Genomic DNA, 57,671 nt, shown 5'->3' with positions numbered 1-57,671 from the left:
TACCCAGGTGGCTACTTCAGGGCATTGTGAGCATGTCCCCCAAGGGGGAAAGCCTAATATGTCACAGCGGCCACCGACCTTGAACTTCTGGGTTCAAGGGCTACATCCGATAACGGCAGCCCGGGAAGGTTTTCACCGTTACTGCGATTGCGACTTCCTGAATCTCAAGTGCAGCAGAGCGTCCTGAACCTCCTGGTTACCGAACCGCTCATCGAACAACAGTCCAGACCACACTGAGTCGTCCGACTTGGCCTGATCCTTTCGTTGCTGGTAGAGCGAATCCCAGCGTTCCAGGTACTGATAGGCCAGCTCATCGTCCGCGGCAACCCGGTCACCCCGGTAGTACATCAGCCCGAGGTACGCCAGAGCGGCCATGTTCTCCTCCTCCGCCGCCATCTCCAGAAGCTTTCGAATTTCTTCTGTATGAACCTCGGCCTGACCGGCGTAATACATTGCCTGTCGATAGCGCGCATTGGAGACAGCTTGACGCAGGTTTTCCGGCACATCGGCAACCGGCATAAGCACAAACCGCTCGCGAGCTTTCGCAGCGCTCTCATCCCGGCCGTCCTGCCACAACTCTCGCGCCAAAAGCAGTTGTGCGGGCAGGTGGCCCTTATCAGCGGCGCGCCTCAACCAACCTACAGCATCCACCAGACTGGGGGGAATACTGGCCAGCCCCTGACTGTAGATCGCACCAAGTTTGTAGGCCGCCTCCGCATCCCGGTAAGCCATGCCTTCCAACAGTTCCAAGGCTCGGCGATGCTGTTCTTCGGCCATACCAGGCAGGCTCGAGAGATAGATATCAGCCAGCAAGTGCTTGGCCCGATCGTCTTCCCGTTCTGTCTGTTCGAGACGCGCAACGGCCAGACCGACCCGCTTCGAGCGCCCCTCTGCGGGATTCAGATACAGGTGAGCCAGCCAGAGATTCGCCTCTTTCTCGCCCAGGTCGGCCGCACGCTCCAGTTGATCCAGCGCCTCAAGATAATCAGCCTCGGAACGCTGCTGTCCGCGAGCCAGTACCACACCTCGGGCCAGTAATGCTTTCGGGTAGTTCTGATCGGCCGACCGTTGCAGCCATTGCTCTGCTTCGGCAGGGTTAAACCAAGGTGAATCTGGCGCTCCGTATATTTGGGCCATCATGTACTGAGCGCGGGCGCTGCCTTTATCTCCGGCATACCGGTACCACGCTACCCGGCGTTGCGCACTGGGATCCACCAGGGCCGGATACAATGTAGCCAGGTAGCGCATGGTGCCTGCATCGGTGTCCGGACGACTTGCGCGCCATACCTCGTCTGCACTCTGGAGAATAAACTCGCCTTCCTCATCCAGACAGGCCCAGGCAGGTACCCTGTCCCGGGTGTCGGGGCCGCAGTATTCAGCCAGAGCCCGGTGATGAAACAGATTCGAAGCATTATCTAGCTCACCGATTTCGGGGATCAGTGCCACCGCCTGTTTGCGATCCTGCTCGACCAGCTCCCCGGACCAATAGATCATCGCGAGATCAATCAAGGCTCGCGGATAGTCCGCCGCACGGAGAAGCACTAACGACCTGGACACATCACGGTTCTCTGCCTGCCCTCGCCGATAGATCTCGGCCAACAAATGCCGCGCTTCGCGCTCGTAGACCGAAAACGGTTTCTGAAGCTCTCGCTCCAGCAAATCGGCAGCTGCCCGCTCATCCGCTGGCCCGCCCAGGCCAAGATACGTCAAGCGAGCCAGTTCATAGCGCGCCCGACTGCTTTCATAACTCTCGGTCTCACCGTCAAGGTAACTCTGGAGATGGTGGCGGGCACCGGAATATTCAGCAGAAGCCAACGCACGAACACCCACCTGGTAAACCTCGGGGGATCCGGTCGCGCAACCAGACAAAGCAACAATCAAAACCGCAGGAAGCAACAGGCGAGCGTATCGGGGGAAATCCATGGCAGAATACAGCCTCTGAAAAAACAACGGACTGCAGACTAGCAGAATTTTAACGGGGCGTTATTGATGTGATACAACATAGGCCGAATTCACGACGCAGCAGCAGGTAATCGCCATCTTGAATCCGCATCATCAAGCAAGGACGTTTGACGCCGGCAATGATCGGGCCTCACGCCGCCAGCTCCGCCAAACTCTTCGCCAGAAACGGAGAAGCCTGTCGTTTGAAGAACAGCGGCAAGCTTCCGAACGTCTCGCCCTTAACCTGCTGAGGCACCCCGACCTGCACCGGGCACGCCACATTGGCATCTACCTGGCCAACGACGGCGAAATTGACCCGTCCCTGTATATTGATCTGGCTCGCAAAAAAGGCATCCGGTTCTACCTGCCCATTCTGCACCCGATCTACCCGGGCAAGCTGGTTTTCAGCCCCTATTATGATGGAGTGCAACTGACGGCAAACCGCTTCGGCATTCCAGAACCCCCGTTCCCGCGTTCAAGACGCAAGCCGGCCTGGGCACTGGATGCGGTGCTGTTTCCATTGGTGGGGTTTGACGAAACCGGAGGGCGACTGGGTATGGGCGGCGGCTTCTACGACCGAACCTTCGCGTTCAGCCGGATCAGGCCCTGCATGGCACCAAAACTGGTTGGCCTGGCCCACGATTTTCAGCGCGTGGAGCAGTTGCCGGTTGAGCCCTGGGATGTGCCTTTACACGGTGTGGTAACGGATAAGCGTTGTTACCGTTTCAGGCCCTGATTGGCAGACAGAACATAACCTACTGCAGATGCTTCGCGGTCGGCACGCTTGTCCTCAGACGCCTGAATGGACGTAAAACCCGTAATCACAAGGCCGACAGCAAAGATGAGCACAATGGCACGAATGATGTCAGGCTTGCTCCCCATTTCTTGGATTCCCGTTATTCTTTCATTCAATTGGCAGGAAAATCAGACAACTATTACTGATTCGCAGAATTAGACGAAAGACTAACACGTAACTTGATTTTTACAATTTTTGACAGATTACCGTTATGTAAGAGTTGTAACGTTCCACCCTCAGGTGGAACGCCCGTTGCCTGCTCCCAAAAACAGCCGATAGGCCCCGTTGTCAGTCATGTTTTCATAACGAAAACCGACCTTGTCGAGCATGCCCTCAAAGTCCGCCACCTCATTGTCCTCAACCTGCGCGCCCAATAGCACCCTGCTGTAGGCCGCACCATGATTGCGGTAGTGGAACATGGAAATATTCCAGCGCGTTCCCAGCGACATCAGGAACTTCAGCAAAGCTCCCGGGCGCTCGGGAAATTCAAACTGGAACACCTTTTCATTGGTAATCGTCGGTGCATGGCCCCCGACCATATGGCGAATATGCTGCTTGGCCAGGTCGCTGTCGGTAAGGTCGACCACCGAGTACCCACTTTCCCGAAGATCCTGCACCAGTTCTTCCCGGCCATGTCCGCCAGCGGCAATCTGGATTCCCACGAAAATGGTGGCGTTCTGAGCATCCGCATAGCGGTAATTAAACTCGGTGATGCTACGCTTGTGCAGCGCATTAATGAACGTTTTGAACGCGCCCGGCTTCTCCGGGATCGTTACCGCCAGAATCGCCTCGCGCTTCTCTCCCACTTCGGTGCGCTCGGACACATAGCGCAGTCGGTCGAAGTTCATGTTGGCACCACTGAGGGTGGCAATCAGGTTTTCATCCTCGATCTTTTCCCTCGCGATGTACTTCTTGATACCCGCTACACCCAGAGCGCCTGCCGGTTCGGCAATGGAACGAGTATCTTCAAACACATCCTTGATGGCCGCACAGATCTCATCCGTGGACACTGTGATCACTTCATCTACGTGATCCTTGCAGATTTCCCAGGGATACTTACCGATCTGTTTGACCGCCACGCCATCGGCGAAGATGCCCACCTCATCCAGCACCACACGCTCACCGGCCTTCATCGCCGCCTGCAGGCAGTTGGAGTCTTCCGGCTCCACACCGATCACTTTGATTTCCGGGCGCAGGTACTTGATGTAAGCGGCCATGCCGGCAATCAGCCCGCCGCCGCCAACACAGATAAAGATGGCGTGAATCGGCTTGCTGAACTGCCACATGATCTCCATGGCCACGGTACCCTGACCGGCGATAACGTCCGGGTCGTCGTAGGGCGGGATGTAGGTGTACCCGTGTTTCTGGATCAGCTCCTGGGCGTGGGCCGCAGCCTCGTCAAAAGCATCCCCCTTGAGAACCACTCTGGCACCGTGGTCGCGAACTGAGCGTACCTTGATCTCCGGCGTCGTCTGCGGCATCACGATAACGGCTTTGATGCCCAGCTTCTTGGCGGCCAGAGCCACGCCCTGGGCATGATTGCCAGCGGAGGCGCAGATAACTCCCTTGGCCTTTTGTTCTTCCGACAGCTGAGCAATCCGGTTGTAGGCGCCGCGAATCTTGAAGGAAAACACCGGCTGAAGGTCTTCACGCTTGAGCATAATATTGTTGCCAAAGCGCTTGGAAAGACTACGGGCTTCAGTCAGGGGTGTTTCGATGGCCACGTCGTAGACGCGCGCATCGAGTATCTTCTTGATATAGCGTTGCGGCATGATGGTTCCGGTTGCTGGTGAGTGATCAGGAAAAACCCACAGTGTAGAAAGTTTGCACGCTTGCCGTCTATAAGCAGAGTTGCTGCAGGCGTATAATAGTGCCCAAATTCAACGCAAACCTCCGGGAGCCCCCCATGACCCAGGACGAACTGAAACAAGCCGTTGCCAAAGCTGCAGTGGATCACATCGCCCCTCACCTGGAACCGAGCAGCATTGTCGGGGTGGGCACCGGCAGCACCGCCAACTTTTTCATCGACTATCTGGCGGAATACCGCAACGACTTCGACGGCGCCGTCGCAAGCTCCGAGGCAACCGCCGAACGACTGAAAAAGCACGGCATCCCGGTATACGACCTCAACGCCGTCAACGAAATCGAGTTTTACGTCGACGGTGCCGACGAAACCAACGAGAGCCTGGAGCTGATCAAAGGCGGTGGCGGTGCCCTGACCCGGGAAAAGATTGTGGCCGCCGTCGCCAAGACCTTTATCTGCATCGCCGATGAGTCCAAGCAAGTAGGCATCCTGGGAGAATTCCCGCTGCCCGTGGAAGTTATCCCCATGGCCCGCAGCCATGTCGGCCGCGAGATCGTAAAACTCGGGGGCGATCCGGTTTACCGGGATGGTTTTGTCACCGACAACGGCAACATCATCATCGACATCCACAACATGGATATCTCCCGCCCGCTGGTGGTGGAAGAAAAGCTCAATAACATTGTCGGCGTGGTCACCAACGGACTGTTCGCCCGCCGCCCGGCCGACCTGCTGCTACTCGGCACCCGTGACGGGGTGAAAAGCATTGCCCGCGGTGCATAACCCCCTGTAAGGCACTCCGCCTGACAAGCTGGCCATTCGGGCCAGCTTTTTTATTGCCTGAACAAACCCAAACCAAGCGCTTGCTTGGTAGCCAGGATTGCGCGACACTCACCTCATCGCAAAACAAGAACACAGGGAGCCAATCCGTGTCTGACTACTTCAACGAAACCCATGAACAGGTGCGCCAAACCGCCCGGAAATTCATCGAGACCCACGTCCGGCCCCATATTGACGACTGGGAAGAGGCCGGTGAATTCCCCCGTGAAATCTATAAACTCGCCGGCGACGCCGGACTCCTTGGCATCGGCTTCCCTGAAACTCTGGGCGGCATCGGTGAAGGCGATATTTTTATGAAAGTCGCAGTTTCCGAGGAACTGATGCGATCCACCTCTGGCGGCTTCGTGGCCAGTATCGGTTCCCTGGATATCGGCCTGCCGCCGGTGGCCAAGTGGGCCAAACAAGACATTCGGGAACAGATCGTGCCGCCCGTCCTGCGCGGCGACAAAATCGCGGCCCTGGCCGTGACCGAACCCGGTGGCGGCTCCGACGTCGCCAACCTGAAAACCCGTGCCGTAAAAGACGGCGACCACTACATCGTCAACGGTAGCAAAACCTTCATCACCAGCGGTATCCGCGCCGACCATTACACCGTCGCCGTGCGCACCGGGGGCGAAGGCCACGGCGGCATCAGCCTGTTGCTGATCGACAAAGGCACACCAGGTTTCACCACCGGCAACAAACTCCGGAAAATGGGCTGGTGGGCCAGCGACACCGCAGAACTCTTCTTCGAGGACTGCCGGGTACCGGCCGACCGCCTGATCGGCGCCGAAAACGCCGGTTTTATCGCCATCATGAGCAACTTCCTGGCTGAACGCCTGAGCCTGTCCATCATGGCCTACATGACCGCCCAGATCGCCTACGAAGCCGCTCTGGATTACACCAGACAACGCCAGGCCTTCGGCCGCCCCGTTGCCGGCTTTCAGGTCACCCGCCACAAACTCGTTGACATGGCCACCCAGATCGACATCGCCCGGGAATACACCTACCGCTGTGCCGCACTGATGCAGGCCGGCAAAAACCCCATTAAACAGGTGGCTATGGCCAAGAACTTCGCCGTGGACGTGTGCGAAAAAGTCACCCGCGAGGCGGTGCAGCTGTTTGGTGGTATGGGGTATATGCGGGAGTCGGTGGTGGATCGGCTGTACCGGGATGCCAAGATTCTGTCCATTGGCGGCGGCACCACGGAAATCATGAAGGAGCTGATTGCCAAACAGATCAGGCTGTGACCAAGGTTTAGTTTCGAATGGCAAGAGACTTCCGTATAATTGCGCCCACTTTTTAAACGCAGTTAAACGAACCCTAACGTACCAGGAAGGATCGCACATGCAATTCGACAACATCCCCGCTGGCAAGAACCCGCCAGAAGACATCTACGTTGCCATCGAAATCCCGGCCAACAGCTCTCCGGTCAAGTACGAACTGGACAAGGACATGGGCGCCCTGCTGGTTGACCGTTTCATGGCCACTCCGATGTTCTACCCGGCCAACTACGGCTTCATCCCCCACACCCTGGCCGACGACGGCGACCCACTGGACGTCCTGGTGGTCACCCCTTACCCGGTGCAGGCTGGTTCGGTCATTCGTTGCCGCCCGGTAGGCGTACTGAACATGGAAGACGAAGCCGGTGGTGATGCCAAACTGGTGGCCGTGCCCCACGACAAGCTGACCCAGACCTACCACAACGTTCGTGAAATCGAAGACCTGCCGGAACTGCTGCGTGATCAGATCCGTCACTTCTTCGAGAACTACAAGACTCTGGAGCCCGGCAAGTGGGTGAAAGTGCAGGGCTGGGACAACGCTGCAGCCGCCAAGAAAGCTATCGAAGACGCCATCAACGCCTACAAGGGCTGATCACGCTTCGAACATAAAAAAGCCGGGCAAGTCTAACGACTGCCCGGCTTTTTTGTGCCTGAGCCAAAGCTCAGACAACGGCGCTTATCAGCCCCGCGACAACAGGTCCCGCATATCACTGATCGCAGCATTCGCCCGTGACAGATAAGCCGCCATGGTCAACGAATGGTTGGCCAGCACACCGAAACCACTGCCATTGAGAATCACCGGACTCCACATGGAAGCCTGGGTGCCCTCCAGTTCGATAATGATCTGCTTTACGCTCGCCATGGCGTTCTTGTCCTGCAACACCTTCCGGAAGTCCACTTCCACCGCCCGGAAAATATGCAGCAACGCCCAGGCACTGCCTCGCGCCTCGTAAAAGACATCATCAATTTTGGTCCACGAGGTTTTGACATCCTCGCCACCGGTCTCTTCCGCCAGAGGATCATCCGGATTCAGATTAGCCACGGCATCCGACACCGACGCCTTGCCCACGCTCTCGCTGAGCGTACGGGACAAGCTGCCCAGCCGGGTTTCCAGATCCGCCAGCCAGTTGTTCAGGTTATCCGCCCGGGCAAAAAACTGGGCGTCCGCCTGGGCCGGATCAGACAGGCGATTCAAATAGCGCTTGAGCGCATTGATGCCACGCCGGTACTCGTTCTCGGTCGATGGAATGGCCCAGCTTTCACTGTCGAAGTGGAACTGGGGTTCGGCAATGGTCAGGTCCGGGTCTTCCGCCGACTGGCTCTGGGAACGGCTGATATCCTTGCGCATCGCCCGGGAAAGATCCCGCAACTGCACGAGCACGCCATATTCCCAGTTCGGCATATTGTCCATCCAAAGACCGGGAGGCGCGATGTCGTTGGAAATATAACCGCCGGGCTTATCCAGCAATGTCTCGGCAATGCGGATCATGGTGGCGGTGGTGGCAAAACCGGTCACCGGCTCCCTATCCATGGTGCTTGCCAGCGTACGGGTGTGATCACGTACAGAAAAGGTATCTGGCTCACTGCTCCAGTAGATACCCAGAACCATCGCAATCAGCAGGTACACCACCAGCAAGGCAACCACCAACTTGCCAATAACACCGCTACCGCCGGTGTAATCCTGCACATCGTCTTTCTTGTCCCTGAAGTACTGTCTGATCTTGCCAGGCATAAGACTCCTGATCTCCTGTTGATTACGTGTCTGCGGCAAATGGTCTGCCAAGATGGTAGCCCATGGCGCCGTCAATACCCAGCCTACAGAGTACCGAGTATTCCGCCGCGGTTTCTACTCCCGTAGCGTACACCTTTACCCCCCGACTGTGGGCAATACCGACAACCGACTCCAGCCAGAACTGGTTTTCATCATGACGATCCAGGTTGTGGATGAAGCTGTGATCAATCCGGACGGCCCTGAACGGCAGCCGTTTAAGATAACTGAACGGCACCCCGCCCACTCCGAACCGGTCAACCAGCACCGGTACACCAAGCCGCGACAACTCTCTTATCAGAGAGCTGACGGCTTTGCGGTGATGCTGAATGGTTACTTCGGCAATGCCAACCCACAAGCGCCCGGCTGTGCGCCCGGCCTTGGCAACCATGGTCAGCAGATCGTCACGGAAGCTATCAGACGCGATCGAACTACTACCCAGTGATACCGCCAGCCGCCGCTCCGGGTGGCGTTCAAGACACTCCAGCGCCCGGGTAAGCAGCATACGGTCGATATCGCTCACCAGCCCCAATCGCTCGGCCATCGGTACAAACAAACCGGCTTTCAGCGGCCCTTCTGCAGACTCAATACGGGAGAACACCTGATAATGGACCAGTGTCTGCCTTTCACCATGCACCATGGGCTGGAGCCAGAGAGACAGCTTATCTTCCCGAATCGCCTGGGTAATGATCGTGCGCCAGGTCTCCATATTGTGATGGCTCTCAACACCGGGATCGGGTAGCAGCAGGCTGCAGGAGTCCCCCCTTTGCTGGGCTGCCCTGAGAGCTTCATCGGCGGCGGCCAACAAGACCCTGATGCCATCACCGGGTCTGGCCACCGCCAGGCCAGCATGAACATGAGCGTCCATCGGGGCGGAGAGGTCCGAGTAGATTCCATCCAGCTCCCGCACCAGCTGCTCGGCCCAGATTCGCACGTCCGCTGCGGAGGCACCGGGCACAAACACCGCAAATTCTGCACCGGTTCTGCGCCCGGCAAAGGATTCGGCATGTCGGGCGACAAACGCCCGGATGCCACCGGCCACCTGGCGCAACAACCGGTCCCCCTCGTCCCGGCCATAGGCCAGGTTATAATCTGCAAAATAGGCCAGCTGCAGCATGATCAGAACGCCAGGCGCCGACTTCTCTTCCGATTCCACTTCCACCTTCATGCGTTGGTCAAAGGCGCTGCGGCTCGCCAGCCCCGTCACCGGATCTTCATTGTTCACGCGCCGCAAGTGCTGGATAAGCTTGCCCTGCCCCTCAAACAACTGACCCAGGTCATCCGCCATCTGGTTCATAGCCTCTGTCACCCGGTTCAACTCCCGGGTGGAGCGAATACTCACTCGCTTCCGGAAATCCCGCTGGCCAAGGGCCCGGGCCTGGGCCTCGACCTCTTTCAGGGGCCTCAAAGTCCTCCGGAGTAACAGAAACAGCCCCAGCAAGCCACCAGTGGCGATCACCAGGGCGGATAGCAGTAGCCCCAGGGAAATATGCCAGAGGTCGTCGTAGGCCCGCCCGGGATGACTCACCACCCGCACCTTACCCAACCGGCTCCAGCCCCTGACCACCTCCGCTTCCGCCTCTGGCAAGGGCAACGCAGCCAGGGAGACAAACCACTCCGGTGCACGATTAGCCTGCAATGGCATGCGCCGACCGGCAATCACCTCGCCATCGTGCCCCAGGTACTCAACCGCCAGATAGCGGCCACTGTCGAACACCGCATCGATCAGGGACGCCGAGGCGATCGGGTCAGCGCCGTCAATGGCATTGGACAGCGAAAGCCCGGTTGCAGTGGCTCCATCGCGGGCATGAGCCGCCAGCTGATCGGCAACATAGTCCCGAAAATAGCCATAACTGGTCACGAACGCGACTACCAGGGTCAGTGTCAGCAGAGTGCCGGCGAACAGCAACAGCAGGGTCTGCAAGGTAATCTCCCCTCGCTGCCTGCGGGTAGGAAAGTTGTCGAGCATCCCTGCCATCACATCGGGGCTCCATCAGAGAAACGAGTATCAGGTTAGCTGTGACCCGGGCCGCAGAGTTGACAAACATTTACATAGCGCAACCTACGCCCACAACATTAAACACTATAGACTCTACACAAGGACCATAAAGCCTCTGTATAACTCATAAATGGCAAAAATTCGCGCAGACGGATATCGCGATCAACAATTGGACAGACAGGCCGGAGCACCATGAACGACGAAAGCCAGAAAGAGAAACTCAGGCAGCATTTCGCCCGCCGTGTCACCACCCAGGCCCGGGTGGTGCTTGATACCTGGCAGAAAATCCGCGAAGACCGCAGTCAGGCGCCGGCCCACCGGGACGATCTGACTGCCGCAGCCGACAAACTCGTTCGTTATGCCCGGCGTTTCGAAATGGACAGCCACGCGGCTGCCGGCGAATTGATCCTGTCCCTGTTGACCGACTGGCATCAGGACACCCCCCTGGACGATGCCAAAGCCAAGGCACTGGAAGATGCCACCGAGAATCTGCGCCTATCCACCCAGCGTCGCACCGACCAGGACACCTCCAGCGCGCCCCAGCAGTATCGTCGAACGCCGGTTTATATCGCCCTGTCGAACGAAGAGATGGCCTCGCGACTGATCCGGCAACTGGAATTCTTCGGCTTTCGCGCTTCCGCCTTTAATGCGTCGGCAGACCTGATTGAGGCTTGTGCGCTCAGTAAACCGGAAACCATCCTGATGGACGTGAACTTCAGCGGCAAAGATAAAGATAATGCCGGCATAGCCACCGTTGAACAGCTGCAAGAACAACACGACACGCCGATTCCCATCATTTTCGTCAGCGACGAGGACGGAAGCATTGAAACCCGGTTACGGGCCTCACGCTGCGGCGGGGAGGAGTTCTTCTACCCGGCGGTGGACCCCGGCCAACTGATAGAAAAGATCGAAACCTATACCCACGGCAACACTGTCGAGCCCTACAAGGTTCTGGTCCTGGACGATTCCCGGGCCCAGGCCAAATACATGGAAACGGTGCTGAAAAAGGCCGGCATGACCGCCCACATCATCACCGACCCGATGCAGATTATTCATGCCCTGGAGGAGTTCTCACCGGAGATCATCATTCTGGACATGTACATGCCCGGCTGCACCGGCATGGAGATAGCCCGCGTCATCCGCCAGCAGGATCGCTTTCACAGTGTTCCCATTATTTACCTGTCGGCGGAAGAGGACGTCAGCAAACAGCTGCACGCCATGAGCCTGGGCGGTGACGACTTCCTGACCAAGCCCATCGATCCCAAGCACCTGATTGCGACCCTGCACAACCGGGGTCGGCGGGCCCGCTCACTGCTGGCACTGATGATCCGCGACAGCCTGACCGGCCTGTTTAATCACACCCACACCCTGCACCTGCTGGAGCAGGAAATCGTGCGTGCGCGCCAGAAAGATCAGCCCATGTGCTTTGCCATGATCGATATCGACTTCTTCAAGAAGGTAAACGACACCTTTGGCCACCCGATTGGCGACCGGATTCTGCGCAGCCTGTCCATGTTCCTGAAGCAACGTCTGCGCAAGACCGATCATATTGGCCGCTACGGTGGAGAAGAGTTCGCCATCATCCTGCCGAACACCCGCCCGGGCGATGCCCGCAATGTCCTCAACGAAATTCGTGAGCGCTTCTCCGAGCTGACCCAGCAGGCCGGCGACCGGGAATTCAATGTCACCTTCAGTTGCGGTATTGCCGACTGGCAGGGTGAAACCGCCCAGGCCCTGTGCGAGCGCGCAGACCGCGCCCTGTATACGTCCAAGGAGCACGGCCGCAACTGCGTGACCCTGGCCGAGACCTGACCTTCCGGGCCGGGCAATCGCCCGGCCCATGAAACCAATGTCGAATACCGACATTCACCGCCATGATCAACAATGATTGTCATCAACGAAATGTCATCGCGTGACAGCAGGTTGCTGTGTAACCTTTTCAGAGCAATGGACAACCGGCAGGATTGTCAAAAAGTGTTGATCTGGGGATAACAAGCACGCACCATTGGGGTAACGTGCCGTTATCTTCGGCGATCCTGTTCAAAATTCATCAAGGCAGACAGAACCATGTCGACCATTCTTGTGCTCCACGGCCCGAACCTCAATATGCTCGGCACCCGAGAGCCCGAGGTCTATGGCCACGAGACCCTGGCCGATATAGACGACCGCCTGCGCAGCAAGGCGGCTGAGAAAGGCCATCATCTGCTACACCTGCAATCAAACGCGGAATACGAATTGATAGAAAGAGTGCATGAAGCCAGGGCTGAAGGGGTGGATTTCATCATCATCAACCCCGCCGCCTTCACCCACACCAGCGTGGCCCTTCGGGATGCCATGCTGGCGTCGGGCATCCCCTTTATCGAAGTGCATCTTTCAAACGTGCATGCGCGGGAACCTTTCCGCCATCACTCCTATTTTTCAGATATCGCTGAAGGCGTTATCTGCGGGCTGGGCAGCCAGGGCTACGATCTCGCCCTGAAGGCGGCCCTGCAACGAATTCACCGATAGAACACAGAAACGGGACTGGAACAGTTATGGATATTCGCAAAATCAAGAAACTCATTGAGCTCCTTGAGGAATCAGACGTCGAAGAGCTGGAGATCCAGGAAGGCGACGACTCGGTTCGCATTTCCCGCCGTCGCGAACCCGCCGCCGGTGGACATTACGTTAGCCATTACGCGGCACCGGCCCCCCAGGCTGCCCCAGCTCCGGCACCTGCGGCTGAAGCCGCCCCGGCTGCGGAATCCTCAGCCCCGGCAGCGCCCTCCGGCCACGCCGTGAAATCCCCGATGGTTGGTACCTTCTACCGTGCGCCGTCCCCCACCGCCAGCTCCTTTGTTGAAGTGGGCCAGAAAGTTAACGTGGGCGACGTGATCTGCATCGTTGAAGCCATGAAGATGATGAACCAGATCGAAGCCGACAAGGCCGGTACCGTTACCGAAATCCTGGTCGAGAATGGCCAGCCGGTTGAGTTTGACCAGCCCCTGGTCGTCATTTCCTGAATTCGGTGATTGCTAACCATGGCCATGTTAGAAAAAGTTCTGATCGCAAACCGCGGTGAAATCGCCCTGCGTATTCTCCGTGCGTGCAAGGAGCTGGGCATCAAAACGGTGGCGGTACATTCCCAGGTAGACCGCGACCTGATGCACGTTCGCCTTGCCGACGAATCTGTCTGCATTGGCCCGAACAGTGCCACAGACAGCTACCTCAATATCCCGACCATCATCAGCGCCGCTGAAGTGACCGATTCCGTGGGCATTCACCCGGGTTACGGTTTCCTGGCCGAGAATGCCGATTTTGCCGAGCAGGTCGAGAAGAGCGGCTTCCGCTTTATCGGCCCCCGGGCAGAGACCATCCGCCTGATGGGTAACAAGGTGTCCGCCATCGAAGCCATGAAGAAGGCCGGCGTACCCACCGTTCCCGGCTCCGACGGCCCGCTGACGGACGACGACGAACGCACCCTCAAGCTGGCGAAACAGATTGGCTACCCGGTGATGATCAAGGCGGCCTCTGGTGGTGGTGGCCGAGGCATGCAGGTGGTGCACTCTGAAGCCGCCCTGCTGAAAGCAGTACAGATCACCCAGAGCGAAGCCAAGAATGCCTTCGGCGATCCCACCGTGTATCTGGAGAAGTTCCTGGAAACCCCACGCCACGTGGAAGTCCAGGTGCTGGCCGACATGCACGGCAACGTCATCCATCTGGGTGACCGGGACTGCTCCATGCAGCGCCGCAACCAGAAGGTCATTGAAGAAGCACCGGCACCGAACATCAACCAGGAATCCCGCGAGCGAACGCTCAAGGCGTGCGTGGATGCCTGCAAGGAAATCGGCTACGTCGGCGCCGGCACCTTCGAATTCCTGTATCAGGACGGCGAGTTCTACTTCATTGAAATGAACACGCGGGTACAGGTTGAGCATCCAGTCTCGGAGATGGTCACTGGTGTGGACATTGTGCGCGAGCAGCTGCGTATTGCCAGCGGTCTTCCACTGCAATACAGCCAGGACCAGATCCACATTTCCGGCCATGCCATTGAATGCCGGATCAACGCCGAAGACCCGAAAACCTTTGTGCCCAGCCCTGGCAAGATCAGCCATTTCCACGCTCCCGGCGGCAACGGCATCCGTGTGGATTCCCATCTGTACAGCGGCTACACCGTACCGCCGTACTACGATTCCCTGGTGGCCAAACTGATCACCTGGGGCGACGACCGGGAGATTGCCCGCCGGCGCATGAAGAACGCGCTGGACGAAATGCTGGTCGAGGGCATCAAGACCAACCAACCCCTGCATCGAAAACTGGTACGCGATGGTGGCTTTAAACAGGTAGACTTCACCATCCACTACCTCGAGAAACTGATGCGGGATTAACCATGCCCTGGATACAACTCCAGATTCCAGCTGATCCGGACACCGCGGATCAGCTGGAAGATCTGTTAATGGAAATGGGCGCCGATGCCGTTTCCATGGAAGACGCCGCCGACCAGCCGCTGTACGAGCCCGACCCGGGCACCACCCCCCTCTGGAGCCAGACCACAGTGACCGGCCTGTTCCAGTCTGACCGCAATATCGAACAGTTACTGGCAGACATTCGCGACGCCTGGCACCAGCAGACCCAGCAGTCTTTGGCCGATATTGACGTTACCCTGGTGGAAGACAAGGACTGGGAGCGGGCCTGGATGGACGACTTCCACCCGCTGCAGTTCGGTGAGCGCCTGTGGATTGTGCCCAGCTGGCACGAAGCGCCAGACCCGGACGCCGCCAACCTGCTGCTGGACCCGGGCCTCGCCTTTGGCACCGGCACCCACCCCACTACCGCCCTGTGCCTGGAGTGGCTCGACGGCCAGGATGTCGCCGGCAAGCAGGTAACCGACTACGGCTGTGGTTCCGGCATTCTGGGCCTGGCCGCGCTGCTGCTGGGTGCCGACCACGTGGTTGGTGTGGATACCGACCCGCAAGCCCTGGAAGCCAGCCGCGACAACGCCCGCCGGAACGGCGTGGAAGACAGCCGCCTGGACCTCTACCTGCCCGGACAGGATCCCGACACCCGGGCCGACATCATGCTCGCCAACATCCTGGCGCAGCCACTGATTGGCCTGGCGCCAAGGCTGGCCGAGCTGACCAGGCCCGGAGGCCATCTGGTACTGTCGGGCATTCTGTTCAACCAGGCGCGGGAGGTGATGGATGCCTACGAGCCGTGGTTCGTCATGGACGAGCCGGAACAGAAGGAAGACTGGATACGCCTCACAGGACGGCGCAAGGACGGATGACGACACAGGCGTTTATGTCTAAACTGCCTCCATCGTAGTGATCGACCAGAGATCGAGCTTTCAGGAACGAAGCATGACCCAGAGCAGCCTGCAGACCCAATGCCCCAACTGCGAGACCCGTTTCCGGGTAACAGATGAACAGCTGAGCGTCGCCAGGGGCAAGGTACGCTGCGGGAACTGCATGAAGATTTTCAATGCGGTCGAACATCAGGTGGTCTCCGGCAAGGATAAAGCCGGGACCAGCCAGCCACCCTCGAAATCCGCTCCTGAAACCGAAGCAGCAAAGCCCAGCCGGTTCGACGATGAAGAGGAACTGATCTTTGCGGACAACCCCGAGGAAGATGCCACCGAAGGCCGCTATGCCGGCAGCAAACTAACGTTCTCAGATGATGAGCTCAGCGACAGCTTCCGCAATTTCGACGAGCCCGAGGAATCCGGTTTCAGCGACGACGACCTGACGCCGGAAAACCAGAATATCGACGAGAGCTGGGCCGAGGCCATGCTCAACGACGACGAGCCCGCCAAGCCATCGGCTCAGCCAGAATCAGCGAAGCCTCAGCGTCCTGCCCAGCCGCAGCCCGAACCGGAACAGGCATCGCTTCAGACGCCCCCTGCTGCCGAAACACGGCCTGAGCCGCTTCGCCGTGATGACAGCGAGTCCGATGAAACAACCCTACCCGCCAAGGAGGCCACTTCAGCGGAGCCGTCCACGGAACCGGATATCACGGACCTCAGCCTGGCGGATGACGATCGCGTGGGCGACCCGATTGTCAGCCGTACCCGCGAGCAAGCGGCGCCAGACACCCTCTACCATGACCTGCGACGGGATCCTGTATCCGTCGGTAACGGCGGAGGCCGGCTCAGAACCGTATTCTGGGCACTGGCGGTGCTGTCCCTGTTGGGCGTACTGATTGCCCAGGTTACCTGGTACCAGTTTGACCGGCTTTCTGCCATCCCCCAGCTCCGACCGTTCTACGAGAAGGGCTGCGAGATTGCCGGATGCGAACTCAAGCCGCTGGTGAATGTCGAGGCTATCCAAAGCCGTAAACTGGTGGTTCGTACCGACCCGGAGAACCGGGATCAACTCATTGTCGATGCCGTGATTCTCAACCGCGCCGGCTTTGAGCAGCCGTTCCCGGCGATAGCTCTGACCTTCTCCAACCTCAATGGCGATGTGGTGGCCCAAAGCACCTTTACGCCAGAAGAGTACCTGGCCGGTGAGGCCGCAGAACTTGCCAGCATGCCGGTAGAGACGCCGGTGCGGATCGCCATCCGGATACGCGACCCAGGACGGGATGCCGTCAACTACAACCTGAGCTTTCGTCCCTGGGCGCCTTGATGCGAATCAATAGCCTTCGAGCCGACAGTTGACAGCGCAAAAGTCAACCAGAAAGCGCGAAAAATAATCAATTTTTTAACGCTTTCGCCCCTTCAATCAGCTTGCCCCCGGCGGTATCATTACCGCCCTTCGGAGACCGGAGCGGTCAGAAATTGAACAACCGCTCCAGCCGAATTTTGCTTAACCCGCTGTGACACGGACTCAGATCATGCTGCCAACGGCAAAAATCGGGCCGTACACCCTGCCCAACCCGCTGATTGTTGCACCCATGGCCGGTGTAACCGATCGCCCTTTCCGGCTTTTATGCCGACGAATGGGGGCCGGGCTGGCGGTATCGGAAATGGTCATAGCGGACAGCAAGCTCTGGCATACGCGTAAATCCCGGACTCGCCTGAATCACGAAGGCGAACCGGAACCCAGATCGGTCCAGATCGCCGGCGGCGACCCCGAGATGCTGGCCGACGCCGCCCGGCAAAACGCTGAATTCGGTGCTCAGATCATCGACATCAACATGGGATGTCCGGCCAAGAAAGTCTGCAACAAGGCCGCCGGTTCGGCCCTGATGAAAGATGAGAAGCTGGTGCGGGAAATTCTGGAAGCCGTGGTGAAGGCGGTAGATGTGCCGGTGACCCTGAAAATGCGAACCGGCTGGGACAGAGACAACCGCAATGCTCCGGTCATCGCCAGGATGGCGGAAGATGCCGGCATTCAGGCTCTGGCCGTACACGGCCGTACCCGCGCAGACAAATACAACGGCGACGCGGAGTACGACACCATCGCAGAGGTCAAGGCCAGCGTTGGCATTCCGGTGTTCGCCAACGGCGACATTACCACGCCGGAGAAGGCCCGGCAGGTACTCAGCCATACCGGTGCCGACGGCTTGCTGATTGGCCGGGGTGCCCAGGGCCGGCCCTGGATTTTCCGGGAGATTCTTCATTATCTGGAAACCGGAGAGCACCTGCCACAACCGCCCATGGATGAAGTGGAGCGGATTCTGGCCGGGCACCTGGAAGAACTGCACCGTTTCTACGGCGAATTGATGGGCGTGCGTATCGCCAGAAAACACGTGGGCTGGTATCTGCAGTCCCATGATGACAGCAAACAGTTCCGACAACGCTTCAACGCCATCGATGATGCGCTGGAGCAGAAAGACAGCATCGCACAGTATTTTGCAGGCTTACGAAATGGAGAGGTATTCGCAGCATGACCGCTGAGACTTTGGCAAATCAATCCCTAAGCACCCCGGCCAACGATGATCTGCATCAGTTGCACACGGTAAACCACAGCGGCAACAGCGTCACTCTGCGTGACAGCGTAGAAGTTGCCCTGAAGAACTACTTTGAGCAACTCGATGGCGCGCCGGTTACCGACGTGTACCAACTGGTACTGTCAGAAGTGGAAGCCCCGCTGCTGGAGCAGGTGATGAAATACACCCGCAACAACCAGACCAAAGCCTCCACCATGCTCGGGCTGAATCGCGGCACCCTGCGCAAGAAACTCAAGCAATACGGTCTGCTATAATCAGACCTGACCCCACAAGGGCCTCCCGGATGCGTTCGCGAGGCCCTTGTTATTTGCACCCAGGCTTACAATCCGGCTTATCTGACCAGCGAAGAAAGTGACCCATGGCAAACCAGGCAAACACCCCCGTCCGTCGCGCCCTGATCAGCGTGAGTGATAAAACCGGCATCGTCGATTTCGGCCGTGCCCTCACCGAACGCGGCGTCGAGCTGCTCTCCACCGGCGGCACCTTCCGCCTGCTCAAGGAAAACAACGTACCGGTCACCGAAGTGTCCGATTACACGGGTTTCCCGGAAATGATGGATGGCCGGGTGAAAACCCTGCACCCGAAAATCCACGGCGGCATTCTCGGCCGTCGTGGCACCGACGATGCCATCATGGCTGAGCACGGAATCAACCCCATCGACATAGTGGTGGTGAACCTGTACCCGTTCGAGGACACCGTGGCCAACCCGGACTGCGACCTGGCCACCGCCATTGAAAACATCGACATTGGCGGCCCTACCATGGTCCGTGCCGCCGCCAAGAACCACAACGATGTTGCCATTGTCGTGAACGCCTCCGACTACAGCCGTGTTCTGAAAGAGCTGGCGGACAACGACGGCGAGCTGACCTACAGCACGCGCTTCGACCTCGCCGTGAAGGCCTTCGAGCACACCGCCGGCTACGACTGTGCTATTGCCAACTATCTGGGCGGGCGTACCCCGGATAACGACAACGCCGACTTCCCCCGCACCTTCAATGCCCAGTTCGTGAAAGTTCAGGATATGCGCTATGGCGAAAACCCGCATCAGCGCGCTGCCTTCTACGCCGAGCGCCACCCGAAGGAAGCCTGTGTCGCCACCGCCAAACAGCTTCAGGGCAAGGAACTGAGCTACAACAACGTAGCCGACACCGATGCGGCGCTGGAGTGCGTCAAACCCTTCGCCGACCCGGCCTGCGTCATCGTCAAGCACGCCAATCCCTGTGGCGTGGCCATCGGTGCCGACATACTGCAGGCCTACGACCTGGCCTTTGCCACCGACCCGACGTCGGCCTTTGGCGGCATCATCGCCTTCAACCGTGAACTGGATGCGGCGACCGCCAAGGCCATTGTGGATCGCCAGTTCGTGGAAGTAATTATCGCCCCGAGCGTTGCGCCGGAAGCGGTCGAGATTGTTGCCGCCAAGAAGAACGTACGCCTGCTGGCCTGCGGCGAATTCGACGGTGAACGCGCCCAGACCATGGACTACAAGCGCGTCACCGGCGGCCTGCTGGTTCAGGATCGCGACCTGGGCATGGTGGCCATGGAAGACGTGAAAGTGGTCACCGAACGCCAGCCCACCGAACAGGAACTCAACGACCTGCTGTTCGCCTGGGAAGTGGCCAAGTACGTTAAATCCAACGCTATTGTCTATGCCAAAGCCGGCCGCACCATCGGCGTCGGCGCCGGCCAGATGAGCCGCGTCTACAGCGCCAAGATTGCAGGCATCAAAGCCGCCGACGAAAACCTGGAAGTGAAGGGTTCCGTCATGGCGTCGGATGCATTCTTCCCGTTCCGTGACGGCATCGACGCCGCGGCCGAAGCCGGCATTACCGCCGTGATTCAGCCCGGCGGCTCCATGCGCGACCAGGAAGTGATCGATGCCGCCAACGAGCATGGCATTGCCATGGTCTTCACCGGCATGCGCCATTTCCGTCACTGATCGAAGAACTCAGGAGTAACACATGAACATTCTGGTTATTGGCAGTGGCGGACGTGAGCACGCCCTGGCGTGGAAAGCCTCCCAGTCACCGCAAGCGGATAAAGTGTTTGTCGCACCGGGTAACGCCGGCACCGCCCGGGAACCGAATCTGGAAAACGTCGACCTGGATGTGATGGACCTGGATGGCCTGGCCAACTTTGCCGAGCAGAACAACGTTGGCCTGACCATCGTTGGCCCCGAAGCCCCGCTGGTCGCGGGCGTGGTCGACAAGTTTGAAGCTCGCGGCCTGCGCATCTTCGGCCCCAGCGCCGGCGCCGCCCAGCTGGAAGGCTCCAAGGCCTTCACCAAGGATTTCCTGGCCCGCCAGAAGATCCCCACCGCCGACTACGCCAACTTCACCGATGTCGACCAGGCCCTCGCCTACGTGCGTGAAAAGGGCGCGCCGATTGTGGTCAAGGCCGATGGCCTGGCCGCCGGTAAAGGCGTGATCGTCGCCATGACCCTGGAAGAAGCCGAAGATGCCATCCGCGACATGCTCGCAGGCAACGCCTTTGGCGATGCCGGCAGCCGCGTGGTGGTCGAAGAATTCCTCGACGGCGAAGAAGCCTCATTCATCGTTATGGTGGATGGCAAGAACGTTCTGGCCATGGCCACCTCGCAAGACCACAAACGCGTTGGCGACGGCGACACCGGCCCCAACACCGGCGGCATGGGTGCCTACTCACCGGCCCCGGTGGTCACGGCCGATGTGCACCAGCGCATCATGGAAGAAGTCATCTACCCCACCGTCAACGGCATGGCCGCCGAAGGCCACCCGTACAAAGGCTTCCTGTACGCCGGCCTGATGATCGATGCCAGCGGTGCGCCCAAGGTGATCGAATTCAACTGCCGCTTTGGCGATCCGGAAACCCAGCCGATCATGCTGCGCATGAAGTCGGATCTGGTGGAACTGTGCCAGGCGGCCGTGGACGGCAAGCTGGATGCGTGCGATTCCGAGTGGGATGAACGCGCCTCTGTCGGCATCGTACTCGCTGCCGGTGGCTATCCCGGCAGCTACGACAAGGGCGATGCCATCTCCGGCCTGCCGGACGGTGAAACAGAAGGTGAGAAGGTCTTCCACGCCGGCACCAAACTCAACGGCGACGACGTAGTCACTGCCGGGGGCCGCGTGCTCTGCGCTACCGCTCTGGGCAACACCGTCACCGAAGCCCAGCAACGGGCCTATGAGCTGGCAAAGAAAATCAGCTGGAACGGCATGTTCTACCGCAACGACATTGCCTACCGGGCCATTGCCCGGGAGCAGAGCTGAGGCTCCGGCTCGCCGAGTAACAGCGTCAGCCCGGTCATTGACCGGGCTTTTTTATGGGTTAGTGTTGGCATTCAATAATAGCCATAACGAAAAGGAGTTCCCTGTGCGCCGCACTCACCTGAAGCTGTTCCTGCTGCTGACCGTTACCCTGCTGGTCAGCGCCTGCTCCCGCCAGAGCATCTACGAAAACGCCATAGGCTGGGAACGCTCAAGCGCCGGTCTGGAGGCCGCGCAAGTCACCGTTGGCGATCTGGACATTGCCTACCTTCGCAGCGAAGAACCGGTCGATGGCGACACCCTGGTTCTGATTCACGGCTTCGGCGCAAACAAGGATAACTGGACCCGTCTGGCCAAAGAGTTCCAGGGTGAGTTCAACATCTATGCCCTCGATCTGCCAGGCCATGGCGACAGCAGTAAACCCCTGGACATCGGCTACCGTTTTGAGGATCAGGTAGATTACGTCCACCAGATACTGAAGGAGCTCGGGGTGGAACGCTTCCACATGATGGGCAACTCCATGGGCGGCGCCATCACTGCCCTCTACGCTGCCACCCATCCAGAACAGGTTCACACAGCCGTACTGTTCGACCCTGCCGGTATCTTCGAATATGAAAGTGAGCTGGTGGACCTGGTCATGGATGGCGACAACCCGCTCATCCCGAAACGGGAAGGCGATTTCGACCGCCTGCTGGACTTCGCTCTGGAAAAACGCCCTTTCGTGCCCTGGCCGATCTTTGACGTGATGGAAGAAAAGGCCATCGCCAACCGGGAAGTCAACGAAGTCATTTTCCGGGCCATCCGAGACACCGGCTTTGAGCCGGATTTCCGCAACGCCATCACCAACATCCAGGCGCCGGTTCTGGTGGTCTGGGGCAAACTCGACCGGGTAATTGACTATCGCAATGCCGATGTCTTTGTTGAGGCTATCCCGAACGCGCGCAAGGCCATTCTCGATGATATCGGCCACGCGCCAATGGTGGAGGCGCCGGAGGAATCGGCAGCCCTGTTCCGGGACTTTCTTGCCGACCGGCAACCCTGAAACCAATCGCCACTACAGCTAGGCCCGAAAAAAAGGTAGGCTTCAGAGCTTTGGATTCCGTCGTCAGAAGATTCGCCCATGCCTGAAGCCATCTGGATAAGTTTTGCCTTTGTTATCGGCCTTCTCGTCAAGGGAATCGGTTTGCCTCCGCTGGTGGGCTATCTGGCCGCCGGCTTTGTGCTCAGCGGCCTCAGCGCTACTACCAGCATCACTGCAGAGCCCACCGATGTACTGGCCCACATTGCCCATCTTGGCGTTTTGCTGCTCTTGTTTACAGTCGGCCTGAAGCTGAAGCTACGCTCCATTGTCAGCCCAGAAGTCATCGGCGGCAGTCTGCTCCACTTTGCGATTACCTGTGTGGTGTTTGCCCCCGGCCTCTACCTGCTGTTTGATCTGGACTGGAGCACGGCCCTGATGCTGGCGATCGCCCTGTCCTTTTCCAGCACCGTACTGGCCGCCAAGGTGCTGGAAAGCAAACGGGAACTCAGAGCCTTCCACGGCAGGGTCGCCATTGGCATATTGATCATGCAGGATCTGATTGCACTGGTGGTGATGAGCCTTTCGGCCGGCAAGACCCCTTCCGAGTGGGCGCTGATCGTCTTTGGTCTGCCCCTGCTCCGCCCCCTGCTTTACCGGCTGATGGATGCCAGCGGCCATGACGAACTGCTGGTGCTGCTGGGATTACTGCTGGCCCTGGTGGTCGGTGGCCTGGGTTTCGAGGCGGTGGGCCTGAGTTCGGAACTGGGCGCCCTGGTGTTCGGCGCCATGCTGGCCAACCATCCCCGTTCCCAGGAACTGGCCAAGTCCCTTTGGAGCGTGAAAGAAATCTTCCTGGTCGGTTTTTTCCTGCAGATCGGCATTGGCGGCCTGCCGGACCAGCTAGCCCTGATCTTTGCGGCCGTCGCCGCCTTGCTCTTGCCACTCAAAGGCATCCTGTTCTACTTCCTGCTGCTGGCTTTCCGCCTGCGGGCTCGCAGTAGCTTCCTCACCTCGCTGTCACTCACAAACTACAGTGAATTCGGGCTCATTGTCGCCAGTGTTGCCCTGCCAGAATGGCTGGTTCCGCTGGCGATATCGGTTTCCCTGTCGTTTGTATTTTCGGCGCCGCTCAACCGGTTTTCCCACAGTATTTACGAGCATGTTGCCCACAAGCTGGTTCGTTTCGAGAGTCAGAAACGTCATCCTGATGAGCAACCTATCTCGCTGGGTACTACACGGGTTCTGGTGATGGGCATGGGGCGAACAGGCACTGCGGCTTACGATTGGCTTGCGCCCCATGAAACGCGAATCATGGGGATCGACTCAGACCCTGCCAAAACCGAGAAACACCAGAAAGATGGGCGCAATGTCGTCTTTGCAGACGCCGAAGACACCACCTTTTGGGAAGGTCTGCACATGCCGGAACTCAACTCGGTGGTACTGGCAATGAGTGACATCGAAGGCAAGCTTATCGCCGCGCGGATGCTGCGCAAGCTCGGCTTCGAGGGCTATATCGTGGCGCACACCATGTATGCCGATGAAGCCGTAAAAATTCGCGAAGCCGGCGCCAATGATGCCTACCTCACGATGAGTGAGACCGGCGTGGCCCTGGCAAGTCACCTTATGGACAAATCAGGAATTCAGGCGGCGCAGGTGCGGAACCCGGTGTAAACATCACTGCGAAACGGCAGATACGCCTGCCGGTAGGTGCCACGGATCAGGTTGGATGAGGTGGCACAGCTGCCGCCCTTGGTGACTTTGTGCGTGGCAAACTGCAGGGTCGACATGAATGGGTACATATCTACCTTGAAGCCGTCATAGGGCAGGAACTCGTTGCTGGTCCATTCCCACACCGAGCCAACCATCTGCCGGCAGCCAAACGGGCTATCGCCGGCCGGGTAATCCGATACCGGGTTGCGAGCCATGGTCCGGGCATTCATATCCGCCCGCACAGCATCCGGTGACTCATTACCCCACGGAAAACGCCGAAAAGGCCTACCCGGTTTATTGCCCAGCGCCGCCACTTCCCATTCATACTCGGTCGGCAACCGCCTCCCGGCCCAGGTACAGAAGGCTTCCGCCTCCCAGTAGCTGACATGGGTAACCGGAGCGTCTGGCTGCAACGGCAGCCAGCGGTCGAACACCCGTACCTGCCACTGTTCGTCATGCCACCGCCAATACTGCGGATGTCGGGGCAGCCGCATCATTGGCTCGCCAACCCCATGGACCAGGCTGACGTCCTGCTCCGATTCCAGCCACTTGCGGCCGCCGAACGACCAGAGTTCGGGACGCCTGTAACCATCATCGTCTACAAACGCCTGGAATTCTCCGTTGCTCACCAGCGTGCGACTGATGGCAAACGCCGGCAGCTCTACCTCAAAACGGGGCTTCTCGGCATCAAAGGCAAAGTCTTCGGTCGCGTACTGTTGCGACTCACCGGGCATGCCAATAACCCAGCGACCGGCCGGGATCTGCACATCACCGCTGATCGACTCGCCCGGAGCAGGCCGATCACCTTTGTAATCCAAAGGCGCCGGATAGCCGACTGTCTGCCGACACCAGATGAGCGACTCGATGTGCATGTTCTGGTGATAAATGGCGTAGCGGTAGAGATACAGCTCCTGGTCGCTCAGCTCCCCACCCTTGATGCGTTCGGCAACCCGGTCGTAGATGGTGTTGAAATACTTGAGAGTTTCCTCCCTGCCCGGAAACAGATCCCGACTCCAGCGATCTTTGTGATCGACATGGAATGAATCCCAAAGGTCATCCATGGAGGGATCGTAGCTCGGTGTTCCGTCCAACAGGTTGAAGACAAAGACCTCGTAGAAAAACGCTGAGTGGCCCATTTCCCAGAGTGGCGGATTCACCCCCGGATGATACGGGACCTCGAGCTTGTCTTCCGGTAACGACACAATCAGGCTCTCGGTGCGGACGCGAGCCTGTTCCAGTTCATCCAGAAGCTCTTTTTTGTTCATGGTTAGACCTTATCTCTCTCAGCCTGAAACCTCGGTGCAGGAGCAAGTTCCGAGAGGCTTTCCAAAAAGCGCTCCTGCCGGCACATCCATGTGTCGCTTATGTTCCGCCATCCATGGCTCCACAAATTTTTGGAAAGCCTCTCGGAACTTGCTCTTCATACGCCTTAGATAGACGAGAGTATCAAACAAAAAACCGCCGCCGGTAGTCACCGACGACGGTTATCTCTTTATGACGACGATAGCCTGCCCCGATTCAGCTCACTCGCAAGTGGCAAGCAGGGCGCAAAAACTGCGATCAGGCGGCTTTGCGTTTGCGCCGCCAGTCCGCCAGGTCTTCGATCAGCTTGTAGAACAAGGGCACGAAGAACAGGGCCAGGGTACTGGCCACCAGCATGCCGCCAACCACCACGGTACCGATTTCCTGCCGGCTCACGGCACCCGCGCCGGTACTGAATGCCAGCGGCAAAGAACCCACGATGAACGTCAGCGCGGTCATCATGATCGCCCGGAAGCGCTGGCGGGCTGCGGTGCTGGCCGCCTCAAACGAGCTCATGCCCGTTTGCCGGTTCTGGGCGGCGAACTCAACGATCAGAATCGCGTTTTTCGCCGCCAGGCCAATCAGCACCAGCAACCCTACCTGGAAGTAGATGTCGTTGGGGAAGCCACGCAACAGCGAGGCCAGTGCTGCCCCGAATACCCCGAAGGGTACCGCGGTAGCCACTGCCACCGGCAGACCCCAGCGCTCGTATTGGGCGGCGAGGATCAGAAACACCAGTAGCAGCCCCATGCCAAAGGCGAGGGTGCCGGAGTCCGCAGAGTCCTGCAGCTGATAGGCTTCACCGGTCCAACCCAGCAACGTGTTTCGGTCAAACTGCTGATTGGCAACTTCCTGCAGCGCGGTCAGGGCTTCGCCCGTGGTGTGGCCCGGCGTCGGGTCCGCAAGCAGTTTGGCCGCGGGGTAGACGTTAAAGCGGTTCAGGATGTCCGGTCCGCTCACCCGCTCCAGCTCCACGAGTGAGCTCAGGGGAATCATCTCCCCATAGGAGGAACGCACAAACACCTTGCGCAGGTCATCCGGGTGGCTTCGGAATTCGCCTTCAGACTGCAGTGTCACCTGCCAGTTCCGCCCCTGCAGGGTAAAGTCGTTCACATACAGGCCGCCAAACGTGCTCTGCATGGTGGTGAATATCTGATCAACCGGCACACCTGCCGCCTGGGCTTTTTCCCGGTCAACAATCGCCTGATAGCGGGGAATGCCGGTATCCAGGGTCACCCGGACGTTGGTCAGTTCCGGGCGCTGGTTGGCAGCCTGAGTGAACCGGTCCGCCATCGCCTTGATCTCGGCTGGTGTGCGGCCACCACGGGCCTGGATGTAACCTTCCACACCGCCGGTGGTCGACAGCCCCTGGATCGGTGGCGGGGTAAAGGCAATGACAAAGGCTTCGGGCATACCAAACCCGATACCCATAATCTTGTTGGCAATATCGGCCGCGCCCTGGCCTTCGCCTTCTCGCTCAGCCCAGTCCTCCAGCGTTACGAACGCGACACCGCTGTTGGTGCGCAAGGCACTGGAAATAATGTCAAAACCGGCAAAGGCGACAACGTCTTTCACCTCAGGCAGCTGCAGCATGTTCTGCGCCAGCTCGTCCCGGGTGGCTTCGGTGCGGCTGAGAGATGAGGTGGCCGGCAATGAATAAGCCGTCAGCACAAAGCCCTGGTCCTCCTGGGGGACCAGCCCGGACGGCATCTTGTTGAGCAGGAAAACGGTGCCACCGATCATGGCTGCGAACAGCAGTACGCCGATCACGGCGTGGCGCAGTAGCCAGTCCACAACCGCCGAAAAACCGTTGGTGAGCTTGTCGAAACCGGCATCGAACCAGCGGAATACGGTGAGCTGTTTGCCTTCATGGCCGAGCAACAGGGCGCACATGGCAGGCGTCAGCGTCAGGGCGACGACACCGGAGATCACCACAGATACCGCAATGGTGATAGCAAACTGCCGATAGAGTTCACCACTGAGCCCACCCAGGAACGCAACCGGTGCAAACACCGCCACCAGCACCAGCGTGGACGCCACCACGGCCCCGGATACCTGGCTAACCGTAGTCACGGCGGCATTGTAAGGCGACATGCCCTCTTCCTTGATCAGCCGTTCTGCGTTTTCCATGATGATAATGGCGTTATCCACCACCACACCGATGGCCAGTATCAAGCCAAACAGGGTCAGCAGGTTGACCGAGAACCCCATGGCCTGCATGCCGGCAAAGGTGCCCACCAGGGACACCGGAATGGCGATCAACGGAATCAGCGTGGCGTTGAAATGCTGCAGGAACAGGAAGGTCACCACAACCACCAGCAGCACCGCCACGATGAAGGTGGAGATCACCTCCTGAATGGAGATATCAATGAAGCGGGTGGTGTCGTAGGGTACATTGTATTCGAGGCCTTCCGGGAAACGGTCGGCAATTTCCTTCATGGCTTCGTTCACCGCTTCCGCAGCATCCAGTGCATTGGCGCCCGGCTGCAGATACACACCCATCGGCACCGTGGCTCCGCCGTTATAGATGGCGGCGAAATCATAGTTCTGGGCGCCCAGCTCTATCCGTGCCACATCTTTCAGGCGCAACGACGCGCCCTGATCATCACTGCGAAGAATCACTTCGCCAAATTCTTCCGGGCTGGTGAGCCGGCCCGGAGCGGACACGCTGAAGGTGAACGCCTGGCCTTCCGGCGCCGGCTCTGCCCCGATCCGGCCAGCTGCAAACTGGGCATTCTGGGCCCGAAGGGCGCCAGCCACATCCGCCGGTGTCAGCTCGAACTGGGCCAGTTTGTCCGGGCGCAGCCAGATACGCATGGAGTAATCCTGGGCGCCAAACAAAGAGGCGTCCCCGATGCCGGGCAGGCGCACCAGCTCATCCAGCACGTTCAGCAACGCGTAGTTGGAAATCTCCACCACATCCATGGAGTTGTCCGGTGAGGACAGGGTAATCACCTGCAGGATTGAGGTGGAACGGGATTCCACCTTCAGACCCTGGTCCCGGACGGTCTGAGGCAACCGGGCCAAAGCCTGCTGCACACGGTTGTTGACGTTGATCGTAGCCTGGTCCGGATCGGTGCCGATTTCAAACGACACCGTCACCCGAAAGCTGCCGGAGTCGGTCGCACTGGATTCCATGTAGATCATGTCGTCCACGCCGTTGATTTCCTGCTCAAGCGGCGCCACCACCGAATCGGAAATCACATCGGCACTGGCTCCCGGGAAGCGGCCGTCCACCACCACCTGAGGCGGCACCACGTTGGGGTACTGTTCTACCGGCAAACCCAGCAGGGCCAGCGCACCACCAAGGGTAATGATGATCGAGATAACCGAGGCGAAAATCGGCCGGTCGATGAATGTTCGCAGCATCAGTTGGCCTCCTGCGGGCTATCCGGATTCGTGACGTTAACGGCGGCGCCATCACGGAGGTTCACCAGACCACTGACAATATAACGATCGCCCGCATCCAGGCCGCTCAGGAGGATCTGCCGGCCATCACTCACCGGCCCAAGCTCCACCTCCCGGACCCGGGCTTTGCTGTCGTCATCAACCACATAGACCACAGGGCCATGCTGCCCCTGGGTTACCGCCCTCTCGGGCACGGTTATCACATCGTCAAAACTCTGCAGTTCCACCCGCACCCGGACAAACTGCCCCGGTACAATCACTTGCTCCGGATTCGGGAACACAGCTCGGGCGGACACCGTGCCGGTGCGGGGGTCGAGGGTTGAAGCGGTAAAGTCGATGCGTCCATCCAGGTCGTATTCGCTGCCGTCCGCCAGAACCAGGCGCGCCGAGACATTCTGTTCCTGATCTGCCCGTACCATGCCCTCACGGGCAGCACGGCGAATGTTGGCGTCGTTTTCCGGAAGCGCAAAGCGAACGTGAACGGGATCGAGCTGAACAATGGTGGTCAGCAAGGTGCCGGTATCGATCAGGCTACCCTCCGGAAAATCCTCCAGACTGGTCACGCCGCTGATCGGCGCCGTGACATCGGTGTAGCCGAGATCCAGTTCAGCCTGGGCCACGCCGGCGTTGGCCACCGCCAGGTTGGCCCGGGCCAGTTCCAATGCAGACTGCGCCGAGTCCCGATCCCGTTCACTGACGGCGTTACGCTCAAACAAGGAGGAAATACGGTTCCATTCCCGCTCCGCTTGCTGAACATCCGCCTCGGCAACCTGGCGCTGGGCCCGGGCTCGCTGCAGTGCCGCCGCTGCGGGCTTGCGATCTATGCGGAACAAGGCATCACCTTCCCGCACCATCTGGCCTTCTTCGTATAGCCGCTGTTCCAGAATGCCACTGATGCGAGCCCGGACTTCCACCTCCCGGGCACCCCGGGCACGGCCGGCGTAATCCTGCCTCACCGTGACATCGGCCAGCGTCGCCTGTTGCACCACAACCGCCGCCGGAGGCATGCCGCCCGCGCCCGCCTGCTGACCCTCGCCATCCTCACTGCTGCACCCCGCCAACACCAACAGCGCAGATAAACCAGAGAAAATCAGTCCCTTACGGGCACTAGGGCGATGATACATTTCAAGGGGCATGGCGCGGTCTCCTGAACACCGAAACAGATCGTGTCATCAATAATAAATTTGTGTCCGGGCAAACCAGCCCGGAATGGTAATCGGAAAGATCAGGCAAGATACATTCATCCATGTATGTATGTAAACTGCTTTCCGGTATACTTACGTAGTTCCACGCAGGCGGTTCATACCCTGACGGGGCCGGACAACACCCGGCGCAACACACCACCGGAAGACTCCATCATGGCGAGAAAGACCAAAGCCGAGGCGGAAGCCACCCGCGAATCCCTTCTTGATGCCGCCGAAAGCGTATTCATGGAGAAAGGCGTCGCCCGGGCATCGCTGGAAGAAATCGCCCGTACCGCCGGTGTTACCCGGGGCGCGGTGTACTGGCATTTCCGCAACAAGCAGGACATCCTGGATGCCATGCTGGAGCGCGTTCGCGCGCCCCTGGGCGAAATGCTTGATGAAGCGGCCACCAGCCAGGACAGCCTGACCAACCTGAAGCATCTCTGCATTATAGCGCTCAGCAAGCTGGCCGAAGACGAACGGTACTTCCGGGTGTACTACATCCTGTTCCATCGCAACGAATCTGATCAGGCCCTGAACAAACATCGGGAGCTTGCGGAAGAGGGCATTGCCTTTGTTACTGACATTTTGCGCCCCCCCGAAAACGCGAAAAAACTGCGCCCCGGCCTGAGCCCGGAACTGGCGGGCTATCTGGTGCATACCCAGATGCTGGGACTGTTCTTCGACTGGCTGGCCAAACCTGAACGCCTGCCTCTGGCGGAGGTTGCGCCGGTGCTGGTCGAAACCGTTTTCAGCGGTCTGCTGGGTGAGCCCGAAGCCTGAGGCCCGGTCAGCCCCACACCCAGAGAATAACCGGCACTGCCGTGGCCGTGACCACCACGGACAGTGGCAGCCCCAGGCGCCAATAATCCCCGAACCGGTAACCCGCCGGTTCCATCACCAGCGCATTGGACTGATGCCCGATAGGCGTCAGAAATGCGCAGGATGCGCCAATGGCGACCGCCATCAGTGTTGCATCCGACGACAGCCCCAACTGACCGGCTACGCCCAGGGCAATGGGTGCGACCAGAATGGCCGCCGCGGCATTGTTCACAACATTGGACAACAACATAGTGCCGACAAGAATAATGGACAGCACCAGCCAGGGCGCCTGCCCCTCACTGATGGCCAGAATCTGACGGGCAATAAGATCGGCTCCGCCGGTGGATTCCAGGGCCTGCCCCACCGGAATCATCGCCGCCAGCAATACCACCACCGACCAGTCGATGGCCTTGTAGGCATCACTGGCCTCCAGCAGTCCGGCCAGCACCATGGCGACGGCACACGCCACCAGCGCAACCGGAGGCGTCACCCAGCCGGCGACAATAACGAGGATGGCAGCGGCAAACAGCCCGCCGGCCAGTCCAAGGCGTTTCTCCCGGCCAAACGCCAGCCCCCGTTCAGCCAGCGGCAGGCAGCCCAGCGTCCTCAGATTACCCGGAAGCGTCTCCTCGAAGCCCTGCACCAGCAGAATATCACCGGAACGAAAACGGATATCCGCCAGCCGCTGTTTGAGACGGTGGCCCTGCCGGGCGACGGCCACGACGTTGACACTGTAGCGCTCCCGAAGATTCAGACGGTTTGCGGTACGGCCGACCAGTTGTGAACCGGGCGTCACAACCGCCTCGATCAAGCGGGCATCGCCGGCAACCAGCTCATCCTCCGCCTGTTGCCGACGCCCTTTGCCTTCGGTGCCATCCTTCTCTACTTCCTCGTTCGGCGCGCCCGAAGCCAACGTCAGACCGGTGATCTCCAGAAACTCGCCCAGACTCTCAGTATCGGCTTCCACCAGCAGGACATCATTTTCACGCAGAATGGTAAAGGTTGAGGGTGCCGGCGTTGTTTTGTCATCGCGGATCAACGACAAGACCACCAGATTGTTCTGGCTGTCTCCGGCCGTCAGCAGGTTGTGCAGGGTGCCGCCGGCAAAGTCAGAGCCTTCGGTCAGTTTCAGCTCAGTCAGGTAGTCGCCCACGCTGAACAGTTTGTCGCCGGCGGCAGGATCCTCCCGCTTAGGTGTCAGGCGCCAGCCGATCAGCCCGATAAAGACAATGCCCGCCAGGGTGATTGCCAGCCCCACGGGAGCAAAGTCGAACAGCCCGAATGCTCCGGGCTCACGGTAGCTGGCGATGATGATGTTGGGCGGGGTACCGATCAGCGTAATGGTGCCGCCCAGCAGCGACCCGAACGCCAGCGGCATGAGCAGCAGTGACGGCGAACGCCCGGCTTCCCGGGACATCCAGATGGCGACCGGCATCAGAAGCGCCAGCGCCCCCACATTATTGATAAATGCCGAGCACACGGCCACTACGAGGGTCAGGGTCAGTACCTGAATCATGGCGTTGTTCCCTGCCCGGGCCAGCAGCCGCGCCACCTGGTCCACTACACCACCGTTAACCAGCCCCTGGCTGATAACCAGCACCGCCGCCACGGTAATCACGGCCGGGTGCCCGAAACCGGAGAATACGCTGTCAACCGGCACCAGTCCCGCGATGGCCACCGCCAGCAGAGCCAGCATGGCAACAACATCAAACCGCAACCGGTTCCAGATAAACGCGGCCAAGGTGACAAACAAAACGGCAAACACAATCCATTGGTCAGCTACCATGCCCTTCGACTTCCTCCATAACCGTCAATAAGTTTTACAGATCGAGCCCGCGCAGGCTCCGGAACCATCAGCAAACATCTGTATTAACGGGATTACCCGATTCTGGTGCAAAACCTGCTATCGATCACCTGAGATATTACCTGCATGGAAGCCCAGGCAGGTCACAGGGTCGTGGTCGACTATAGCAGTTCCCGCAGTAGTGCCCTCTCGTTTTTGAATACAGCGTTGTCGGTTGTTCAGTCCCTTTGCCGGAGCAAAGCTATGGAACAGAAACGACCGCTTGTCTGGTTGTCGGCGGCCCCTGATGCTGAAAACACACAGCTGCCCAGCCTTCCCGGCTGGCAACTGACCGTCATCAGTAGTCAGCATGCCCCCGTGCTGCCAATGCCCGACTACCTGGGCAAACCCGTTGGGGTCTGTGTTCTCGCCAACCAGGACCCGCCCGCCCTGGAGAACATCAAAGGCTGGCTGGAAATGCTACCGGTAACCTCCTGGCTTGCCGTTGTCGGGCGACGGCAACTGAACGACGCGATGGTCTGTCGCCTGATCCGCGACTACTGTCAGGATTACCATACCCTTCCATTGGACCATCAACGACTGATCAATAGCCTGGGCCATATGTGGGGCATGCACTCCCTGAGTGCACACCTGACAGGCCCGGAACTGCTCAGTTACCAGGACTATGTACTGGATGGTCCTTCACCGGCCATTCGTCAGGCCCGCAGCCTGTTGCGACGCTTTGCAGCGACCCATGAACCCGTCATCATTTACGGTGAGAATGGCACCGGCAAGGAGGCAGCGGCCCGGTTTATCCATGAACACTCTCCCCGTCATCACGGGCCTCTGGTAGTCATCAACTGCGCCGCGCTACCGGAGTCCCTGACCCAGAGCGAACTGTTCGGCCATGAGCGGGGAGCCTTCACGCACGCACTGAAATCCAGAAAAGGCCGTATCGAAGCCGCCAATGGCGGTTCTCTGGTGCTACTGGGCGCCGACGAACTGGGGCTTATGCAGCAATCTGCCATCCTGCGTTTCCTGGAGGAAGGCACCATCGAACCCGTGGGCTCGAACCATGCCGTGCAGGTGGATGTGCGGATAATTGCCACCTGCAATACCCAGCTGGACCAGAAAGTCGCCCAGGGCAGTTTCAGAAGCGACGTTTTCTACCGGCTTGGCAACCTCACGGTGACCCTGCCACCGCTCAGAGAGCGTCTGGAAGACCTGCCGTATCTGGCCCGACGGGCCCTGGGCGCATCCGAGGGAGAGCACTACCGACTTGGCAACGCCACTTTGCTGGCCATGGCCGCACATTCATGGCCGGGTAATCTGCGGGAACTGCAGAACCGGCTTCGGCAAGCCGTCCTGCTTGCCCGGCAATTAAGCATCCAGCCCGAAGACCTGGGCTTGCCCCCGGTCAAATTACCCACACACATCGATCAGTTCAGCCTGGAGGCATACAGAGCCCGGGCGGACCAGGAGGCCATCGCGACCAGCCTCGCCCTGACGCATCACAACGTCTCGGCGGCCGCGAGGCTTCTGAATATTTCCCGAGTCTCGTTTTACCGACTGCTGGAAAAACACCAGCTGCAACCACCATCGAACCACGGCCTTTCCAAGAAACGCGATCATGGAGATCTGTCATGAAACGTCTGGCCCTGTTCAGCTTCAGCCTATGCCTCACCCCGCTCGCCCTGGCCGCCCCCCCTGCCCCGGATGAACGCACCACCGGCACCGCCGAGCAGCGGGAAGCAGCAGCCCAGGACAGCGCAACTACCATTGCCTCCATTACCGCAGACCGGGGTATCGTCACCCGGCCCGGGCGATTTACCATCGAGCCATCGTTTTCCCATGCCCATAGCAACGCCACCCGCGTGGCGGTTGAGGGGTACACAGTCATTCCAGCCCTGCTGGTGGGGTTGATCAACATCTCCGAGATCCAGCGCGATATCTTCGTCAGCGCATTATCCCTGAAATATGGTTTCACCAGCCGGCTGGAAGGCAGCCTGAGGGTGCCCTACCTGAGCATCCGGGAGGACCTTCGGGAACGAGAAGTGTTTCAGGGAACGCCGGTCGATACCGTCCGGGAATCGTCCGGTGATGGCATCGGTGATGCCGAGTTATCGATACGTTACCAGCTCAACGATGGCCTCGATGGCTGGCCCTACCTGATCGGTACTTTCCGGACCCGGGCACCCACCGGCGAAGGCCCCTACGATGTCGACCAGCGAATCATTACCGACAGCAGCGGCAACCCCATCGGGGTAGAGCTGGCCAACCGCCCCACCGGTTCAGGCTTCTGGGCAGTGGAACCGGGACTTTCCTTTATCTACCCTAGCGACCCGGCAGTTCTGTTCGGAAACCTGAGTTACGCCTGGACTATCAAGGAAGAGCAGGGCTTTGAAAACGGTGGCACCGTCGACCCCGGCGACGTGGTGAGATTCGGCTTCGGAATGGGCTTTGCGTTTAATGAACGCACTTCGTTCAGCCTGGGCTATGATCACTCGGTCATTCGCAAAACCACCTTTGAACATGGCAACGACCTGTTCTCGTCCAACTTCGACCGAATTCAGGTGGGTTCACTGTCTTTTGGGCTGTCGCACCGGCTTTCGTCCTCAACCACCATGAGCCTGACGGTGGCGGTGGGAGTCACCGACAACGCACCGAACAGTGAGATCACCCTCAAGCTACCGATCAATCTCTGAAACTGATCACGGCAACATAGGCAGACTGAAATCCCGTGGCAACCGATAGGCGCCGCCGAGGTTGTTCAGTTCAATATTCAACTGCCGGATATTCTGGATGGTGGTTCCGTTCAGACTGTTCTGGATAACCGTCATCCAGCCAACCGAGCCGGCCACGGCGGTATCAAGCGCCAGCTGCCCTCCTTCGCTCTCCCAGGCTCCCCGAATGGACGCCAACTGGGTGCTCAGGCGGTCTACGGCCATGGGATCGTTCAAATTCGGAATGGTCAGGCGATTTACAACCAGGGTCTGACCGTTCACGGCCAGTACCTGCTCAAGGCCAATGGAGATCTCCAGATTGTTCATCACAAAGCCGCCCCGGAGCTGATCCAGCTCGGTATCCGCCAGGCTGGTAACAGGTAGTCTCAGCTCGGCATGAACCGGCCCGGCTAGCAGACTCAGAGTAATCAGAACAGCCCATCCTTTAACCATGGTCTTACCACTCCTGTGTACTGGGCCAGTATGGCAGGGTATGTCCCAATGCCGGCGAGCCAAGCCCCTTGAATAGAGGTGCCCGGGCCAGGCCCGGCCAGTCGTCCCGATCCAGAAAACTGGCTCGCCCCATATCCAGATGGCTGCGTATCACGAAGGCGGAGCCATCCCAATGCTCCTGAAATTCTGCCCAACTGTAGGCTTTAAGCCCCCGGGCCGGATCGCCCACCAGCACTTCCTGATCACTGATGCCCTTGATCACCACAAAATGCCGGTAACCACCCAGCGTTACCAGGGCAATCACCGGCACGCGAACCTGATCCCGAAGGCCGGCCAGAGGCATACGGAATCCGTCCGCCAGATAACCCTCGGATTCCAGATACCGCTTCATATCCAGCATGGAAAAGCCCTGCTGACGGACTTTGTCCTGATCCGCCAGAGTCCACATGCCTTCAAACACTTCCTGCTCACTGACCTCATCGCCGTAGTGAAAAGACAACAGCGATGCCAGTGCCGCCGAGCCACAGCTGAAATCGTATTCCTGCTGGAACACGGCCGAAAATCGCTGATTCTGAAAACTGGTGACAGACACCGGAACATCCCCGGCAGGCCCGGGAACCAGCACGGTGCCGGCATGACTGAGTGTTGACAACATTCCGGCCAGCGCACCGGCCAGGCAACACCTTAAAAACGGCCGGCGGGAAAGGCCGCCACACCACGGCGCTACGGGAGTTGCCGACAGCGCCTGACGGCTGCGTCCCTGACTGTTCCCGATGCGATTGGTAGCCATGGCGGCCGCCCCTCCTCAATGGTTGATGAGAATATTGATTTGCGTGCTGTCCTGAATGACCACCTGGTTGCCGGTGTTCTGGATGACGGTGGCAATGCCGCTCATGTTGCCGAAGGCCTGATCACTGATACGGTTGTCTCCCGTCTTGACCGGGCCAGACAACACGTTGCCAGACACCAGAGCGTTCTGTTCTGACTCATTGAGTTGCCACTGGAGCGGAATTCCCTGTCGCCCGCTGGCAGCCTCCAACTGATCAGCACTCATTGGTTCCGCATCAGGCCAATCCCCGGCCCAGCTTGCAGACGCCACAGACACCAGCGCAGCCATCACAATCCTGTTGATGAATCTGGCCATGACACATCTCCCGACAAAACCGGGCTGCCCTGGCTGGGCAGCCCGACCTGTCTCAGTTGCTGCCACCACCGGTACTCAGGTTGGACATTACGCTTACATTGGCCTGGGTTACGCTGCCAACGCCAGCATTCTGGGCAAATGCCCCGACGCCGGTGAAGTTGGCGGAGCCACCACTGATTTCGTTACCAGTGCGGGTATCCACATAGGAACCTTCACCGTTGGCGCTGCCATAAGTGACATTGGTGCCAGAGACCGAGCCGTTAAGCTCTGCATCGTTCATGAACACTTCCAACGACAGATTCAGCGTGGTGGCGCTGTTGTCTGAGTTGTCACTGCTGTCACTGTTGTAGGAATCGGTGGCATTGGTGGAGTTGTCAGAACTGTCACTGTTGCCACTGTCCGCGATCTTGAACGAATCGTTCACGTTGGTGCTGTTGTCGGAATTATCGGAGTTGTCAGAGTTATCTGAGTTGTCCGAATTGTCGGAATTATCCGAGTTGTTCGAATTATCGGAGTTATTGGAGTTGTCCGAATTATTCGAGTTATCAGACATGTCGTTTCCACTGTCGGCGATCTTGAAAGAGTCCGCCACATCGGTGCTGTTGTCTGAATTGTTGGAGTTGTCGGAGCTGTCCGAGTTATCGGAGTTGTTGGTGGAGTTGTCGTTGCCAGAATCCGCGTTACCGGAATAGTTGGTATTGGCAGCGGAATTGTCATTGGCATTGTTGTTGGGGTCACCGTCCCCACCCTGGTCAGCCAGTGCAAATCCGGAAATACCCATGCTCATGGCAATGGCAGCGGCTAGCAGATTTTTTTTGGTATTCATGATGTCATGTCCTTTTGATGGTATTGGCTTAAAGGGGTCCAACCCAACCCGCCAGCATTCGGGTAAGCCAAGGTCCAGACCCGCCCGGAGACAAGAGCGATTCCCGTGCCAGAAGCCAAGAAAATTATTCAGGACATTGAAAACTATTGGGAAATTCGAATTTCAAGGGCGCCGGAAAACAACCGTGAACTGACGAACTGTTGCGCTGGTGAAACAGCAAACGATGGCTACAGATCGGCCATTTCGTTTTTGACCACCAATATCAGCAACCTAGAAAAAACTGACAGTGTTAAAAAACAAAACCCCGCAGGGCGCTAGCCATGCGGGGTTTCTGGTAGCTGGCAGGCACCTGCGGGTGCCTGCCGGACAACCTGAACCGGTCGATTAACCGAACTGGTTCATGGTGTTGTCTTTACCACCGGCCTTCAGGGCCGCTTCACCAGCGAAGAACTCTTTGTGGTCATCACCGATGTTGGAACCGGCCATGTCCTGGTGCTTCACAGTAGCGATACCCTGACGGATTTCCTGACGCTGTACGCCAGCAACGTAAGCCAGCATGCCTTCGTCACCGAAGTAGCCTTTGGCCAGGTTGTCGGTAGACAGAGCCGCAGTGTGGTACGTCGGCAGAGTGATCAGGTGGTGGAATACACCGGCTTCACGGGACGCATCACGCTGGAAGTTACGGCACCACTCGTCGGCCAGCTGACCCAGCTCGGTGTTGTCGTACTCGGCGCTCATCAGATTGGCGCGGTCGTAGGCAGAAACGTCCTTGCCTTCTTCCTTCCATGCGTCGAATACCTGCTGACGGAAGTTCAGAGTCCAGTTGAAGGACGGGCTGTTGTTGTAAACCAGCTTGGCGTCGGGTACCACTTCCTTGATGCGGTTAACCATGCCAGCAATCTGGCCAACGTGCGGCTTCTCGGTTTCGATCCACAGCATGTCTGCGCCGTTCTGCAGGCTGGTGATGCAGTCCAGAACAACACGGTCTTCGCCAGAACCCGGCTTGAAGCAGAACAGGCCAGAGGCCAGACGCTTCGGCTTCAGCAGCTTGCCGTTGGACTTGATCACAACGTCGCCGTTCTCGATCTGGGAAGCGTCATCAATGTACTCGCCGTCCAGGAAGCTGTTGTACTGGTCGCCCAGGTCACCCGGCTCGTTGGTTACCGCGATCTGCTTGGTCAGGCCAGCACCCAGGGAGTCAGTACGGGCAACGATAACACCGTCGTCCACACCCAGTTCCAGGAACGCCAGGCGAACCGCGTTGATCTTGGACAGGAAGTCAGCGTGCGGAACGGTTACTTTACCGTCCTGGTGACCACACTGCTTCTCGTCAGAAACCTGGTTTTCGATCTGGATACAGCAAGCACCGGCTTCGATCATCTGCTTGGCCAGCAGGTAGGTGGCTTCGGCGTTACCGAAACCAGCGTCGATGTCCGCAATGATGGGCACAACGTGGGTTTCGTGGTTGTCGATCTGCTGCTCGATTTCCTTGGCCTTAGCGGTGTCACCAGCTTTCTCGGCCTCATCCAGAGCGCGGAACAGGTGGTTCAGTTCCCAGGCATCAGCCTGACGCAGGAAGGTGTAAAGCTCTTCGATCAGGCCAGAAACCGCAGTCTTCTCGTGCATGGACTGGTCAGGCAGCGGGCCGAACTCGGAACGCAGGGCAGCAACCATCCAGCCAGACAGGTACAGGTAGCGACGCTTGGTGGTACCGAAGTGCTTCTTGATGGAGATCATCTTCTGCTGACCGATGAAACCGTGCCAGCAACCCAGGGACTGGGTGTACTTGGAAGAATCGGCATCGTAAGCAGCCATGTCTTCACGCATGATCTTGGCGGTGTACTTGGCGATGTCCAGACCAGTCTTGAACTTGTTCTGGGCGCGCATGCGGGCCGCGTGCTTCGGGTTGATGGCGTTCCAGGTGGGGTTCTGCTTCACGAGGGAAGCGATTTGGTCGACGTCTTGTGCGTAAGGCATGGTCTCTATCCTTTCTACGTTTGTGTTCAAAAGGTTCGGAGTGCTGCTGCCAGCAGCCTCCGGAGTCAGCCACCGGCCGGATTAACCGGGCTGGTGGTGACGTTGGGCGTAACTTTAGTGCTTTCGAATTTATAATTGAAATTTATATGGTGTATTTTCGGCATTTTTTAAATGAATACACATAATCCCTGCCGACAGGCTGAAGGCCTATTATTGAGGCGGGTCATTTCGGACAGACTACAGCGTGCTATGATTCAGGCACTTGACCCAGATCAGCAACCTCCCTCACCCACGGGCTACAGGGGCATTCTGTGTTCTACGTCCGCGCCTTCAATCATTCACTCCTGCACGCACTGAAGAACCTGCTTCCCATTGTGATCGTGGTGGCGTTCTTTCAGGTCGCCATTCTCCAGCAGGTGCCAGAGAACCTGTTCAGCATGGTTGCCGGCCTGTTTGTGGTTGCCATCGGTGTTGCCCTGTTTCTGCAAGGGCTCGAGCTTAGCATCTTCCCGCTCGGAAAGAGCCTGTCGAATCAGTTTGCCCGGCGCGGTTCCCTGGTCATTCTCCTGGCCTTCGGCTTTGCTATGGGCTTCTCTGCGGTGATCGCCGAGCCAGCCCTGATTGCGGTGGCCGAGCAGGCGCAAACCATCAGCGAGGGGCGCATCGACAGCCTGACACTCCGGGTGCTGGTGGCGTTGTCCGTGGGTTTCGTGGTGGCCCTCGGCATTTTCCGGACCATCTTCGGCTACCCGTTACACTGGTTCATGATTACCGGTTACGTCATCGTGGTGATCGTCACCTGGTTTGCACCGGAGGAAATCGTCGGTCTGGCGTACGATTCCGGCGGTGTCACCACCAATGTTGTGACCGTGCCGCTGATTGCCGCGTTGGGCATAGGTCTGGCTGCGTCGATCCGAGGCCGGAACCCGCTGATTGACGGTTTCGGACTGGTCGCACTGGCGGTGATGGTACCGATGGTCACCGTGCAGGTTTACGGCATGTTGGTGTACTCAGGTTCTGCCGAAGCCGAGGGTGTCCCGCTCTCACCAGATGTCGGAGAAACCAAGCCTTCCGGCGTGGTCGGCGCACTGCTGGACCTGGTCACCATGATTCGGGATGTTCTGCCCATCATCATTACGGTGCTCTTCTTTCAGTATCTGGTACTGCGCCGCAAACTTCCCAATCCACGCAAGGTCATCTTTGGTTTTACCTTGGTGATTCTGGGGCTTTATGCCTTTGTGATCGGTCTCAAGATGGGGTTGTTTCCGATTGGTACCAGCATGGCCGAACAACTGACGGCCAGAGACAACTATCTTTACGTGTACCTCTTTGCACTGATGATCGGCTTTGCCACGACCATGGCGGAACCGGCGCTGATCGCCATCGGCAGACAGGCGGAAGAAGCCGCCGGGGGAACCCTGAACGGCAATGTCATTCGCATACTGGTGGCGGTCGGGGTAGCCGTCGGCATCACTATCGGCGTTCACCGGATCATCACCGGCGACTCCATTCACTACTACATCATGGGCGGCTATATTCTGGTCGTCGGCCTGACCCTGATTGCGCCCCGCTACATCATCGCGCTGGCCTATGATCTGGGTGGGGTCACCACGTCGGAAGTAACCGTCCCTCTGGTTACCGCCCTGGGCATTGGCCTGGCCAGCAGTATCGACGGACGCAGCATTCTCATCGACGGCTTCGGGCTGATTGCCTTTGCTTCAATCTTTCCTATCGTAACGGTGATGGCCTACGCCATCGTATCCCAGTATCTTGCAGAACCACGTAAGGAGACACCATGAAATTCTCGGCACTGGTGGCCATCGTTCCTGAAGACCTGGAGCAAGAGTGTATTGATTCTGCCCGGGATTGCGGTGCCGGAGGAATCACTGTGATGTCCGGCCGGGGCATCAGCAATACCGCGAAAAAAACGTTCTTCGGCCTCACCTATGACGGCAGCCAGAGCGTGTTACTGATGGTGCTGGAGAAAGGGTTGTCGCTGGACGTACTGAAAGCCATCCAGAAAGCCATCATGCCGGATGGCAAGGATTCCCAAGGCATGATCTTTACAGTACCACTGGAACATCTCGGCGGTATCGACATGGCCCAGGTGGAAAGATTTGAACAATACCTGAAAGACTCTCTGTAACCGGAGCACGATAATGAAACTGGTCAAAGACGTGATGATGACGGACATCATACGAATCTCCGCCTTCGCCAAGATACGCGAAGCGTTGTCCCTGATGAAACGGCACAATGTTAAATCCCTGGTGGTCGACCGCCAGAGCGAGCACGATGCCTGGGGGCTGATTACCTATACCAATATTGTCAAAACCATCATCGCGGAGGACGGGGACATTGACCTGCTGAACGTATTTGATGCCTGTGCCAAACCGGTGATCAGCATTGGTGAAAGCCTGAACGCCAGGCACGCCGCCAGCCTCATGATTCGATACCGGGTCAAACGACTGTTGGTGGTAGAGAATAATGAACTGCGAGGTTTACTCGTCATGGATGACTTGATGACAGCGTTACTTGACAATATAGACTGAGAGCAGAATGCAGGCTGCTTTCAGGAGTTACACATTAACAACTGACAATCGACGTGGCGCGCAGACAAACTGACTACTCAAATCGCAGCATTGCGACAAGCGAACCCAAGGAGTCGAAGCGTGTTGGCGCGCTGCACAAAAAACAGCACCAGCATCGTATCAAAAACAGCGGTCTTGGCGACTCTCTGTTTTTTCCTGGCCGTTACGGGGCTTTTTTCGCTCTATTCCAGTGCCTCAAGCGGGCTCCACACCCGTATCGATTTTGAGGAAAACGAGAGGGCGTGGCATCGAATGGTGTCAGGCGATAATGCCGCAAAACTAAAGCGCTGGCATGGTGTGCTTGAACAGGTAAGATCGTTTGATAATCCTGAAAAGCTTAGATATATCAATTCCTTTGTCCACGATGCACTGTCTTACCAGCTGGACAGGGCACTCTGGGGAAAGGAAGACTATTGGGCAACCCCTCTTGAAACCCTGTCCAGGGGCCGCGGCGACTGCGAGGATTATGTCATCATTCAATATATAAGCCTGCTCAACGCCGGCGTAAGCGATGACAAGCTTCGCCTTATCTATGTCCGCGCCCGAATTGGCGGGCCCTCCAGCCCCATCACCCAGCCTCACATGGTGCTTGGTTACTATCCGGAGCCCGGCGCCGAACCGCTTTTGCTGGACAGTCTGGTTGAAGACATCCTGCCTGCCAGCGAACGAACCGACCTTACCCCGGTCTTCAGCTTCAACATTAGCGAACTCTGGGCGGCTAGTGGAGCCTCCGCGGGCAGTGCTACCGCTCGCCTGTCCCCATGGCGCAATGTACTAGAGAGAATCAAGAGCGAAGGAGTGAGCTTCAATGTCCCTCGTTAAACAGTTATGGCTGGGCACCAGTTTGCTGATTCTGACAGCTTTCCTGGCAAGCCTGGCGGCGAGTCTGGTCTCCGCGCAAAGTTATTACCAAGAGCAGTTGATGCTGAAAAACATCGATAGCGCCAACTCACTGGCACTGACCATGTCGCACTCTGAAAAAGAGCAGGCATTGATGGCGTCCTTCCTCGATGCACAGTTTTCAACAGGGCATTATCAACGCATCGAGTTGTCGCAAACAGACGGCCAGTCACTGTCTTTCACTGCTTCGCCCGCTGATCATCAGGCGCCCAGCTGGTTTCGTGTGATGTTTCCCCTGGACATTCCGCCCGGTGTAGCCACGGTTTCCGATGGCTGGGTGAACTTTGGGACGCTGTATGTCGAGAGCGCCAGAACATACGCCCAGACATCGCTATGGGTGACAGCCCAGCGCCTGTTCATTTGGCTGTGCCTCGTAGCCGTGATTGCTGGACTGATTGGCAGCTGGCTGGTGCGACGCATCAGCAGCCCATTGAACGATGTGGTGAAACAGGCTGAAGCGATTGGAGAAAAACGCTTCATCGTGTCCGAGGAACCCAACACTACGGAGTTCCGGCGCGTTGTCAGCGCCATGAACAAGCTCTCGAGGCGTGTCGAAACGATTCTGGAGTCTGAGGCAAAAGCGCTGGCAGACATGCGTGAACGGGCGCTGAATGATCCGGTCACTGGCGTTGCCAATCGGGAGTTTTTCATCAGTCAGTTAAACAGTCTGATCGATGACCCGGAGTCTGACACCAGGCACACGCTGGTTCTTCTTCGGATACCCGGATTGGCAGAACTCAACGCGCAGCTCGGACGAGATCAGGTCAATGAAGCACTCCAGATTATGTGCGGTAATGTGCTGAAAGCGCTGAGCAATAGCGATCTCTTGTTTCAGGATGCCTTCATGGGCCGCCTGAATGGGTCTGACTTTGGGCTCTTGGTCACTGGATTCCAGGATGCATCACACATTCTTCCGACCCTTGAACAGATGCTTACCGGCCCAGTCATGCGCCGGGCGAGGCTGTCAGTCTCAACATTCGACTCGACAGCGACGCACGCAGCCGTACTGATGCATGCGGACCATCTGCTCGCAACCGCCGAGCAAACCAACCAGCGAGCCGTTGTTGATGAGGACAACCCTGAGGACATTCCATTCCGCAATGCCGCCGAATGGCGCACCGCACTCAATCAGGCGCTGGAGGAGCGAGCCATCGACGTCGCCTTCCACCCCTTGATTGATCGTTCTGGTAACATCATTCAGGTCGAGGCGAAGGTGCGGCTCAAACTACTGGATCAATGGCGCCCGGCTGGCTTTTTTCTTCCCTGGGGGCGGCGGCTTGGCCTTTTACCTCACGTTGACACAGCCATGGTCCAGTATCTTCTTGAAACGTTCACGGAGCAGGGCGAACTCCCGGTTGTCGTTCATATCGCCAGAGAAACCTTACTGGATGAGACTTTGCGGCGCACCATCGTCAATCTCCTGAGCCAGCGCCACGAGCCCAGACGATCCTTCCGGCTTGAGCTGCCCGAGGAGGTCCTCGCCGAGGGAGAGCTGCTGCTTGGCCGCTTCGTCGAAGAAATACAGACACAAGGTTGCCAGGTGGGAATCAGCGGAATTGGCAAAAACCTGGAAAGCATTGCCAAGGTCCACGAGCTGGGTCTCGACTACCTGAAAACAGATCCTGTTTATGCCCAGCGGCTTGAAGACGACCCAGCCACTCAGCAATATCTCCAGCGTTTGACCGGACTGGCTCACTCCATAGGGCTGAGTATCTACCTGGCGGGCGCAAAGACAGACGGATGCGTCCAGGCTGCCTGGAATGTGGGATTAGACGGGGTCACCGGGCCGGGCGTGAAGTCAGGCAATTAATCAAAATCGAACAGATCGTCTCCGCTGTTATCAATCAAATTGAGGTGATCGTCCTGCCCCCGCATGGACTTTCGTTCCATCAGCTTGGCTTGGGCTTCCGAGGGCAAATCGGTAAAGCGTATGACACCTTTCATCGCCAACAGGTCCACCAGGTCCTCAATGACCCGAATGAGGGAAGAATCCGACGCCCTGAAGCGGACGTCGGCATCGACGTCAGCGCGGCTGTAAAGAAAGGCTTCGACAGAGGGATCGTCGTCTGGAGCCTCAACGAAACCGGCTAAAGGCTCCTCACTGACAGCAACAACTCGGCCGGACTGGTTACGCCTGATGAACATTGTCTTGCTTCCTGTTGGCAAGCTGGCCATTCACATAAAGCATCAACTGCATACGGTCCTTAACGGCCAGCTTCTTGAATATGGCCCCCATATGTTCCTTGACAGTGCGTTCGGTAATGCCGAGGTCTGAGGCAATCTGCCGGTTACTCAACCCCTTGGACGCACTTAACGCAACTTCAGTTTCTCGGCTGGTCAGCGACTGCAAATCGCCTTTTGGCTCATGCCCCTGATCCGACTCGACGGCACGTGCAACCGACTGCAACAGTGAACTCAGGAGATTCTCCGGAAACCACAAACCGCCTGCCAGAATCGTCTTGGCGACCTGGCGGAAGACCTTATCGTTTGATAACGCTGGCAGATAAGCCCGCGCTCCGCACGCCAGACTTCGGTTCATTTCAGCGGCTTCGGGTAGCCGCGCGAGCACAGCCACACGAATACCAGCCTCGGAAAACATGCGCACACATTCTTGCCAGCCCGGCACATCGGAACTTATCCAGGCCACCGAGGCTTTCGGCATCGACACATGCTGCCCATCAACCATTTGCTGGGGCACCCCAGGCAATACCCGCTCCCAGTGGCCCAGAGGGCGAAAAGCACGACCATACAGCAGAATAGAGGACTCTGTTTTCATCGCTCGCTCAGTGCCAGAGAAGTAGCGCGCACCACGGGCTTGAGCAGGTACTCAAGCACTGTTTTCTGCCCGGTCAGGATGTCTACCTGTGCCGTCATTCCGGGGATAATGGCAAATTGCTCCGAAAATCCCTGAGTTTCAGTGCGCAGTCTTGTCAGATAATAGGTGTTGTTGTCTTCATCGGTGATCGTGTCTGCACTGATGTGCTCAACCGTTGCCCTCAGCCCGCCAAAAACCGCAAAATCATAGGCGGTAAACTTGACGATGGCTTCCTGGCCCTTCTGGATAAAAGCAATGTCTTTGGGCGACACTCTCGCCTCGACCAGCAATTCATCGTTCAGCGGGACGATTTCTACCACGTCCTGGCCTGGCGAGACCACACCACCCACCGTTTTCACAAACAAGCGCTGAACGGTGCCGTCAACCGGTGCAACAATTCGGGTTTTGCTGACGCGATCCTGTAATCCATCCAGTGTCTCGAGAGTCGCCGCCAGCTCGCTGACTGAGTCCGACAACTGCTCACGCCAGCGATTGGTCATAACCAGCCCGGTTTCCCGTATCTTCGATTCTGCTTCCAGAATAGCCGACCGCGAACGCGTGATCGCAGCCTCAGCCTGAGCAAGCTCACCCCGCGCATTCGAGATTTCTCTCTCCAGCTTGATCAAGTCAACTTCTGAAACCGCTCCCGAGGCCAGCAAGGGTCGCTTGAGTTCAAGTTCCCTGGACGCCAGTTTCAGCACTTCCTGGAATTGCCGGCGGGCCGACTGAGCCTCCTCAAGATCGGCCTGACGCTGTTGCAACTGTTGGCGATGAATCGCCTCCTGCTCCTGCATTTCGCGGCGACTGTTTTCAAACAAGGAGCGCTGGACCGTGACAAGTTGTGGAGAACGCTCAATAAACTCAGGCGGGAACGTGAGCTCCTTGCCCTGAACGAGAGCCTCTAGCCGGAATATATCGGCGGTCAAGGATAATTCCCTCGCTTTCTGCTCGGCAAAGTCAGAATCGAAGCGGGTCGATTCAATGCTAACCAGCAATTGCCCTTTCTTGACCAGTTCGCCTTCCTGCACAGACAGAACCTCAACGACGCCTCCATCCAGAGACTGCACCACCTGCAGTTGCGTCGAGGGAATCACCCGGCCATCCCCTCGAGCGACCTCATCAATCGGTGCCAAGCCGGCCCAGACCAGCAACGCAATCACAGTCAGAAAGATCATCCACAACAGCGCTCTCGGCCGGATCGGCTCCTGCTGAATGCGGGCCCACTCACTGTCTACTTCCCACCCACGCTGATCCGGGACGCGCAGCCAACGCCCTGCCAGCTTCTCAAGCCAACGTTCCGGACGCTTGCCAACACGCTCAGCGCCCTTGCCAATCCGGTGAAAGCTCTTCTCGGCCAATGACGAGGACGGCTCATTGTTCTCGCTCACGAGGCCCCCCTTATCTTACCCTGACGCAATGCCTCGACGACCGTTGCTTTTGGTCCATCCGCGACAATCCGGCCGCCATCCAGCACAATAATCCGGTCCGCCAGTTCCAGCAACGAGGTTCGATGCGTGACCATCAATAGCGTCTTGTTCTCCGCCGCTTTGGCCAGACTGCGCTTGAAGTGTTCTTCGCTACTGTGATCCAGAGAGCCCGTGGGCTCGTCCAGCAGCAGAATGGCGGGATCACCCACCATCGCCCGCGCGATGGCTAACGCCTGACGCTGCCCGCCAGACAGTCGCTGGCCACGCTCACCAACCTGCAGATCAAACCCATCTGGCTGTGCATCGACGAACGACTTCAAACCGCTGAGTTCTGTTACCCGAAGCAGTTCCTCATCGGACACCGGCCGGGAAAGCGTGATGTTGTCTCTGAGACTCCCGAAAAAGAGCTCCACATCTTGCGGCACATAGCCAATATTGTTTCGAAGTTCCGCCGGGTCTAACTGACGAACATCCACATTATCCAGCGACAAGGTACCTGCGGAGGGGTGGTGTAGTCCAAGCAACAGGCGTTGCAGCGTACTTTTGCCCGAGCCGTTTCGCCCCAGAACCGCCACCCGCTCACCTGGGTTCAGTTTCATTGAAACGCCGGTGAGCGCGGCCTGCCCGGCGTCCGGATAACTGAAATGCACATCCCGAAGTTCCACCCGACCACTCAAGCGAGGGCGCGAGACCCAGTCCTTTCCGGCTTCACGCTCCTGTGGCAAAGCCATGATATCGTCGAGGGTTCGGAGCGCTGTCGCTGCCTGGTGATACTGAGCCAGCAAACCGGCAGCCTGACTGACCGGCGCCATGGCACGCGAGGACAACAGATAAGCAGCGATCAGGCCACCCTGGGTCAACTCACCGTTGATGATCAGATATACCCCGAGGATGATGATTGAAACCGCAACCAGGTGCTGAACCCACTGCGCACCATTCTGAAGACTGGCAGAGATGAATTTCAGGCGAGCTCCAACGTTGCTGATATATAGCGATGTGCGCTCATAGGCTTCCTGTATCCGGCTTTCAACGCCGAAACTCTTGACCGATTCCAGGTTCGCGAGACCCTCTACCAGAGTCGCATTCCGCTGGGAACTCGCCGACATGCTCTCTTCGGACAAGTCCCGTAAACGGCGCTGCGCGATGGCGGCATAAATTACAAGGCCGAGCGCCCCCACCAGCACTGGAATGCCAAGGGGCCAACTGATTAGCACAATCACCACCAGGAACAGAAGCATAAACGGCAGGTCGACCAATCCCACCACGGTCATGGAACTGACAAACGAGCGTACAGATTCAAACGACTGAACATTTGCGGCAAATGCGCCCGCAGATTGTGGACGATGTGCCAGGCTGAGTCCCAACACCCGTTCCATAATCGTCGCGGACAGTTTCGCATCCGCGCGACTGGCGGCCAGATCAATGAACCATCCGCGCATCAGGCGAAGAACCAGATCTGCACAAAGGGCGATCAGAAGCCCCACCGCCAGGACCCACAACGTATGCGTGGCATGGTTGGGCACCACGCGGTCGTACACGTTCATGACAAACAAAGGCATGGCAACCGCGAAGACATTGATCAACAGCGCGGCGATACAGATATCACGATACAGCTTGCGATTCTCGCCAATGACACTCCAGAACCAGTGCCCGCCCTGCGCCGCCCGTGTTCTGGTTGCGCGCTGATCAAAGTGAAATCTCGGGCGACAATAGATCACTGTCCCTGAGTAGAGTTCGGATAACTGTGCAGAGGTAATCTCCGTTTCTGACTCGGGCAGCTCGGGAAAAACGACCGATGCCAAGCCTCCCTCCGCATCAAGCGAGTGAACGACACACGCACGTTCATTATTCAACAACAACACTGCAGGCAGCAGCGCGGTATTGATTGATGACAATGACTGTTGACAGACCTGGCTGCTAAAACCCAGTCGCCGAGCGCCTCGACCAAACAGCGAGGGCGTCAGTCGGCCCTGGTCAAGGGGTAATCCGGAAACAATGGATTCTCCGGACGCCTGGCGTCCATGTAATTTGCAAAGAACGCGCAGGCACGTTAGCAAGTCATCCTGCCGGTGATCTATTGCAGAAGTTTCCACGCCTCTCCTTATCTATGCCGAAATGGAGATATCAGTTTCCTGCAACCTCTTGCGCCTGCAGAACACGAATATCGACCCTGCGGTTGGCGCTCACTGCCGCCTCGGAAGGCTGGGAAAACCGGGGCTGATAAAATCCCTGACCTGTGAGCTTTAGTCGAGTTCTTTCAATAGCATAGTCGTTAACCAATGTCTCTGCGACCGCTTCCGCCCGGCGCATCGAGAGTTCCCGATTATAAACCGGCGCCCCCGTTCTGGAAGCATGGCCAACGATCTCCGCTTGCGCATCCGGATTAGACACGAGGTACTGTCCGAGATCCCTCAGGTAAGCCTCACTGGCAGACGAAATGTCGGCAGAATCATTGGCGAACTCAATCACCATTGTTTTTACCACCTCAGGGGGTTCGGCAATGGTACAGCCGCGAATATCCACCTTGCTGCCTGCCGGCGTTCCGGGACACTGATCTTTATAGTTCTTCACCCCATCACCATCGGAATCGAGCAACAACCGGACCGACTGGTCCACTTCAACGGCCGGGCACATGGAGTCTGTAAACGGGAGCGGAGAGGCGCCAAGGTCGTCCAGGGAGGGAAGACCGTTTCGAACCAGCCCCAGAGACACAACCAATTGCCCCATCTCGGCCTGAACGCGCGCCACTGCCAGTTTCTGATCGTAGATTGCATTCACATAGGCACGGCTGGCATCGAAGTATTCGTTCTCCGCATCCAACACATCCAGCAAGGTGCGTTCACCAATATCAAACTGATCTTTGTAAGCTGTCCGCACCCGCGCTGACGAGAGGCGGTGGTTGTTGAGAATCGGAATCTGGCTCTCCAGATTGCGCACATCGTTGAAGGCAATCTGAACTTCCTGGCGAATATCAACGCAGGCTTTGTCACGAAGATCCTTGGCTACATTGACCCTGTCGTAGGCACTGCGCACCCTGGCCCGGTCGGCGCCACCGCGATACAGATTCATACTCAACTCAAGACCAACCCGGCCATCGGTCTCGGAATCGTCGAAGCCCAGATCGTCATACGAGCGATGACCATAGCTGGCCACCAGGTCCAGCTTTGGATGAAAGCCTGAACGACTTTCCTCAACGCTGGCCTCTGCCGCCCGGATCTGCCGATGCGCGGCACGGAAGGACGGATTCGCTTCATAAGCAATACCCAGGGCCTCCTGTGCAGTCGCTGGTACAAGCTCAACCCCGATCATGACCTCATCCGGCTGACTGGGTGCTTTTTCTCCTATGATTCTGAGATAACGAGCCCGAACGTCGTGCAAATTACTGGCTACCGTGAACAGATTGGCTTCGGCCAGTGATAAACGTCCATTGATCTGCTCGAGGTCTGCTGCTCTCGCAACGCCCGCCTCGGCACTTGAGCTTACCTGTTCATACACATCCTGGTGTGTCTGCAGATTATTCCTGGCCAACTCCAGAAGCTCTTGCTGACGGCTGACGTCAAGATACGCTCGCAGGGCTTCAAGGCTGGTGTCTTCAATCTGGGCGAGCAGCTCAAAATAACTGACCAGTTGTTCCTCTTCAAAGCGCTGAACGGCACTTCGGGTCTGAAAGCCATCGTAGAGCATCTGGGTCAGGGTCAAACGACCGTCGTAGCCATCAAACTCACTGACTTCGCCATAATTGCGATGTTCCCAGCCATAACGGGCCGTCGCGTCCAGAGAGGGCTTATAATCCCCTTTTGCGGCCGATTTGTCGTGGCCGGCAACCAGAAACTGGTGCCAGCTCGCCTGAACTTCCGGATTGTGCTCAATAGCATTTCTGACCGCCTCCAGCACACTACCCTCTGCAACAGGTTGGCTGCCATAGGTCTGCGCAGCGGTGATCGCCGGCGCAGTCATACAAGCCAAGATCGCAAACGCAACAGCCCGGCACTCCAAGACCTTTCTTACCATTAAAAGCTCCAAAATCATCACACGAATCATGGCACCACGTTGTTCACTGCTGACCAACGCTCAAGTTACGAGGCTACCCGCATTATCGCCCACCCGGCCCGAAAAAACCGGCCGTCAATTGTACAGAAATCACGCAAAAAAAGATGGATTTTACAACTGTTTACAATCAAACACAGGGAATCTACCCAACCTGTACCTGAGTCCAGTAGGCGACGATTGGCAGACAGTCTACTGTAAACGACACTACGAAGTTTCTTAAATTCACTTGCTTGTTCGATTTTGCAATATAGAGGAACGCCATGAGCATCACGATCGCGATCGTTGTTAACGTTACCGGAAACGCTTGGGCAGAAGCTCCCGACGGGAGCCACCGCCTGCTGCAACCGGGCGACGCACTGATGCTTGGCGAGCGCCTGATTACAGCTGATGACGGGCGGGTCACGCTGGACTTTGGCTATAACAACGAAGCAACCGTCGATAGCGGTGTCTCCATACTGGCCAGCGCGGAATTAGCCAATAATTTTGTCCCGGCAGCGACCGACAATTCACTGGAAGACAGCAGCGTTGAACAGGCTCTGGCCGCCATCGAAGATGCTCTGGGCTCGAGCCTTGATGATATAGAAGCTCCCGCAGCCGGTATTGACGGTGGCAGTGCGGGCGGCAGCAGCTCTGTTCGCCTCGCAAGGATCGTCGAGAATATTAATGGCGCCGATATCAGCTTGAACCTGCAGTCCCTTGATAGCGAGACGCCCCTAATTAATGACAGTGGTGTTACGACCGGGTCCACCGCCGAGGCCCAACCATTGCCGGGCAGTATCGCCATTGACAACGTTTCTCCAGTGACTGGCGACAGCAATAACCTGATCGTAAACGGCAACAGCAGCAATCTGTTGGCCGGCAACAGCATCATCGTTACCGTGACTGATCAAAACGGGAATTCCGTTTCACAAACAGTCACGGCAGGGCCGGATGGCAAATTTACTTCGGTAATCTCCCAGTTTCCGAATATGGTCGACGGCCCGATTACCGTCGGGGTATCGGCGCAAGGATCGGATGGCAATCTGGTGTCTGCCACAACAGAAGGCTCCCTGGATCTGATCGCCGGCAGCGTATCTGTTACATCAACGATCACGGATCACAGTAGCCAGACCCTGGGCCTGGATGGCACGACCACGGATATTGCACCAGGCAGCGCCGTGACCATTGTGGTTACCGATAGCAATAACAACAGCCTTACAACCACAGCGACGGTGGGGGATGACGGCTCGTTCTCACTCACGGGCGTCGATATATCAGGCCTGGTGGATGGCGATCTGGCCATTACCGTTACCGGCGAAGATCGCAACGGTAATGCCGTTACCGACTCGGCCAGCGGTTCTTTCGACGCGACTGCTGGTGCTCTGACTGTCTCTCTTGACACCGTGGATAACACGGCGCAAACCGCGAACCTGTCTGGTACCACCACGGACGTTGCGCCGAATGAGCAAGTTGCGATTACCATTACCGACTCTGCTGGCAATATCGTGAACGCCATCGCCACCGTCGGTGCGGATGGCTCCTACAGCCTGACCGGTGTCGACATCTCCAGCCTGGTCGATGGCAGCCTGACCGTGGAGGCCTCGGCTCAGGACCGTAATGGCAACGCCTTGACTGACTCGGCCAACGGTGCCCTCGATGCCACCGCCGGTGATCTGACGGTCTCTGTCGGCACCATCGATAACACGGCGCAAACCGTGAACCTGTCCGGCACCACCACGGACGTCGCGCCGAATGGGCAAGTTGCGATTACCATGACCGATTCGGCTGGCAATATCGTGAACGCCACCGCCACCGTCGGCGCCGATGGTTCCTACAGTCTGACCGGCGTCGACATTTCCAGTCTGGTCGACGGTGACCTGACCGTGGAGGCGTCCGCGCAGGACCGTAACGGCAATGCTGTGAGTGACTCGGCCAACGGCACCTTCGATGCCACCGCCGGTGATTTGACCGTCTCTGTCGACACTGTTGATAGCACAGCTCAAACCGCGAACCTGTCCGGCACCACCACCGACGTGGCCCTGAACAGCCAGGTTGACCTAACCGTCACCGACTCCGCCGGCAATGTCGTCACTGCCACCACGACTGTCGGCGCCGATGGTTCCTACAGTCTGACCGGCGTGGACATCTCCAGCCTGGTCGATGGCAACTTGACCGTGGAAGCCACGGCTCAGGACCGTAACGGCAACGCTGTCTCCGACTCGGCGGCAGGCTCACTTGATGCGACTACCGGTGCTCTGACCGTCTCTCTTGACACCGTGGATAACGCAGCGCAAACCGTCGACCTGTCCGGCACCACGGCCGATGTGGCGCCAAACAGCCAGGTCAACGTGACCATCACGGATTCCACTGGCAATGTCGTTAACGCGATCACCACCGTCGGTGCGGATGGCTCCTACAGTCTGACCGGCGTGGACATCTCCAGCCTGGTCGACGGCGACCTGACCGTGGAGGCCTCGGCGCAGGGCCGTAATGGCAACGCCTTGACTGACTCGGCCAACGGTGCCCTTGATGCGACCGGCGGTGCTCTGACCGTCTCCGTGGACACCATCGACAACACGGCGCAAACCGTGAACCTGTCCGGCACCACCACGGACGTCGCGCCGAATGAACAGGTCAGCATCACCGTCACCGACTCCGCCGGCAATGTCGTCACTGCCACCACCACCGTGGGTGCCGATGGTTCCTACACTCTGACCGGCGTCGACATTTCCAGCCTGGTCGATGGCAGCCTGACCGTGGAAGCGTCCGCACAGGATCGCAACGGCAATGCCGTCACCGACTCGGCGACCAACAGCTTTGACGCCACCGCAGGTGCTTTGACGGTCTCTGTCGACACCGTCGATAACACCACGCAAACCGCGGATGTATCCGGCACCACCAGTGACGTAGCACCAAACAGCCAGGTTAACGTGACCATCACCGATTCCGCTGGCAACGTCGTCAACGCCACCACGACCGTCGGCGCCGATGGTGCCTACACCCTGACTGGCGTCGACATCGCCAGCCTGGTCGATGGCGCCCTGACCGTGGAAGCCTCGGCTCAGGATCGCAATGGCAATGCCGTGAATGATTCGGCCAACGGTGCCTTTGATGCGACCGGCGGTGCTCTGACGGTCTCTGTCGACACCATCGATACCACAGCGCAAACCATGAACTTGTCCGGTGCTACCACGGACGTGGCGCCAAATGAGCAAATTGCGATTACCATCACCGACTCTGCCGGTAATGCCGTCACTGCCACCACCACCGTGGGAACCGATGGCTCTTACACTCTGACCGGCGTCGACATTTCCAGTCTGGTCGACGGCAACCTGTCCGTGGACGCTTCCGCGCAGGATCGCAATGGCAATACTGTGAGTGACTCGGCTACTGGCAGCTTTGATGCCACTGCTGGCGATCTCGCCGTGACCATTAGCAACGTCGATAATGGTGCCCAGACTATCGATCTGTCCGGCACCACGACCGATGTGGCGCCAAACAGCCAGGTTAACGTGACCATCACGGATTCCGCTGGCAATCTCGTTAACACCACCACGACTCTAGGCGCCGATGGCTCCTACACTCTGACCGGCGTCGACATTTCCAGCTTGGTCGACGGCGACCTGACCGTGGAAGCGTCCGCGCAGGATCGCAATGGCAATGCTGTGAATGATTCGGCCAACGGCACGTTCGATGCCACCGCCGGTGCTCTGACCGTCTCTCTCGACACCGTGGATAACGCAGGGCAAACCGCGAACCTGTCCGGCACCACCAAGGACGTGGCGCCGAATGAGGAAGTCAGCATCACTGTCACCGACTCCGCTGGCAATGTCGTTAATACCACCGCCACCGTGGGCGCCGATGGCTCCTATTCCCTGACCGGCGTAGACATCTCCAGCCTGGTCGACGGCGACCTGACCGTGGAGGCCTCGGCCCAGGATCGCAACGGCAATGCCGTCTCCGATTCGGCTACCGACAGCGTCGATGCCACCGCCGGTGCTCTGACCGTCTCCGTGGACACCATCGATAACACGGCGCAAACCGCGAACCTGTCCGGCACGACCTCGGACGTGGCGCCGAATGAGCAAGTTGCAATTACCATTACCGATTCGGCTGGGAATATCGTGAACGCGGCCGCCACCGTCAGTGCTGACGGCTCCTACACCCTGAACGGCGTGGACATCTCCAGCCTGGTCGACGGCAACCTGACCGTGGAAGCCTCGGCTCAGGATCGCAATGGCAATGCCGTGAATGATTCGGCCAACGGTGCCCTTGATGCGACCGACGGTGCTCTCACCGTGGCCGTCGCCAATATCGACAACACAACTCAGGCGATTGATCTGTCCGGCACCACCACGGACGTCGCGCCGAATGAGCAAGTTGCGATTACCATCACCGACTCTGCCGGTAATGCCGTCAATGCCACCGCCACCGTGGGTGCCGATGGTTCCTACACCCTGACTGGCGTCGACATTTCCAGCCTGGTCGACGGCAACCTGACCGTCGAAGCCACGGCCCAGGATCGCAATGGCAATGCCGTGAGTGATTCGGCCAACGGCAGCTTAAATGCCATTGCTGGCGATCTCACCGTTACCTTGGACACCGTCGATAACGCGGCGCAAACCGTGAACCTGTCCGGCACTACCACGGACGTGGCGCCAAATGGACAAATTGCGATTACCATCACCGACTCTGCTGGTAATGCCGTCAATGCCACCACCACCGTCGGCGCCGACGGTGCCTACACCCTGACCGGTGTGGACATCTCCAGCCTGGTCGATGGCAACCTGACGGTCGAAGCCACAGCTCAGGATCGTAACGGTAACGCCGTCACTGACTCCGCCAACGGTTCCCTGGATGCCACCGCCGGTGATCTGACCGTGTCTCTCGACACCGTCGATAACACGGCGCAGACCGTAAACTTGTCCGGTACTACCACTGACGTGGCGCCGAATGAGCAAGTTGCGATTACCATCACCGACTCTGCTGGTAATGCCGTCAATGCCACCACCACCGTCGACGCTGACGGTGCCTACACCTTGACAGGCATGGACATCTCCAGCCTGGTCGACGGCGACCTGACCGTGGAAGCGTCCGCGCAGGATCGCAACGGCAATGCCATCACCGACTCGGCAACCGGCACCTTCGATGCCACCACCGGTGATCTAACGGTGGCCATTGCCAATGTCGATAACGGTAACCAGACCATCGATCTGTCCGGCTCGACCACGGATGTGGCACCAAACAGCCAGGTTAACGTGGCCGTCACCGATTCCGCTGGCAACGTCGTTAATACCACCGCTACTGTCGACGCCGATGGTTCCTACACCCTGACCGGCGTAGACATTTCCAGCCTGGTCGACGGCGACTTGTCCGTGGAAGCCACGGCCCAGGATCGCAACGGCAATGCTGTGAGTGACTCGGCCAACGGTTCCCTGGATGCCACCGCCGGTGCCTTGAGTGTCTCTGTCGACACGATCGACAACACAACCCAAACCGTGAACCTGTCCGGTACCACCACGGACGTGGCACCAAACAGCCAGGTTGATGTGACCATCACCGACGCCGATGGCCATGTCGTTAATACCACCGCCACCGTGGGCGCCGATGGCTCCTACACCCTGGCTGGCGTGGACATTTCCAGCCTGGTCGACGGCAATCTGACGGTCGAAGCCACGGCCCAGGATCGCAACGGCAATGCCGTCAATGACTCAACCACTAGCATTCTTGATGCGACTGCCGGCGACCTGACGGTATCTCTCGACATCGTTAATAACGCGACGCAAACGGTTAACTTGTCCGGTACCACCAACGACGTGGCCCCGAATGAACAGGTCGACATCGCCGTCACCGATTCCGCTGGCAACGTCGTTAATACCACCGCTACTGTCGACGCCGATGGTTCCTACACCCTGACCGGCGTAGACATTTCCAGCCTGGTCGACGGCAACCTGACGGTCGAAGCCACAGCTCAGGATCGTAACGGTAACGCCGTCACTGACTCCGCCAACGGTTCCCTGGATGCCACCGCCGGT

45 protein-coding genes and 1 other RNA gene (1 of these 46 running past the window's edge) are annotated in these 57,671 nt (G+C 58.3%); 27 read left to right on the top strand and 19 right to left on the bottom strand.

The genetic code is table 11. The features are described 5' to 3' along the window. Positions 1-131, top strand: a non-coding RNA gene (gene ssrS, locus ACSSVV_RS15055) — 6S RNA; it begins 50 nt to the left of the window's first position. Positions 132-138: 7 nt separating this feature from the next. Here the strand turns inward: ssrS and ACSSVV_RS15050 are convergent. Further along, positions 139-1,923, bottom strand: a complete 1,785-nt coding sequence (locus ACSSVV_RS15050) for a hypothetical protein (RefSeq protein WP_454106478.1) — start codon at positions 1,921-1,923, stop codon at positions 139-141. A 118-nt stretch (positions 1,924-2,041) separates the two neighbouring features. Between ACSSVV_RS15050 and ACSSVV_RS15045 the strand changes: the two genes are divergently transcribed. After that, positions 2,042-2,677, top strand: coding sequence for a 5-formyltetrahydrofolate cyclo-ligase (locus tag ACSSVV_RS15045; protein ID WP_022993091.1), 636 nt, complete (start codon positions 2,042-2,044; stop codon positions 2,675-2,677). Here ACSSVV_RS15045 and ACSSVV_RS15040 read toward each other — a convergent pair. Both ACSSVV_RS15040 and ilvA read right to left on the bottom strand, forming a co-directional pair. Next, positions 2,659-2,823 carry a hypothetical protein gene (locus tag ACSSVV_RS15040; RefSeq protein ID WP_022993092.1) on the bottom strand — a complete coding sequence of 55 codons (165 nt, stop codon included), beginning with the start codon at positions 2,821-2,823 and terminating at the stop codon, positions 2,659-2,661. The two genes, ACSSVV_RS15045 and ACSSVV_RS15040, sit on opposite strands and share 19 nt — an antisense overlap. Before the next feature lie 150 nt (positions 2,824-2,973). Then, positions 2,974-4,509: a threonine ammonia-lyase, biosynthetic gene (gene ilvA / locus ACSSVV_RS15035; protein ID WP_022993093.1), complete on the bottom strand. Its 1,536-nt coding sequence runs from the start codon at positions 4,507-4,509 to the stop codon at positions 2,974-2,976. A 134-nt stretch (positions 4,510-4,643) separates the two neighbouring features. Here ilvA and rpiA point away from each other — a divergent pair, with 134 nt between their 5' ends. The 3 genes from rpiA (at position 4,644) to ppa (ending at position 7,232) form a co-directional block, all read left to right on the top strand. After that, a complete protein-coding gene (gene rpiA / locus ACSSVV_RS15030) occupies positions 4,644-5,321 on the top strand; it encodes a ribose-5-phosphate isomerase RpiA (protein ID WP_011786849.1) in 678 nt (225 codons plus the stop codon). A 146-nt stretch (positions 5,322-5,467) separates the two neighbouring features. Further along, positions 5,468-6,607: an acyl-CoA dehydrogenase family protein gene (locus ACSSVV_RS15025; RefSeq protein WP_022993094.1), complete on the top strand. Its 1,140-nt coding sequence runs from the start codon at positions 5,468-5,470 to the stop codon at positions 6,605-6,607. A 97-nt stretch (positions 6,608-6,704) separates the two neighbouring features. Further along, complete coding sequence (ppa, locus tag ACSSVV_RS15020; RefSeq protein ID WP_014422707.1) at positions 6,705-7,232, top strand: inorganic diphosphatase; 528 nt, start codon at positions 6,705-6,707, stop codon at positions 7,230-7,232. 87 nt (positions 7,233-7,319) lie between these two features. On the opposite strand, the gene ACSSVV_RS15015 is transcribed toward ppa, so the two are convergent. Beyond that, positions 7,320-8,372: a DUF2333 family protein gene (locus ACSSVV_RS15015; protein WP_011786852.1), complete on the bottom strand. Its 1,053-nt coding sequence runs from the start codon at positions 8,370-8,372 to the stop codon at positions 7,320-7,322. 22 nt (positions 8,373-8,394) lie between these two features. Further along, entirely contained in the window at positions 8,395-10,386 is a 1,992-nt protein-coding gene (locus ACSSVV_RS15010) for a bifunctional diguanylate cyclase/phosphodiesterase (RefSeq protein WP_022993095.1), read from the bottom strand. A 213-nt stretch (positions 10,387-10,599) separates the two neighbouring features. Between ACSSVV_RS15010 and ACSSVV_RS15005 the strand changes: the two genes are divergently transcribed. The 12 genes from ACSSVV_RS15005 to ACSSVV_RS14950 all read left to right on the top strand — a co-directional run bounded on the left by ACSSVV_RS15005 (position 10,600) and on the right by ACSSVV_RS14950 (position 24,216). After that, entirely contained in the window at positions 10,600-12,219 is a 1,620-nt protein-coding gene (locus ACSSVV_RS15005) for a diguanylate cyclase (protein WP_011786854.1), read from the top strand. A 255-nt stretch (positions 12,220-12,474) separates the two neighbouring features. After that, a complete protein-coding gene (gene aroQ / locus ACSSVV_RS15000) occupies positions 12,475-12,915 on the top strand; it encodes a type II 3-dehydroquinate dehydratase (protein ID WP_011786855.1) in 441 nt (146 codons plus the stop codon). Between the two features lie 26 nt (positions 12,916-12,941). Beyond that, positions 12,942-13,409, top strand: coding sequence for an acetyl-CoA carboxylase biotin carboxyl carrier protein (gene accB / locus ACSSVV_RS14995; RefSeq protein ID WP_011786856.1), 468 nt, complete (start codon positions 12,942-12,944; stop codon positions 13,407-13,409). 24 nt (positions 13,410-13,433) lie between these two features. Further along, positions 13,434-14,774 carry an acetyl-CoA carboxylase biotin carboxylase subunit gene (gene accC, locus ACSSVV_RS14990; RefSeq protein ID WP_227499547.1) on the top strand — a complete coding sequence of 447 codons (1,341 nt, stop codon included), beginning with the start codon at positions 13,434-13,436 and terminating at the stop codon, positions 14,772-14,774. A gap of 2 nt (positions 14,775-14,776) precedes the next feature. Then, positions 14,777-15,673, top strand: a complete 897-nt coding sequence (prmA, locus tag ACSSVV_RS14985) for a 50S ribosomal protein L11 methyltransferase (protein ID WP_011786858.1) — start codon at positions 14,777-14,779, stop codon at positions 15,671-15,673. Between the two features lie 73 nt (positions 15,674-15,746). Continuing rightward, a complete protein-coding gene (locus tag ACSSVV_RS14980; protein WP_011786859.1) occupies positions 15,747-17,012 on the top strand; it encodes a DUF3426 domain-containing protein in 1,266 nt (421 codons plus the stop codon). A 208-nt stretch (positions 17,013-17,220) separates the two neighbouring features. Continuing rightward, a complete protein-coding gene (dusB, locus tag ACSSVV_RS14975) occupies positions 17,221-18,219 on the top strand; it encodes a tRNA dihydrouridine synthase DusB (RefSeq protein WP_011786860.1) in 999 nt (332 codons plus the stop codon). Further along, positions 18,216-18,533, top strand: coding sequence for a DNA-binding transcriptional regulator Fis (gene fis, locus ACSSVV_RS14970; protein ID WP_011786861.1), 318 nt, complete (start codon positions 18,216-18,218; stop codon positions 18,531-18,533). Before dusB ends, fis begins: the two co-directional genes overlap by 4 nt. Before the next feature lie 104 nt (positions 18,534-18,637). Continuing rightward, positions 18,638-20,218, top strand: a complete 1,581-nt coding sequence (gene purH / locus ACSSVV_RS14965; RefSeq protein ID WP_011786862.1) for a bifunctional phosphoribosylaminoimidazolecarboxamide formyltransferase/IMP cyclohydrolase — start codon at positions 18,638-18,640, stop codon at positions 20,216-20,218. 22 nt (positions 20,219-20,240) lie between these two features. Then, positions 20,241-21,527, top strand: coding sequence for a phosphoribosylamine--glycine ligase (gene purD / locus ACSSVV_RS14960; RefSeq protein ID WP_454106477.1), 1,287 nt, complete (start codon positions 20,241-20,243; stop codon positions 21,525-21,527). Between the two features lie 103 nt (positions 21,528-21,630). Next, entirely contained in the window at positions 21,631-22,566 is a 936-nt protein-coding gene (locus ACSSVV_RS14955; protein ID WP_023009583.1) for an alpha/beta fold hydrolase, read from the top strand. Positions 22,567-22,644: 78 nt separating this feature from the next. Next, complete coding sequence (locus ACSSVV_RS14950; protein WP_011786865.1) at positions 22,645-24,216, top strand: cation:proton antiporter family protein; 1,572 nt, start codon at positions 22,645-22,647, stop codon at positions 24,214-24,216. On the opposite strand, the gene senA is transcribed toward ACSSVV_RS14950, so the two are convergent. From senA to ACSSVV_RS14935, 3 genes are all read right to left on the bottom strand, one after another. After that, positions 24,186-25,520, bottom strand: coding sequence for a selenoneine synthase SenA (senA, locus tag ACSSVV_RS14945; protein ID WP_454106476.1), 1,335 nt, complete (start codon positions 25,518-25,520; stop codon positions 24,186-24,188). The two genes, ACSSVV_RS14950 and senA, sit on opposite strands and share 31 nt — an antisense overlap. A 295-nt stretch (positions 25,521-25,815) precedes the next feature. Then, positions 25,816-28,926, bottom strand: a complete 3,111-nt coding sequence (locus tag ACSSVV_RS14940) for an efflux RND transporter permease subunit (protein ID WP_222448638.1) — start codon at positions 28,924-28,926, stop codon at positions 25,816-25,818. Beyond that, a complete protein-coding gene (locus ACSSVV_RS14935; RefSeq protein ID WP_454106475.1) occupies positions 28,926-30,101 on the bottom strand; it encodes an efflux RND transporter periplasmic adaptor subunit in 1,176 nt (391 codons plus the stop codon). Before ACSSVV_RS14935 ends, ACSSVV_RS14940 begins: the two co-directional genes overlap by 1 nt. Positions 30,102-30,323: 222 nt before the next feature. Between ACSSVV_RS14935 and ACSSVV_RS14930 the strand changes: the two genes are divergently transcribed. Next, positions 30,324-30,932, top strand: coding sequence for a TetR family transcriptional regulator (locus ACSSVV_RS14930; RefSeq protein ID WP_041657054.1), 609 nt, complete (start codon positions 30,324-30,326; stop codon positions 30,930-30,932). A gap of 7 nt (positions 30,933-30,939) precedes the next feature. On the opposite strand, the gene ACSSVV_RS14925 is transcribed toward ACSSVV_RS14930, so the two are convergent. Then, positions 30,940-32,757 carry an SLC13 family permease gene (locus ACSSVV_RS14925; RefSeq protein WP_454106474.1) on the bottom strand — a complete coding sequence of 606 codons (1,818 nt, stop codon included), beginning with the start codon at positions 32,755-32,757 and terminating at the stop codon, positions 30,940-30,942. A gap of 261 nt (positions 32,758-33,018) precedes the next feature. On the opposite strand from ACSSVV_RS14925, the gene ACSSVV_RS14920 reads away from it, so the two are divergent. Together ACSSVV_RS14920 and ACSSVV_RS14915 are read left to right on the top strand one after the other, a co-directional pair. Further along, entirely contained in the window at positions 33,019-34,401 is a 1,383-nt protein-coding gene (locus ACSSVV_RS14920; protein WP_454106473.1) for a sigma 54-interacting transcriptional regulator, read from the top strand. Then, positions 34,398-35,459, top strand: a complete 1,062-nt coding sequence (locus tag ACSSVV_RS14915) for a transporter (RefSeq protein ID WP_153740501.1) — start codon at positions 34,398-34,400, stop codon at positions 35,457-35,459. The genes ACSSVV_RS14920 and ACSSVV_RS14915 overlap by 4 nt, the downstream gene beginning before the upstream one ends. Positions 35,460-35,465: 6 nt before the next feature. Here the strand turns inward: ACSSVV_RS14915 and ACSSVV_RS14910 are convergent, their stop codons facing one another. Genes ACSSVV_RS14910 through ACSSVV_RS14895 form a run of 4 tightly spaced genes read right to left on the bottom strand, consistent with a single transcriptional unit; the run spans position 35,466 to position 37,900 of the window. Further along, entirely contained in the window at positions 35,466-35,930 is a 465-nt protein-coding gene (locus ACSSVV_RS14910; RefSeq protein ID WP_454106472.1) for a hypothetical protein, read from the bottom strand. Between the two features lie 4 nt (positions 35,931-35,934). Then, positions 35,935-36,720, bottom strand: coding sequence for a C39 family peptidase (locus ACSSVV_RS14905; protein WP_454106471.1), 786 nt, complete (start codon positions 36,718-36,720; stop codon positions 35,935-35,937). A 15-nt stretch (positions 36,721-36,735) separates the two neighbouring features. After that, the gene (locus ACSSVV_RS14900; RefSeq protein WP_226609747.1) at positions 36,736-37,074 is read right to left on the bottom strand and encodes a hypothetical protein; all 339 of its coding nucleotides are present in this window, start codon (positions 37,072-37,074) and stop codon (positions 36,736-36,738) included. A 52-nt stretch (positions 37,075-37,126) separates the two neighbouring features. After that, a complete protein-coding gene (locus ACSSVV_RS14895; RefSeq protein WP_454106470.1) occupies positions 37,127-37,900 on the bottom strand; it encodes a hypothetical protein in 774 nt (257 codons plus the stop codon). A gap of 105 nt (positions 37,901-38,005) precedes the next feature. Between ACSSVV_RS14895 and ACSSVV_RS14890 the strand changes: the two genes are divergently transcribed. Further along, positions 38,006-38,218, top strand: coding sequence for a hypothetical protein (locus tag ACSSVV_RS14890; protein ID WP_041656515.1), 213 nt, complete (start codon positions 38,006-38,008; stop codon positions 38,216-38,218). A gap of 66 nt (positions 38,219-38,284) precedes the next feature. Here the strand turns inward: ACSSVV_RS14890 and ACSSVV_RS14885 are convergent, their stop codons facing one another. After that, positions 38,285-39,877, bottom strand: coding sequence for an isocitrate lyase (locus ACSSVV_RS14885; RefSeq protein WP_022993107.1), 1,593 nt, complete (start codon positions 39,875-39,877; stop codon positions 38,285-38,287). A 311-nt stretch (positions 39,878-40,188) separates the two neighbouring features. Here ACSSVV_RS14885 and ACSSVV_RS14880 point away from each other — a divergent pair, with 311 nt between their 5' ends. The 5 genes from ACSSVV_RS14880 to ACSSVV_RS14860 all read left to right on the top strand — a co-directional run bounded on the left by ACSSVV_RS14880 (position 40,189) and on the right by ACSSVV_RS14860 (position 45,175). Next, positions 40,189-41,676 (top strand): DUF1538 domain-containing protein, encoded by a 1,488-nt coding sequence (locus tag ACSSVV_RS14880; protein ID WP_014422734.1) that lies wholly within the window; start codon positions 40,189-40,191, stop codon positions 41,674-41,676. Next, positions 41,673-42,023 (top strand): P-II family nitrogen regulator, encoded by a 351-nt coding sequence (locus tag ACSSVV_RS14875; protein WP_014422735.1) that lies wholly within the window; start codon positions 41,673-41,675, stop codon positions 42,021-42,023. The genes ACSSVV_RS14880 and ACSSVV_RS14875 overlap by 4 nt, the downstream gene beginning before the upstream one ends. Positions 42,024-42,036: 13 nt before the next feature. Beyond that, positions 42,037-42,426, top strand: coding sequence for a CBS domain-containing protein (locus ACSSVV_RS14870; RefSeq protein ID WP_014422736.1), 390 nt, complete (start codon positions 42,037-42,039; stop codon positions 42,424-42,426). Between the two features lie 120 nt (positions 42,427-42,546). Beyond that, positions 42,547-43,287, top strand: a complete 741-nt coding sequence (locus tag ACSSVV_RS14865; RefSeq protein WP_014422738.1) for a transglutaminase-like cysteine peptidase — start codon at positions 42,547-42,549, stop codon at positions 43,285-43,287. Further along, positions 43,274-45,175, top strand: a complete 1,902-nt coding sequence (locus ACSSVV_RS14860; protein ID WP_014422739.1) for an EAL domain-containing protein — start codon at positions 43,274-43,276, stop codon at positions 45,173-45,175. Before ACSSVV_RS14865 ends, ACSSVV_RS14860 begins: the two co-directional genes overlap by 14 nt. On the opposite strand, the gene ACSSVV_RS14855 is transcribed toward ACSSVV_RS14860, so the two are convergent. The 5 genes from ACSSVV_RS14855 to ACSSVV_RS14835 are packed head-to-tail and all read right to left on the bottom strand — an operon-like array spanning position 45,172 to position 51,564. Beyond that, on the bottom strand, positions 45,172-45,510 hold the full coding sequence (locus ACSSVV_RS14855; protein WP_014422740.1) for a hypothetical protein: 339 nt from the start codon (positions 45,508-45,510) through the stop codon (positions 45,172-45,174). The two genes, ACSSVV_RS14860 and ACSSVV_RS14855, sit on opposite strands and share 4 nt — an antisense overlap. Next, on the bottom strand, positions 45,494-46,141 hold the full coding sequence (locus tag ACSSVV_RS14850) for a helix-turn-helix transcriptional regulator (RefSeq protein ID WP_014422741.1): 648 nt from the start codon (positions 46,139-46,141) through the stop codon (positions 45,494-45,496). Before ACSSVV_RS14850 ends, ACSSVV_RS14855 begins: the two co-directional genes overlap by 17 nt. Further along, positions 46,138-47,568 carry an HlyD family type I secretion periplasmic adaptor subunit gene (locus tag ACSSVV_RS14845; protein ID WP_014422742.1) on the bottom strand — a complete coding sequence of 477 codons (1,431 nt, stop codon included), beginning with the start codon at positions 47,566-47,568 and terminating at the stop codon, positions 46,138-46,140. Before ACSSVV_RS14845 ends, ACSSVV_RS14850 begins: the two co-directional genes overlap by 4 nt. Further along, on the bottom strand, positions 47,565-49,700 hold the full coding sequence (locus ACSSVV_RS14840) for a type I secretion system permease/ATPase (RefSeq protein WP_014422743.1): 2,136 nt from the start codon (positions 49,698-49,700) through the stop codon (positions 47,565-47,567). The genes ACSSVV_RS14845 and ACSSVV_RS14840 overlap by 4 nt, the downstream gene beginning before the upstream one ends. 31 nt (positions 49,701-49,731) lie before the next feature. Then, entirely contained in the window at positions 49,732-51,564 is a 1,833-nt protein-coding gene (locus ACSSVV_RS14835; RefSeq protein ID WP_228703057.1) for a TolC family outer membrane protein, read from the bottom strand. 353 nt (positions 51,565-51,917) lie between these two features. On the opposite strand from ACSSVV_RS14835, the gene ACSSVV_RS14830 reads away from it, so the two are divergent. Next, a partial coding sequence (locus tag ACSSVV_RS14830) for a hypothetical protein (RefSeq protein WP_454106469.1) occupies positions 51,918-57,671 on the top strand: 5,754 nt, incomplete at its 3' end.

The organism is Marinobacter sp. MBR-105, assembly GCF_053628895.1.
This window is presented reverse-complemented; position numbering and strand designations above follow the sequence as displayed.

Bases quoted from the DNA above. Each gene is read 5' to 3' on its own strand.
- ACSSVV_RS15050 (WP_454106478.1), bottom strand. From the start codon at position 1,923: ATGGATTTCCCCCGATACGCTCGCCTGTTGCTTCCTGCGGTTTTGATT.
- ACSSVV_RS15040 (WP_022993092.1), bottom strand. From the start codon at position 2,823: ATGGGGAGCAAGCCTGACATCATTCGTGCCATTGTGCTCATCTTTGCT.
- ilvA (WP_022993093.1), bottom strand. From the start codon at position 4,509: ATGCCGCAACGCTATATCAAGAAGATACTCGATGCGCGCGTCTACGAC.
- rpiA (WP_011786849.1), top strand. From the start codon at position 4,644: ATGACCCAGGACGAACTGAAACAAGCCGTTGCCAAAGCTGCAGTGGAT.
- ppa (WP_014422707.1), top strand. From the start codon at position 6,705: ATGCAATTCGACAACATCCCCGCTGGCAAGAACCCGCCAGAAGACATC.
- ACSSVV_RS15015 (WP_011786852.1), bottom strand. From the start codon at position 8,372: ATGCCTGGCAAGATCAGACAGTACTTCAGGGACAAGAAAGACGATGTG.
- ACSSVV_RS15010 (WP_022993095.1), bottom strand. From the start codon at position 10,386: ATGGCAGGGATGCTCGACAACTTTCCTACCCGCAGGCAGCGAGGGGAG.
- ACSSVV_RS15005 (WP_011786854.1), top strand. From the start codon at position 10,600: ATGAACGACGAAAGCCAGAAAGAGAAACTCAGGCAGCATTTCGCCCGC.
- aroQ (WP_011786855.1), top strand. From the start codon at position 12,475: ATGTCGACCATTCTTGTGCTCCACGGCCCGAACCTCAATATGCTCGGC.
- accB (WP_011786856.1), top strand. From the start codon at position 12,942: ATGGATATTCGCAAAATCAAGAAACTCATTGAGCTCCTTGAGGAATCA.
- accC (WP_227499547.1), top strand. From the start codon at position 13,434: ATGTTAGAAAAAGTTCTGATCGCAAACCGCGGTGAAATCGCCCTGCGT.
- prmA (WP_011786858.1), top strand. From the start codon at position 14,777: ATGCCCTGGATACAACTCCAGATTCCAGCTGATCCGGACACCGCGGAT.
- ACSSVV_RS14980 (WP_011786859.1), top strand. From the start codon at position 15,747: ATGACCCAGAGCAGCCTGCAGACCCAATGCCCCAACTGCGAGACCCGT.
- dusB (WP_011786860.1), top strand. From the start codon at position 17,221: ATGCTGCCAACGGCAAAAATCGGGCCGTACACCCTGCCCAACCCGCTG.
- fis (WP_011786861.1), top strand. From the start codon at position 18,216: ATGACCGCTGAGACTTTGGCAAATCAATCCCTAAGCACCCCGGCCAAC.
- purH (WP_011786862.1), top strand. From the start codon at position 18,638: ATGGCAAACCAGGCAAACACCCCCGTCCGTCGCGCCCTGATCAGCGTG.
- purD (WP_454106477.1), top strand. From the start codon at position 20,241: ATGAACATTCTGGTTATTGGCAGTGGCGGACGTGAGCACGCCCTGGCG.
- ACSSVV_RS14950 (WP_011786865.1), top strand. From the start codon at position 22,645: ATGCCTGAAGCCATCTGGATAAGTTTTGCCTTTGTTATCGGCCTTCTC.
- senA (WP_454106476.1), bottom strand. From the start codon at position 25,520: ATGAACAAAAAAGAGCTTCTGGATGAACTGGAACAGGCTCGCGTCCGC.
- ACSSVV_RS14940 (WP_222448638.1), bottom strand. From the start codon at position 28,926: ATGCTGCGAACATTCATCGACCGGCCGATTTTCGCCTCGGTTATCTCG.
- ACSSVV_RS14935 (WP_454106475.1), bottom strand. From the start codon at position 30,101: ATGCCCCTTGAAATGTATCATCGCCCTAGTGCCCGTAAGGGACTGATT.
- ACSSVV_RS14930 (WP_041657054.1), top strand. From the start codon at position 30,324: ATGGCGAGAAAGACCAAAGCCGAGGCGGAAGCCACCCGCGAATCCCTT.
- ACSSVV_RS14925 (WP_454106474.1), bottom strand. From the start codon at position 32,757: ATGGTAGCTGACCAATGGATTGTGTTTGCCGTTTTGTTTGTCACCTTG.
- ACSSVV_RS14920 (WP_454106473.1), top strand. From the start codon at position 33,019: ATGGAACAGAAACGACCGCTTGTCTGGTTGTCGGCGGCCCCTGATGCT.
- ACSSVV_RS14915 (WP_153740501.1), top strand. From the start codon at position 34,398: ATGAAACGTCTGGCCCTGTTCAGCTTCAGCCTATGCCTCACCCCGCTC.
- ACSSVV_RS14910 (WP_454106472.1), bottom strand. From the start codon at position 35,930: ATGGTTAAAGGATGGGCTGTTCTGATTACTCTGAGTCTGCTAGCCGGG.
- ACSSVV_RS14905 (WP_454106471.1), bottom strand. From the start codon at position 36,720: ATGGCTACCAATCGCATCGGGAACAGTCAGGGACGCAGCCGTCAGGCG.
- ACSSVV_RS14900 (WP_226609747.1), bottom strand. From the start codon at position 37,074: ATGGCCAGATTCATCAACAGGATTGTGATGGCTGCGCTGGTGTCTGTG.
- ACSSVV_RS14895 (WP_454106470.1), bottom strand. From the start codon at position 37,900: ATGAATACCAAAAAAAATCTGCTAGCCGCTGCCATTGCCATGAGCATG.
- ACSSVV_RS14885 (WP_022993107.1), bottom strand. From the start codon at position 39,877: ATGCCTTACGCACAAGACGTCGACCAAATCGCTTCCCTCGTGAAGCAG.
- ACSSVV_RS14875 (WP_014422735.1), top strand. From the start codon at position 41,673: ATGAAATTCTCGGCACTGGTGGCCATCGTTCCTGAAGACCTGGAGCAA.
- ACSSVV_RS14870 (WP_014422736.1), top strand. From the start codon at position 42,037: ATGAAACTGGTCAAAGACGTGATGATGACGGACATCATACGAATCTCC.
- ACSSVV_RS14860 (WP_014422739.1), top strand. From the start codon at position 43,274: ATGTCCCTCGTTAAACAGTTATGGCTGGGCACCAGTTTGCTGATTCTG.
- ACSSVV_RS14855 (WP_014422740.1), bottom strand. From the start codon at position 45,510: ATGTTCATCAGGCGTAACCAGTCCGGCCGAGTTGTTGCTGTCAGTGAG.
- ACSSVV_RS14850 (WP_014422741.1), bottom strand. From the start codon at position 46,141: ATGAAAACAGAGTCCTCTATTCTGCTGTATGGTCGTGCTTTTCGCCCT.
- ACSSVV_RS14835 (WP_228703057.1), bottom strand. From the start codon at position 51,564: ATGACTGCGCCGGCGATCACCGCTGCGCAGACCTATGGCAGCCAACCT.